The organism is Methanoregula sp. (genome assembly GCF_049518935.1).
GTDB lineage: Archaea > Halobacteriota > Methanomicrobia > Methanomicrobiales > Methanospirillaceae > Methanoregula.
Genome location: NZ_JBEKRH010000015.1, coordinates 1 through 42,430 on the forward strand (window position 1 = coordinate 1; position 42,430 = coordinate 42,430).

The 42,430-nt window shown below is 56.0% G+C and carries 42 protein-coding genes and 1 tRNA gene; 13 read left to right on the forward strand and 30 right to left on the reverse strand.

Annotation, left to right across the window (positions count from 1 at the left end):
* The 3 genes from ABSE13_RS09540 to ABSE13_RS09550 form a co-directional block, all read left to right on the forward strand.
* Positions 1–477: sulfite exporter TauE/SafE family protein (locus ABSE13_RS09540; protein ID WP_424028289.1), on the forward strand; the 477-nt coding region annotated here is incomplete at its 5' end.
* A gap of 252 nt (positions 478–729) precedes the next feature.
* Positions 730–1,920 carry a cysteine desulfurase gene (locus ABSE13_RS09545; protein WP_424028290.1) on the forward strand — a complete coding sequence of 397 codons (1,191 nt, stop codon included), beginning with the start codon at positions 730–732 and terminating at the stop codon, positions 1,918–1,920.
* A 26-nt stretch (positions 1,921–1,946) separates the two neighbouring features.
* On the forward strand, positions 1,947–3,017 hold the full coding sequence (locus tag ABSE13_RS09550; protein WP_424028291.1) for a ThiF family adenylyltransferase: 1,071 nt from the start codon (positions 1,947–1,949) through the stop codon (positions 3,015–3,017).
* 62 nt (positions 3,018–3,079) lie between these two features.
* Here the strand turns inward: ABSE13_RS09550 and ABSE13_RS09555 are convergent, their stop codons facing one another.
* From ABSE13_RS09555 to ABSE13_RS09570, 4 genes are all read right to left on the reverse strand, one after another.
* Complete coding sequence (locus ABSE13_RS09555) at positions 3,080–3,397, reverse strand: hypothetical protein (RefSeq protein WP_424028292.1); 318 nt, start codon at positions 3,395–3,397, stop codon at positions 3,080–3,082.
* Positions 3,372–4,022, reverse strand: coding sequence for a tRNA sulfurtransferase (locus tag ABSE13_RS09560; RefSeq protein WP_424028293.1), 651 nt, complete (start codon positions 4,020–4,022; stop codon positions 3,372–3,374). Before ABSE13_RS09560 ends, ABSE13_RS09555 begins: the two co-directional genes overlap by 26 nt.
* A 238-nt stretch (positions 4,023–4,260) precedes the next feature.
* Positions 4,261–4,434, reverse strand: a complete 174-nt coding sequence (locus ABSE13_RS09565; protein WP_424028294.1) for a hypothetical protein — start codon at positions 4,432–4,434, stop codon at positions 4,261–4,263.
* An 89-nt stretch (positions 4,435–4,523) separates the two neighbouring features.
* Positions 4,524–4,760, reverse strand: coding sequence for an Lrp/AsnC ligand binding domain-containing protein (locus ABSE13_RS09570; RefSeq protein ID WP_424028295.1), 237 nt, complete (start codon positions 4,758–4,760; stop codon positions 4,524–4,526).
* A 572-nt stretch (positions 4,761–5,332) separates the two neighbouring features.
* Here ABSE13_RS09570 and ABSE13_RS09575 point away from each other — a divergent pair.
* The gene (locus ABSE13_RS09575) at positions 5,333–5,689 is read left to right on the forward strand and encodes a hypothetical protein (protein ID WP_424028296.1); all 357 of its coding nucleotides are present in this window, start codon (positions 5,333–5,335) and stop codon (positions 5,687–5,689) included.
* Positions 5,686–5,925, forward strand: coding sequence for a hypothetical protein (locus ABSE13_RS09580; RefSeq protein ID WP_424028297.1), 240 nt, complete (start codon positions 5,686–5,688; stop codon positions 5,923–5,925). Before ABSE13_RS09575 ends, ABSE13_RS09580 begins: the two co-directional genes overlap by 4 nt.
* A 244-nt stretch (positions 5,926–6,169) precedes the next feature.
* Here ABSE13_RS09580 and ABSE13_RS09585 read toward each other — a convergent pair whose 3' ends face one another.
* Positions 6,170–7,330, reverse strand: coding sequence for a cystathionine gamma-synthase (locus tag ABSE13_RS09585; protein ID WP_424028298.1), 1,161 nt, complete (start codon positions 7,328–7,330; stop codon positions 6,170–6,172).
* Between the two features lies 1 nt (position 7,331).
* Entirely contained in the window at positions 7,332–8,312 is a 981-nt protein-coding gene (locus ABSE13_RS09590) for a PLP-dependent cysteine synthase family protein (protein ID WP_424028299.1), read from the reverse strand.
* A gap of 728 nt (positions 8,313–9,040) precedes the next feature.
* Here ABSE13_RS09590 and ABSE13_RS09595 point away from each other — a divergent pair.
* Together ABSE13_RS09595 and cysS are read left to right on the forward strand one after the other, a co-directional pair.
* Positions 9,041–9,114 (forward strand) — tRNA-Cys (locus ABSE13_RS09595).
* A 20-nt stretch (positions 9,115–9,134) separates the two neighbouring features.
* Positions 9,135–10,394, forward strand: coding sequence for a cysteine--tRNA ligase (gene cysS / locus ABSE13_RS09600; protein WP_424028300.1), 1,260 nt, complete (start codon positions 9,135–9,137; stop codon positions 10,392–10,394).
* Between the two features lie 646 nt (positions 10,395–11,040).
* Here the strand turns inward: cysS and ABSE13_RS09605 are convergent.
* The 3 genes from ABSE13_RS09605 to ABSE13_RS09615 all read right to left on the reverse strand — a co-directional run bounded on the left by ABSE13_RS09605 (position 11,041) and on the right by ABSE13_RS09615 (position 13,155).
* Positions 11,041–12,063: a DsbA family protein gene (locus ABSE13_RS09605; RefSeq protein ID WP_424028301.1), complete on the reverse strand. Its 1,023-nt coding sequence runs from the start codon at positions 12,061–12,063 to the stop codon at positions 11,041–11,043.
* 79 nt (positions 12,064–12,142) lie between these two features.
* Entirely contained in the window at positions 12,143–12,556 is a 414-nt protein-coding gene (locus ABSE13_RS09610; RefSeq protein ID WP_424028302.1) for a PCYCGC motif-containing (lipo)protein, read from the reverse strand.
* Between the two features lie 14 nt (positions 12,557–12,570).
* Positions 12,571–13,155, reverse strand: coding sequence for a hypothetical protein (locus ABSE13_RS09615; protein WP_424028303.1), 585 nt, complete (start codon positions 13,153–13,155; stop codon positions 12,571–12,573).
* Positions 13,156–13,364: 209 nt separating this feature from the next.
* Here ABSE13_RS09615 and ABSE13_RS09620 point away from each other — a divergent pair, with 209 nt between their 5' ends.
* From ABSE13_RS09620 to ABSE13_RS09640, 5 genes are all read left to right on the forward strand, one after another.
* Positions 13,365–13,562, forward strand: coding sequence for a heavy-metal-associated domain-containing protein (locus ABSE13_RS09620; protein ID WP_424028304.1), 198 nt, complete (start codon positions 13,365–13,367; stop codon positions 13,560–13,562).
* Positions 13,563–13,593: 31 nt separating this feature from the next.
* Positions 13,594–14,691, forward strand: a complete 1,098-nt coding sequence (locus tag ABSE13_RS09625; RefSeq protein WP_424028305.1) for a hypothetical protein — start codon at positions 13,594–13,596, stop codon at positions 14,689–14,691.
* A gap of 2 nt (positions 14,692–14,693) precedes the next feature.
* Complete coding sequence (locus tag ABSE13_RS09630) at positions 14,694–16,859, forward strand: heavy metal translocating P-type ATPase (protein ID WP_424028306.1); 2,166 nt, start codon at positions 14,694–14,696, stop codon at positions 16,857–16,859.
* Between the two features lie 157 nt (positions 16,860–17,016).
* Positions 17,017–17,526: a cupredoxin domain-containing protein gene (locus ABSE13_RS09635; protein ID WP_424028307.1), complete on the forward strand. Its 510-nt coding sequence runs from the start codon at positions 17,017–17,019 to the stop codon at positions 17,524–17,526.
* A gap of 183 nt (positions 17,527–17,709) precedes the next feature.
* A complete protein-coding gene (locus tag ABSE13_RS09640) occupies positions 17,710–18,636 on the forward strand; it encodes a winged helix-turn-helix transcriptional regulator (protein WP_424028308.1) in 927 nt (308 codons plus the stop codon).
* Between the two features lie 488 nt (positions 18,637–19,124).
* Here the strand turns inward: ABSE13_RS09640 and ABSE13_RS09645 are convergent, their stop codons facing one another.
* From ABSE13_RS09645 to ABSE13_RS09740, 20 genes are all read right to left on the reverse strand, one after another.
* Positions 19,125–19,271, reverse strand: a complete 147-nt coding sequence (locus tag ABSE13_RS09645; protein WP_424028309.1) for a hypothetical protein — start codon at positions 19,269–19,271, stop codon at positions 19,125–19,127.
* A gap of 802 nt (positions 19,272–20,073) precedes the next feature.
* Complete coding sequence (locus tag ABSE13_RS09650) at positions 20,074–21,351, reverse strand: nitrogenase component 1 (protein ID WP_424028310.1); 1,278 nt, start codon at positions 21,349–21,351, stop codon at positions 20,074–20,076.
* The gene (locus ABSE13_RS09655) at positions 21,339–22,847 is read right to left on the reverse strand and encodes a nitrogenase component 1 (protein ID WP_424028311.1); all 1,509 of its coding nucleotides are present in this window, start codon (positions 22,845–22,847) and stop codon (positions 21,339–21,341) included. The genes ABSE13_RS09650 and ABSE13_RS09655 overlap by 13 nt, the downstream gene beginning before the upstream one ends.
* Positions 22,848–22,957: 110 nt before the next feature.
* Complete coding sequence (locus tag ABSE13_RS09660) at positions 22,958–24,091, reverse strand: ABC transporter substrate-binding protein (protein WP_424028312.1); 1,134 nt, start codon at positions 24,089–24,091, stop codon at positions 22,958–22,960.
* Between the two features lie 635 nt (positions 24,092–24,726).
* Entirely contained in the window at positions 24,727–25,212 is a 486-nt protein-coding gene (locus ABSE13_RS09665) for a GNAT family N-acetyltransferase (RefSeq protein WP_424028313.1), read from the reverse strand.
* A gap of 795 nt (positions 25,213–26,007) precedes the next feature.
* Positions 26,008–26,151, reverse strand: a complete 144-nt coding sequence (locus ABSE13_RS09670; protein ID WP_424028314.1) for a hypothetical protein — start codon at positions 26,149–26,151, stop codon at positions 26,008–26,010.
* Positions 26,152–26,303: 152 nt separating this feature from the next.
* Positions 26,304–26,864 (reverse strand): hypothetical protein, encoded by a 561-nt coding sequence (locus tag ABSE13_RS09675; protein ID WP_424028315.1) that lies wholly within the window; start codon positions 26,862–26,864, stop codon positions 26,304–26,306.
* A gap of 303 nt (positions 26,865–27,167) precedes the next feature.
* Positions 27,168–27,833, reverse strand: coding sequence for a DUF1847 domain-containing protein (locus ABSE13_RS09680; RefSeq protein ID WP_424028316.1), 666 nt, complete (start codon positions 27,831–27,833; stop codon positions 27,168–27,170).
* Between the two features lie 116 nt (positions 27,834–27,949).
* A complete protein-coding gene (locus tag ABSE13_RS09685) occupies positions 27,950–28,156 on the reverse strand; it encodes a hypothetical protein (protein ID WP_424028317.1) in 207 nt (68 codons plus the stop codon).
* A gap of 263 nt (positions 28,157–28,419) precedes the next feature.
* Positions 28,420–29,568, reverse strand: a complete 1,149-nt coding sequence (locus tag ABSE13_RS09690; RefSeq protein WP_424028318.1) for an ABC transporter substrate-binding protein — start codon at positions 29,566–29,568, stop codon at positions 28,420–28,422.
* A gap of 17 nt (positions 29,569–29,585) precedes the next feature.
* Positions 29,586–30,422, reverse strand: coding sequence for an ABC transporter permease (locus ABSE13_RS09695; protein WP_424028319.1), 837 nt, complete (start codon positions 30,420–30,422; stop codon positions 29,586–29,588).
* Positions 30,406–31,395 (reverse strand): ABC transporter ATP-binding protein, encoded by a 990-nt coding sequence (locus ABSE13_RS09700; RefSeq protein ID WP_424028320.1) that lies wholly within the window; start codon positions 31,393–31,395, stop codon positions 30,406–30,408. The genes ABSE13_RS09695 and ABSE13_RS09700 overlap by 17 nt, the downstream gene beginning before the upstream one ends.
* 148 nt (positions 31,396–31,543) lie before the next feature.
* Positions 31,544–32,890, reverse strand: coding sequence for a nitrogenase component 1 (locus ABSE13_RS09705; RefSeq protein ID WP_424028321.1), 1,347 nt, complete (start codon positions 32,888–32,890; stop codon positions 31,544–31,546).
* Positions 32,887–34,437, reverse strand: coding sequence for a nitrogenase component 1 (locus ABSE13_RS09710; RefSeq protein ID WP_424028322.1), 1,551 nt, complete (start codon positions 34,435–34,437; stop codon positions 32,887–32,889). The genes ABSE13_RS09705 and ABSE13_RS09710 overlap by 4 nt, the downstream gene beginning before the upstream one ends.
* 4 nt (positions 34,438–34,441) lie before the next feature.
* A complete protein-coding gene (locus tag ABSE13_RS09715; protein WP_424028323.1) occupies positions 34,442–35,416 on the reverse strand; it encodes a nucleotide-binding protein in 975 nt (324 codons plus the stop codon).
* Positions 35,417–35,778: 362 nt separating this feature from the next.
* Positions 35,779–36,912 carry a radical SAM family protein gene (locus ABSE13_RS09720; RefSeq protein ID WP_424028324.1) on the reverse strand — a complete coding sequence of 378 codons (1,134 nt, stop codon included), beginning with the start codon at positions 36,910–36,912 and terminating at the stop codon, positions 35,779–35,781.
* A 131-nt stretch (positions 36,913–37,043) separates the two neighbouring features.
* Positions 37,044–37,724: an ABC transporter ATP-binding protein gene (locus tag ABSE13_RS09725; RefSeq protein ID WP_424028325.1), complete on the reverse strand. Its 681-nt coding sequence runs from the start codon at positions 37,722–37,724 to the stop codon at positions 37,044–37,046.
* A complete protein-coding gene (locus ABSE13_RS09730; protein ID WP_424028326.1) occupies positions 37,721–38,908 on the reverse strand; it encodes an ABC transporter permease in 1,188 nt (395 codons plus the stop codon). The genes ABSE13_RS09725 and ABSE13_RS09730 overlap by 4 nt, the downstream gene beginning before the upstream one ends.
* Before the next feature lie 6 nt (positions 38,909–38,914).
* Positions 38,915–39,376, reverse strand: a complete 462-nt coding sequence (locus tag ABSE13_RS09735) for a DUF4418 family protein (RefSeq protein ID WP_424028327.1) — start codon at positions 39,374–39,376, stop codon at positions 38,915–38,917.
* Between the two features lie 688 nt (positions 39,377–40,064).
* Entirely contained in the window at positions 40,065–40,676 is a 612-nt protein-coding gene (locus ABSE13_RS09740; protein WP_424028328.1) for a hypothetical protein, read from the reverse strand.
* Positions 40,677–41,230: 554 nt separating this feature from the next.
* Between ABSE13_RS09740 and ABSE13_RS09745 the strand changes: the two genes are divergently transcribed.
* Positions 41,231–41,866: a Fe-only nitrogenase accessory AnfO family protein gene (locus tag ABSE13_RS09745; protein WP_424028329.1), complete on the forward strand. Its 636-nt coding sequence runs from the start codon at positions 41,231–41,233 to the stop codon at positions 41,864–41,866.
* A gap of 378 nt (positions 41,867–42,244) precedes the next feature.
* On the opposite strand, the gene ABSE13_RS09750 is transcribed toward ABSE13_RS09745, so the two are convergent.
* A complete protein-coding gene (locus ABSE13_RS09750; protein WP_424028330.1) occupies positions 42,245–42,427 on the reverse strand; it encodes a winged helix-turn-helix transcriptional regulator in 183 nt (60 codons plus the stop codon).
* Positions 42,428–42,430: the final 3 nt, after the last annotated feature.

The following is a 42,430-nucleotide window of genomic DNA, read 5'->3' on the forward strand; positions in this document are numbered from 1 at the left end:
ATGTCCCTGCAGATGCTCATCCCGTCCCTGCGGCTGGTACCGGTGATCACGTGGGGGCCGGCCGTCTCCGTGGAAAATCCCGATTCCGGTAATCAGGACAGAACGGTCCGGATTCCCTGTCTCCACCTGCTGGTCTGGGGCGCAATGGGCGGTCTCGTGAGCGGGATCACCGGGACCAGCGGCGGGGCGTTCTTCGTACCGGCGCTTATTGGTGCCGGCATCCCGGTACATTTCGCAGTTGCAACCTCTCTCCTTACGATCATCCCCACCTCCGTCACGGGTGCCACAACCCATGCTCTTCTCGGGCACCTCTCGTTGCCGTTTCTTGTCATGTATGGGGGAGGTGCAGCGGTCGGTGCCTATGCCGGGGCATCCCTTGCCCCGAGGATCCACCCAGACCATATCAAAAAAGTATTTGGTATCCTGCTCATCGGTATCGCCATCCTGATGATCCAGCAGAAAGTTCTGGGAGCCTGAATCATGGGGCTCACTTCCCGTGAACTCTTCCCGTTGTGGAGGTGCTCCTGCACAGGATCATTTACGAGGGTAAATTCACGGGGAGAAACCGATACGTCCCGGAGGAAACCAAGCCCCGGATATATGAAGGATCGCCCAACCCGGATACAAACGATTGATGTGAACGCTTATGCCGGAACATGAAAAGGACACTCATATGAACGCAGGAGATCGCTGCATGCTTCGAGGTAAGAATCCATTCCGCGGGGTTCCATGATTCCCGCTGATATCCGGAAGGATTTCCCCCTCCTCTCCGAGGTCTGCTACCTGGACAGTGCCGCGACGAGCCTCTCGCCGGAACCGGTCCTTCAGGAAATGCTCGAGTACGAGCGCAGGTACCGGGCAAATGCCGGCCGGGGAGTCCACAGGCTCGCCCAGCAGGCCTCCCAGAAGTACCGGGATGCCCACGAGAAGGTCAGAAAATTCATCCATGCGCAGGAGGGGGAACTCGTCTTTACCCGGAACTCCACCGAGGCGATCAACACGGTGGCCTCGGGACTCCCGTGGCAGAACGGAGACGAGGTGATCACGAGCCTTGTCGAGCACCACAGCAATCTCCTTCCCTGGATGCGCCTCCGCGACCGGCAGGGGATCGATCTCCGTCTGCTCACCCCCGGACCGGATGGAACCCTGGACCCGTCTGCCCTTGAAGCAGTCATCACGAAGAAGACCCGGCTCGTGGCCATCACCCATGCCTCCAACGTGCTCGGGAATGTGGTGCCCGTCGGCGAGTTTGCAAAAATCTGCCATGACCACGGAGCGCTCCTCCTTGTTGACGGGTCCCAGTCAGTCCCCCATATACCAGTTGACGTGGAACAGCTGGGCTGCGACTATCTCTGCTTCTCCGGGCACAAGATGCTCGGTCCCACAGGTACCGGGGTCCTTTTCATGAAGAATCCCGGTCTCGAGCCCCTGCTCGTCGGTGGCGGAAGTATTGAGCAGGTCACTGCTGCGGGATATACCCTCACGGGCGGTTACGAGCGGTACGAGGCAGGGACCCCGAATATATCCGGGGCCATCGGCCTTGGCCGTGCCGTCGGGTACCTGGAAGCGCTCGGCATGGAGGATATACAACGCCACGAGCAGGATCTCACCCGCCGCATCCTCGCAGGCCTTGCCGGGATAGGGAACGTGGAGGTCTTCGGGCCCGGGCCGGCAGGGGACCGGATCGGGGTCATCTCGTTCACGATACGGGGGCTCAACCCCCATGACGTTGCCGTCATGCTCGACGGGGAGGCAGACATCATGGTCCGGTCGGGCCACCACTGCTGCATGCCCCTCATGCAGCACCTGGGCCTTGCGGACGGGACGGTGAGGGCAAGCCTGCACTGTTACAATACGATCGAAGATGCAGACCTGCTCGTTGATGCCGTAAGGAAGATCGCAGGAGACTGGGAACGCTGAACTTCCGGGAGGCAGGTGATGACCAGATGAAACCCACGGAAGGAGATGGTGCCGGGACGCCGCCGGATCCCGGCAACCGGTCTCAGGACCGGTACTGTCGCCAGAGCCTCCTCCCCGAGATAGGTACGGAAGGGCAGCACAGGCTCAACGATAGCCGGGTGGTCATCGTCGGCCTTGGGGCCATGGGAAGTTCTGCTGCGAATTTCCTGGTTCGGGCCGGGATCGGGCAGGTCGTGCTGATCGACCGCGATCTTGTGGAACTGCACAACCTGCAGCGGCAGATCCTGTACACCGAAGAGGATATCAACCGCCCGAAGGCCGTTTCTGCTGCTGAAATCCTGGGGAAGATCAACAGTTCTGTTGCGGTTGAGGCCCATACAAAAGACCTGAACGTATCGAATGCCGAAAAATTCCTTGTCGGTGCGGATGTGATCCTTGACGGCACCGACAACCTCCAGACCCGGTTTCTCATCAACGATGTCTGTGTAAAGCACCATATTCCCTGGATCTATGCCGGTGCTGTCGGGACCAGCGGCATGGTGATGCCGATCCTGCCAGGCAGCACTCCCTGTTTCCGGTGCCTCATACCGTCGCTTCCCGCACCCGGCATGCTGCCTACCTGCGACATTGCAGGGGTCCTGAACACGATCCCGGGTCTCATCGCATCCCTTGAATGCACCCTCGCTTACGAGATCCTCACGGGCAGGTTCGAGGCCAGAAATGAGACTGCGTACCTGGTCCATATCGACGCATGGCGGCAGACGTTCGACCGGATGGCAGTGCGGCGGCGGGCGGACTGCCCGTGCTGCGGGGAGGGGCAGCTGGACTTCCTGGATGCCGTGTCCCGGGAGATGATCACCTCGCTCTGCGGGCGTGACGCGATCCAGATCACGCCTGCAGCTCCGATGGAGATCCCGCTCGAGGAACTGGAGGTAAGGCTCAAACCACTCGGTGAGGTAAAATTCACTCCATACATGCTCACCTTCCGGTCAGGAACAGATGAGCTCTCCATCTTCCGGGATGGACGGGTGATCATCAAAGGGACGAAGGATGAGGCTGCGGCACGTTCGCTCTATGCCCGGTATATCGGGTTGTAACTCCCCGCAAGACTCCCGGCCGGCGGGTATCCGGAACCCGGTTTTGGGCCGCGCTCTTTTCCTCAGTTGCGGGGGCGCTGTTCCGGTCCCCGGGAATTGCAGTGCTTCCGCATCGCATCCGTTCCATCCAGCCAGCCGGCAATGCGTCCGGCCTGCTCCATCGCAAGATCCTGTACATCTGTCTTCAGGATGAGGCGCCCGTCCCGGTGGATCGAGACCTCGCACCGGTCGTTCACGATCAGGAGGACACCGGCATGGGCTACGATCGTGCAGACAGGTCTTAAGATCTCCTCGCACCGGTCAAGGTCGAGGCTGAACCGTTCCCGGGGGATCGCCTCGAACGCGGCCGAGGTCTTACAGGGCTTCAGGAGCGAGTACATACATCCCCTCCAGAGACTTCTCTACAAGCGCGTTGATATCGATCTTCCCCTCTTCGGCAAGCACATCCGGGAGTTTTGCGGCTGTCGAGGGTTGTTTGGGCACGATGGTGCAGCAGAGGCCCGGGAGCGTGGAGATCTCATATGTCCCGATCCTCCGGGCGATTTCGATGATCTCGACTTTGTCAAGGCCGATGAGCGGACGGATGATCGGCAGCTTCGCGACCTGGTTCACTACGTTGATGTTCTGGACGGTCTGCGAGGCCACCTGCCCCATCGACTCACCGGTCAGGATCCCGACCGCTCCCTCCCGTTCCGCTATCCGTTCCGCTACCCGGTACATCATGCGCCGGCAGAAGAGGCAGTGCAGGTGGCGGTTGCAGTTCCGGGCAAAGACGATATGGTTTGGTCCATGGGGAACTACGTATGTCCTGATCGGGCTCCCGGTCAGGTCCCGGAGGTGACGGACCAGGTGCAGGGCCTTGTCGAGGTTTTTGTCATCCGTGAACGGGCGGTTGTCCATGTGGACGGCCACGATCTCGACGCCGCGGCGGATCATGAGATAGGCCGCAACCGGTGAATCAATACCACCTGAGACAAGAGCTACCAGTTTTGCCAGGTTTTTCACCCCCTCGGATGTATTTGCCCGGATGGGCGGACTGACTGGGAACGGGGGAATCCGCTCCTGTTGTTTCCCTCATGAGGGCCGGTTGACCCGTCATCCGAACTCCGGGAAAATTCACAATCGTGAATTATGGTAGTACTTCACTGTTGTCAATACATATAGTTTCTGCGTCGTCGAAGGAAATGCCTGAAGAAAGACTCATCCACAGGAACCGGACTATCATCCATTAAATGATCCCTCATCAGGGCACGTTTATCCTAAGACCGCAAACGAGGAATGCGCCCAGCCCTCCAATCACGCCGGATGCTGTTGATGCGAGGGCAATGAGAACCGTAACGGTTGCGGTATTACAGGGATGAATGATGATCCCGAATGGCATACCGAGAATGAACGCTGCCGGGGGCGGGCTTCCCATCCATGAGAATGGATGGACTCCCGGAATCTGCCCGATGTTACTATCGAAGATAAGGGGGTTTTTGATGTTTCAGGAAATTGTTCAGACTATCAAGCCCATTCAAACACAAAGTCTGTTATCGTCTTTTTTATCCCCTTGACCTTCCTTACTTCACTCAAAGTTTTTGTCACGATTTCTTCATAATTTTTACCTTCAATTGATGCCAGAAGATCCTGCGTTCCTGTTACAAAGTCTGCACTTTTTACTCCGCTGATCTTTTTCAATGCAGCTTTTACTTCATTCTCTTTTCCAGTATCTATATCAATTTTCAAATATGCTTTTGCCATGAAAAGTCAACTCCGTTTGTTGTACTCCAGATATGCCGTGTCAAAGATTGTTTCACGACAGACGATTTTGATTTACCCCAAAGAACCTTCCCATTTATTACCCTCTTGGATAGGACGATCGTATCCTCGGAGATTTTGGGGTTTTTTCAAAATCCTCAACGACTTTATCGAACTGTATGGTATTTACCGATGTAGAAATCCGCAAAAATGGCCTGAAGTATTTGGAAAATGAAATTGGTAATATCGCCGTAGTGACATGGTTGGCAGAGATTGGTAATTTCTCAGATTTTCCCATTTAGTGGATCAAACAGGGATTGGCGAAAACACCAAAGACGATGTGGCAGAGCCCGCGGGGACCACGTAGATCTTGATCGGGCTCACGGTCAGGTCCCAGGGGTGCCGGACAATGTGCAGGGAAACCGGATAACCCGTTGAAATGGCTGTTTACGCCGTTGAAGTTCTTACCTGCGCCCGTGTTCCCCCGAAAAATTATTTCTGTCGCTCATAAATTTGTGCAATTTTTGCCCCTAAAATATTCCTTATATGCATACAAGGCGACCTGTATACTAACCATGCAGACAACTATAGACCGCGAGAAGCGCCGGGAATACCGGCATAAAATTCTCAACAACCTATCCGCCATCGTCACCGCGGTTGACGAGCTTGACAGGGCGGTAGCTGTTGCGAGGAACCACCTGCACCTGCACGACCGGTTCTTCTTTCAGCACCTGGCAAACCTCCAGGACGATGAGTCATATGGAACAACCGAGGATCTGGTTGAACTGTACCTTGATACCGTTCAGGTTCTCGGCCGTTTCGAACGGGCACGTACCCACATGAACACTGTCTGCACCCTCATGCACTACTATGATTATTCGTCCAATGCCGTCTTCGGGCAGTTTGCTGCACAGGAGGCGGAACAGCTGTGAGCTACGGAACCCTCGGGTACGGGTTTTTCCGGGACAGCGACCAGTTCAGGAGAAAGGTCCTGTACTGGCATATCATTCCTTCCTGTACAGAACTGGGATTCAGGAGCCCGTCCATGCCCGCCCCGGATTCCCTGGCTTCCTTTGCAGAAGGCAGCCGGGTCCAGGACCAGCTGGTATTTGCCGCATCCGCTGCAGAGATGGCGAAAAGCAGATCACTCTCCACGATGATCACCTGAATCTCCCCGGATCTATCCCGGATCTTTTTTAATCCGTTTAAAAAACGTCAGGAACGCACGATACCCGGCTATATAGTCCGGAACCCGGGACATCCGGGCCGGCAGGTACCGGGACGGGCCTCTCGAGTCCCCCTCACGGTCGGGAGATTCCCCTGAACTGTGCTGGACAACTTCCTCCTGTATATCCCGGGGCCGGATGGAAAAAATAGTTGAACCGGTGCCGGTTTTGCCCGGCAGAACATGATCAGATGGTTCCCAGTGCCTGGTCGAGATCCGCGAGAAGGTCGTCAGCGTTCTCGATCCCCACGGAGATCCGCACCAGGGTATCACTGATACCCACTTTTTTGCGTTCCGACGGAGGGATCGAAGCATGCGTCATCGTTGCCGGGTGTTCGATCAGGGACTCGACGCCCCCGAGACTCTCTGCGAGCGCGAAGAGGTGCAGGTGCCGGAGGAACTTCCTGGTCTCGGCCTCCCCACCTTTCAGCTCAACGGAGAGCATACCCGAGAACCCTTTCATCTGCTTACGGGCCAACGCATGCTGGGGGTGCGAGGCGAGGCCGGGATAGTAGACGGCGGCAACCTTCGCATGCCCTGACAGGAACTCAGCCACAGCAAGCGCATTCTTCTCGTGCCGCTTCATCCGCAGCGCCAGTGTCTTGATCCCCCGTGAGACCAGGAAACTGTCGAACGGCGAGAGGATCCCGCCCGCGGTATTCTGGTGGAAGCGGAGTTTCCGGAAGAGTTCTTCATCGGACGTGACAAGTGCCCCGCCGATCGAATCGCTATGGCCGTTGATGTACTTGGTCGTGCTGTGGACTACAACATCAGCCCCAAGCCCGATCGGCTGCTGGAAGTACGGGCTTGCAAATGTGTTGTCTACCACGACCCGTGCCCCTGCATCGTGGGCGATCCCCGCGATCGCACGGATATCACAGAGCCGGAGCAACGGATTTGTCGGCGACTCCAGCCAGATAATCTTTGTGTCCTTGCGGATCGCTGCTTTGATATTCTCCGGGTCCCGGGCATCGGCGTACGAGAAGCCGATGCCATAATTTTCCTGGAAGACCCGGGTGAAGAGGCGCCGGGTCCCCCCGTAAAGGTCGTCGAAGGCGACCACGTGGTCTCCTGCTTTCAGGAGGCTTAAGCAGAGCGTGGTCTCCGCGGCAAGCCCCGAGGAGAACGCAAGACCGTACCGGGCCCCCTCAATCGCTGCCAGTTTCTTCTCGAGTGCAAACCGTGTGGGGTTCCCGCTCCGGGAATACTCAAAGCCCCCAGTTGGCTCGTCTACATCTCTTCGGGCAAAGGTGGATGAGAGGTGGATCGGGACCACCACGTCACCGCTGGGATGCCCGTCAAAATCCGGCTCCTCGCCGGCATGGATTGCCTGGGTATCGAAGCCCATATCAGATCACATCCGCGAATCCATTGGCCTTCATCCACTCGTCGTTGAAGATCGAACTCAGGTAATTACGCCCGGTGTCCGGGAGCAGCACCACGAGTACGTCTTTTTCGGTAAGGTCCTTTGCGACCTGTGCCGCGGCAAAGACAGAGGCGCCCGATGTCCCGCCGACGAGGAGCCCTTCCTCGCGGGCAAGGCGCCGCGTCATCCGGAAGGCATCCCTGTCTTCAACGGCGATCATGTCGTCCAGGACTGCCATGTCCACGGTCTTCGGTATGAAATCCTCTCCCGTCCCCTCCGTTTTGTAGGGGTGAAGGTGAGGTTCCGTACCGTGAAAGACGTGGTGGTAGAGGGAGCCCTCGGGGTCCACGCCGATGATTTTGATATCAGGGTTCTTCTCCTTGAGATAGCGTGCGGCACCGGAGATCGTCCCTCCGGTCCCGAGACCGGCAACGAAGTGGGTGACATGACCACCGGTGTCCCGCCAGATCTCCGGGCCGGTCGTGGCATAATGCGCAGCCGGGTTGTTCGGGTTCTCGAACTGGTTGGGGACAAAACCACCCGGGGTCTCACGGGCCACTCTCGCTGCCACCTTGTAGTAACTGCGCTCATCGTCGGGCGGCACGTTGGTCGGGGTCCGGATCACTTCCGCCCCGTATGCCCGCAGCAGATATTCCTTCTCCATGCTCATCTTCTCGGGCAGGGTGAAGATCACTTTGTACCCGCGCAGCACCGCTGCAATCGCGAGGCCTGCCCCGGTATTTCCCGCGGTGGGCTCGACAATCGTTCCCCCGGGCCGGATCAGCCCTGCCCGTTCCGCCTGGTCCACCATGTTCGCTGCCGTCCTGTCCTTGACACTCCCTCCGGGATTGAAGCTCTCGACTTTTGCAAGCACGAGCGGCCGCGTCCCTTCCGGCATCACCTTATTGAGCCGGACCAGCGGGGTGTTCCCGATCAGTTCTCCAATGCTGTCATAATATCTCATCGTCGTCCTCCATCTGGTTCATTTTTGCATCTCCTTTCTCTCGCGAATTTCCTGTACATCAGGAAAACAGGTGCACGGGAATTCACCAGCATCCGGCAAAAAGCATGATTGCCGGTGGCCCGGGGTGGCAGTTACTGCCGACAAGCTGAAAAAGGAGCGGAGATACGGGTGCCGGAAACACCGGGATGGTTGCGTACACTCTCTGCAGGGGCCACGCAACCTCGCACTCCAGGGATTGTATTGCCGGGAACGACCTTCCCTGTTCCCGGTCCGGTGGTAATCTGGGTCATGTTCACGATCGTGATTTTGGCTACTACCTGTTGACCCCGGGGTTATAAAAATGTAGAGATATGGGCGATTTCCGGATCCTGCCTGATTTTCTGGAGATAGAGGCATGTCTTCGTCAGGGCAGTTCTGTCCAGATCCCCCCTCCATCATTGGCCATGAACGGCAGACCGGGGCCGGCAGCCGGGAAACAGGGCAGTAGTAACAGTCCTGTCAAATTTGGCCTGAATGCGAGGTTTTTAATCGCCTGAATGATTTATACTGTGCAGGAAATGGAGTGATTGAGGCAAGATCATTTCCCCCGAATATCCCCGCTCGCCTCAGGCACACTGCTGATAATTTCTATCGTTGCAGGATTCCGGAAGATGCGTCCCGGATGAACCGGGTTTATATCGTAAGGATTCAGTGATTCCCGGGGGATACACAACACGATCAGTACCAGGGCCGGTGTGGCAGAACGGTTTAATGCCTTCGCCTGCAAAGCGGATGTCTGGGGGTTCGACTCCCTCCGCCGGCGCTTAGTATCGGAAGATTGTCATGGAACTGTACAGCACGTTATCGAAAACCGTAGAGCCGCTCGTGACCCTTCACCCGGACAGGGTGTACCTGTTTGTCTGCGGTCCCACGGTCTACGATTATTCGCACCTGGGCCATGCCCGGACCTATGTGGTCTTCGACGTGCTGGTAAAGTACCTCCGGTCGACTGGTAAGGAAGTCTTCTATCTCCAGAATATCACGGACGTGGACGACAAGATCATCAACCGTGCCAAGGAGGAGGGCATATCCCAGAACGAGCTCTCCCGGAAGTTCGAGACCGAATACCTCCGGGACATGCACAGCCTCGGTATCGATGCAGTCAGTTACTATGCCCGGGCCACTACCCATATCCCGGAGATCATCGACCAGGTGGAGCGCCTGATCGCCCGGGGTGTGGCCTATGTCACGGAGAACGGGGTCTATTTCAACCTGGACACGTTCGATGGCAATGGGGAACTCTCTGGTCAGGAACGGGCAAAACGCGTCAGCCGCGTGACGGATGCCACAAAACACAATCCGCACGATTTTGCACTCTGGAAGACCGGGGAGTACGGCGAGTATACCTGGGATTCCCCGTGGGGCCGGGGCAGGCCCGGCTGGCATATCGAGGACACAGCGATCTCCGAGAAATACTTCGGGCAGCAGTACGACATGCATGGCGGCGGACTGGACCTGATCTTCCCCCATCACGAGGCGGAGATTGCGCAGATGGAGTCGCTGGAAGGAAAACACCCGATGGTCAGGTACTGGCTGCACACGGGGTTCCTGACCGTGAAGGGAGAGAAGATGTCCAAGTCCCTCGGGAACTTCGTCACCATACGGGATGCTCTGAAGTCCTGGAACAAGGATGTGCTCCGGTACTTCATCCTCCTCTCGCATTACCGCTCCCCGCTCCAGGCAACCGAAGAGGGAATGGCCAATGCGGCAAAGGCACTCGAACACATACGTGCAGTGGCAAAGAAGGACTACGGTGTGAACGAGGCCGGCAGGAAGGCATTCAGGGAAGCGATGGAGGCGGACCTCAATACCCCGATGGCACTTGCGGCGGTCCAGGGACTTGCTGCAAGCGGGGATATCAGTGCCCTACGGGAGTACGGCGCGATCCTCGGTATCAATTTCCTGCGCGAGACGAGCGCACCTTTGAGTGTGCTGCACGATATCCGGGCTGAGCTCCGGGCCCGGAAACAGTTCGATGTAGCAGACCTGATCCGCGAGCGTATGGTCAATGCCGGGATCAACATCACCGATGCGCCGCTCTGAACGAGTGCCCCGCCGGTGATACTCTTAAATAAGGATTTTCACTTCATCTGATGCAATCGGTTTTTTTATCTATACTGACAACCGCGAATACCTGAATGTGCTGGAGCACCTGTACAATCGGTAGCTCAACCATTTGGACGTGCGAAAGTTCCCTCCGGTACTCTTCTTCTCCTTTGTCGCGGTATCGGGAGGATTGGGGAGGTTTTCTGAGATGCAGTCAACATGAGCCATTTCAGCCTCCGATTACCCCTTACGGGAGTCCGGCAGGCAACATTTCAGCGAAAAGACGCACCCTGATTCCGGGAAACGGCCATTTCAGCCATGTATTGGCAATCTGAATGCCTTTATGGGCAAAGAAATGACCCCATTTAGCAACGATACAGTGGCAGATATCCAGAAATACGGGCTGGAGATCGAGTCGCGGGTGACCGATCATCCGATCCAGGGGAGATACCGGGATCCGGTCCTGTCAAAAAAACGGACCTTACCGCCCCAGCGGGGAGGGAGAAAGGAGTTCCTTCAGTTTTCTATCCTTCATACTTCTCCTCCGGCATCTGCATCCGAAATTGCCACTCCTTCCCGATGGTGTGTTATTTTTACCAGAATAGAGTCGGCCACCGTTGAAAATGGTGGCCGGAAAAAATGATTATGCGCATCCACCGCCACTGTTGGTTGTTGTCGCGTTGGAGAGCGTGGTGGTGCATTCAGAAGGCGCCGTATCAAAACTATTGCAGATCGCCTCCTTGTATGCCTCCGGTGTACGGGCACCGGAATACTCCACACCGTTGACGAGCAGCGTGGGGGAGCCCGAGATCCCGTTCGCGCCTGCATCCATCTCATCGGCTTTGAGGAGCGCCAGCCCGTCGGACCCGGTGGCGCAAGAGGTGATCTTCGCTGCGTCCATATTCAATGCGGAGGTCACATTCTGCTGGCAGGCCTCGAACGCTGTCTCATTCCCCCGCTGGGGATAACACTGTTCGTCGAACAGCTTCACGTAATTCCAGAGCTGGCCCGGATAATCCTGGTTGATGCAGACCTGCCGGAGGTCTTCCTGTGCCTCCGCCTTGCCGTGCAGGGACTGGACGGAGTCTGTCGTGTTGCCACTGATCGTGGTAATGTACCGGATCCGGATGTCGGCCTTCGATCCCAGGAGGTCCTCAACCGGCCCCATCGCTGTTTCTGCCTGGGTGCCGTAGGGGCAGAACGCCATCACGTACAGGTCTGCCTCCGGGCGGGAGGATTTTTTCGGTGGCTGCTGCTGGACCGGAGGTGCGGCAGGTGCACTCATGTTAATCGGGTTGACGAAGAGATTGGTGCAGTCGCCGGTTGTGAACACCGTCGTGTTCTGTGACTGGTACCGGAGGGTGAATGCATAGATGCCCCCGGTATTACTCACAGAGACAAGGGATGCAGAGGTTCCGGGCTGGACAAGGTTCGCGTTGACAAACTGGAGAACTTTATCCCCGCATGCGGACGGCGTGACGGCATTCCCCGGGGCAGGGGGAAAAAAACCGGAGGAGAACGCGAGAAATGCGATGAGAATGATGAAAATCCCCCCCAGGGGGGCGATAAGTCTCCATTTCCCCGGCAGGAGCGCGGTAGCGTTCTTCGAAGACGGGACGGATACTCCGCGTGGGGACTCTTCTTCTGGCTTGGTTTCCTGTGTCAATGATATCCCTCTGAAATGTAATTGACCTGAACGATGCTATCGGTTTACCAATTTTATTCTTTCTGCAGGGAACATCCCCTCACTGTCCCGTGGCATGTTTCGCATCGATGACTGCCTGGATCCGGGTCTTTGTCATGCCCTGTGCGTACAGTGACTTTACCTGGAGGGTGTCATCGACACACATCTGGCAGTACGCGCCGTGTGAATCATATGACCCGTCCTCCTGGATGAAACAGTCGAGCAGCCCCCGCTTGTGAATCCTTCCGTTGTGGGCCATCTGCATGCAGCCGCAATAGCAGCGGATGCCGTCCAGTTTCTCCGGGTTGTCCCGGGCAAAGATATATGCCTCTTTTATCCTGTCGCTCGTGAGCGCATACGCCGGAAGGGTGGAGTTCCCCTGGGAAGCCTGCGCACCGTGAGGCAGGAAGACGAAGATCGTCACTCCCGCGAGCGCAAGGATGACTGCGATACTTATGAGATACTTTTTGTCCATGATACTGACCTTTTTTATCCTGTTTTCCATACGAGTACCGTGGCGATGACAAGTGCTGCGGCCATCAGGATCATCCCCTGGTAGCCGAACAACCGCATTCCCCGCTTTGCCGTGATGTAATCGCTGGTGGTGAAGACCCCCGTGACCAGGATGGTGCCGACGACCAAGCCGGAGAATAACCGGTCGAACCCGAACGTTTCCATCCCGAGGAGGCTGTGGTAATCCGGCATCGATCGCACAATCCCGGTATCCGTGATGATTCCCGCGTAATACAGGGGGATGGCGAATGCCAGGAAGGAGATGACTACGAGTATTGGTCCCTGGAGGGGATACCGGATCCCTTTTTTGATGAGGATCCGGTCGATCCATAACGCAGAGGCCGCCACAAATGCCCCGAGCCAGAGCCCGACGATCGCGTCATCGACCCCCAGTGCCCGGGCGATGCCGACTCCCACCGCCGCGCCGGCAGTGCATAACGGGCAGTGGGCGGAGACCGGCGGGATGAGTACTGCGGCAAGGAGAAGCACTATTGCAATGCCGATAAGCACGGTCCGAAGACTGCGGTGCGGGGTTTCCGGTATGGGTGTGTGTGGCATCATGCAGATTACTCATTTTCCCGGCAGATCCGTGGCGTTTCATTCTTCATGGCCGGTTTGAAACAGTGTCAGACCAGAGTTATTATACCTCTTATCACAAGTTCGTCTCCCGGTTCAGGGAATACGGAGATGATCCTGTGAGAACACATTTTATATGATCCTCCCAACGGATACTTGCTCAAAAGAGATTCTTGTTAAAACGAGGTAGAACGATGGAAACGACACTGAAGGTTTCGGGAATGCACTGTACCGCCTGCAAGATGCTCGTTGAAGATGCGATAAGCGAGATCAAGGGTGCGAAGGCCGTGTCAGTCGACCACGCCACCGGTGCAGTTACCGTAGCGTACGATTCGAATGAGACTCTTGAGAAGATCAAAACCGCGATCCGAGGAGAGGGTTTCTCCGTCTGAACCATAGTGCGGTACTTTCAGGCAGGACCCCATGGACGATACAAAAGATACACTAGAGAAACGAAAGCCCCGCCGTACCCCGGCCGCACCAGCGAAGAAGGTGAACGCAGACAAGATCCCCTCAGGCGCAGGTACCCCGGATGCATCCGGTGCCCGGGAAGTGAACGGTAAACTCACCGAGGCAGAACTCACCCTCCACGGTATGCACTGCGATTCCTGCGGGAAGATCATCGAGCGTACCGTCATGAAATTCGAGGGTGCCTGTATCAGGGAGTTCGATATGGTGAACAACCGGATCGTGCTCGCCTGCAGTTCAGGCAAACAGCTCAATGAGATCCGGAACACGCTCCTCGAAAAGGGGTACCAGACCCTCCTCCCTGGCGAGGAGGCACAGGATGGGTTCGAGGCGGGGTCCATTCATCGTGGGATCGATTTCATCAGATCCGTGTACACCGGGGAGAATGGCTTTGAGACCGAGAACCTGCTGGTCAAATACTCATTTGACGCCCTCTTCTTTGTCCTTGCTGCCCAGGTACTGCTGTATATGTTCGTATTCAGCCGCATCCCCGGGTTCCTCTCCGCTTACTGGAGTGTCATGCTCCTCACCGCGATCTCCGTGGTGGCGCTACTCTTCGCCTATTACCACGCGTATGCGTTCCGGAAGAGCTTCTCGTGCATGTGCGGGATGATGACCGGCATGACCTTCGGCATGGCGGGAGGCTTCCTGATCGGTGCGTTTGCCGGTGCGACCGATGGGATGTTTGTAGGGAGCCTCGTCGGCATGGCGGTTGGCATGGCCTTCGGGTATTACACGGGACGGTACTGCGGGGTCATGGGCGTGATGGAAGGGATCATGGGCGGCCTGATGGCAGGTACGATGGGAGCGATGCTCTCCGTCATGATGATCTTCGACCGCCTCGTCCCGTTCCTCTTTATCCTCACCGCAGTCGAGGGGGCGCTTCTCCTCGCGTTCAGCTATATGCTGTACAAGGAGTACGGGAACATGACTCCTGAGATGGTGAAGATCGACGGGAACGGGTTCATCGTCATGGCGCTGGCCATAGACCTGGCCCTGACGGTCATTTTCGTGTACGGGCCGAAAGCGGGTACCGTCCTCGGGAGTTTCTGATTATGGTGAAGAAAGTTGAGATCAATGTCGAGGGGATGCACTGTGCATCCTGCTCGACCCTCATCTCGCGGGCGCTTAAGAAAGCACCCGGGGTAGTGAATGTCAACGTGAACTATGCGTCGCGGAAGGCCCGGGTGGAGTACGACGAATCGCAGACCGATGAGCAGAAACTCGTGGCCCTCATCACGTCGAAAGGGTACCCGTCAAAGATCGGCACCGATCCTGACAGCGAGCGCCTTGTACGTGAGAAGGAGATCGCCAGCCTGAAGTTCTTCCTCGTCTTCAGCGCGATCTTTGCCATCCCGGCGCTCCTGACCGGCATGGTCTTCATGGACCTGCCGTACCGGATGCTCGTCCTCTTCCTGCTCGCCACCCCGGTCCAGTTCATCGCGGGAAAGAGTTTCTACCTCGGGGCATGGAGTGCCCTGAAGAACCGGACCGCGAGCATGGATACGCTGATCGCGGTCGGCACGAGCGCAGCCTACGGGTACAGCGTAGCGGCGATGCTCGGGCTGGTAAAAGAGCAGTATTTCGAGACCGCCGCGGTCCTGATCACGCTCGTCATCCTCGGGAAGTACCTCGAGGCCCTCGCAAAAGGCAGGACGAGTGAGGCGATCCGGCAGCTGATGAGCCTCACCCCGAAGGTGGCGACGGTCATCCGGGACGGGACCGAGAACGAGATCCCGATCGGTGACGTGACTGTCGGCGACCTCGTGCTCGTGAAGCCGGGCGGGAAGATCCCGGTCGACGGCACGGTTGTCGAGGGAGGATCGGCAGTCGACGAGAGCATGATCACCGGGGAGAGCATACCGGTCGAGAAGACGAAGGGCTCCGGTGTCATCGGCGGCACTATCAACAAGCACGGGGTGATCCGGTTCGAGGCGACCAAAGTCGGGGGCGACACGGTCCTCTCCCAGATCGTGCGGCTCGTTGAGGATGCGCAGGGGAGCAAGGCAGATATCCAGCGGTTCGCCGACAAGGTGAGCGGTATCTTCGTACCGGTCGTCATCCTCCTCGCCATCACGACCTTCCTTGTCTGGTTCGTCGTGCTCGGGCAGCCGTTCTCGTTCTCCCTCATGGTGGCAGTCGCGGTGCTCGTGGTGGCCTGCCCGTGCTCGCTCGGCCTGGCAACGCCGACGGCGATCATGGTAGGGACGGGGATCGGCGCACAGCGGGGGATCCTGATCAAGAGCGCCGAGAGCCTCGAGATGATGCATAAGATCAACGCGGTGGTCTTCGACAAAACCGGGACGATCACGGTAGGGAAACCGAAAGTAACGGATTTCATCACAGCAGGACCGGAAGCAGAACGCGGGCTCCTTATCGGGTACGCATATGCAGTAGAACGGAACTCCGAACACCCGCTTGCCGAGGCGATCGTCGACTACGCGAAGGCGGAGGGCGCCATTCACGGGGATGTCACGGACTTCTCCGCGATCCCGGGCTCCGGAGTCTCGGCAACGGTAGGCGGGCGATCCGTGTACCTCGGGAAACCGGAGGAGGGTATACCTGATGCCGGCACCGGGGAAACGATCGTCCGTCTCCAGGAAGAGGGCAAGACCGCGATGGTGATGAAGGTGGACGGCGTACCGCGTGCGATCATCGCCGTGGCTGATACGATAAAACCGACCAGCGCAAAAGCCGTGGAGGACCTCAGGATCCTCGGGATCGAGACCTGGATGATCACGGGCGACAACGAGCGGACTGCCAGGGCGATTGCAAAGACCGCCGGCATCACGAATGTCTTTGCCGGGGTTCTTCCGCAGGACAAGGCTGTGTACGTGAAGAAGCTCCAGGAGTCGGGGTTGAAAGTCGTGATGGTCGGCGATGGGATCAACGATGCGCCGGCCCTTGCCCAGGCCGACATCGGGATCGCGATGGGCTCGGGCACGGACGTGGCGATGGAGGCCGGTACGGTCGTCCTGATGCGTTCGGACCCGCAGGACGTGCCGCGGGCGATCCGGCTCGGGAGGAAGACGGTCAGCAAGATAAAGCAGAACATGGTCTGGGCGCTGGTCTACAATGTTATCGGGATCCCGATTGCAGCGGGCGTGCTCTACCCATCATTCGGGATCCTCCTCTCGCCGATCATCGCGGGAGGAGCGATGGCGATGTCGAGTGTATCGGTGGTAACCAACGCGCTCACGCTACGGTGGGCGAGGCTCTAGGTGGATCAGATGAAGATCAGCGAATGGATTCGGGAGAACAAAGGGGCGATCGCGTTTACCGTTACGGTGATGGCGATCGGTACAGCGGCGTACTTCGCGCTTGGCGTGAGCATGCCGTAGTGAATGCAGGCTGGATTTGATAAAGGAGGTTGAAACTATGGACAAAACGATGACCGCGGCACTTGTGGTGATTATAGTGTCGATCATTGCGATTCTCGTTCTCAGCCCGGCGAGCGCCGGGGCCGGGAACACGCTGAAAGCACAGGCAGCGGGATCAGCATCCCCGACGCAGCCGGTTTCCGTACCCGCTCCGGGAAACGGGACAACCCAGACGTTCACGTTGGGCTTCAACGGGTACCAGTACACCCCGGCTGAGATACGGGTCAAACAGGGGACGAAGGTGCGGATCGAAGGTGACACGAACACCCTCGTCGGATGCATGAGCACCGTCAATATCGACGGGTACGGGATCAGCAAATACATCCAGTCCAGCGACAACGTGATCGAGTTCACCGCAGACACGGCCGGCACGTTCCCCATCCACTGTAACATGGGTATGGGTAACGGGAAGCTCATTGTCGAGGACAGTACCGGGACCGTGCCTGTACCGTCCCAGGCACCGGTCGTAGCTACGGGAACGAATGGCTGTTGCAGTAAACCACAGTAGACCCGGAACGGTATCCGGCTGATCATGTCTGTCCCGGCCGGAAAGATGAGGAATTACTATGGAAAGACGAACAATGCTGGCAATTGCCGTGGTCGTGGGCGTGGTCTTCCTGATGATGCATGCCGGCCACATCAGTGCAGTTGTTTCCGGGAAGTAAGCATCCGAAATGCGAACCTTCCGGAGATGATGAGGCGTGCAATGCGGGAGGGGACAATTGACTCCTCCCTCTTCATCCGGAAACCGGAATCTGCCATCTCCTGCCACAAAACCAAGGATTATGTAGTAACAATTGTGAACAGGTACCTGATTATGATCCGCACGAGTGCATGGGCTATGATCTTCCTGATGCTTGCCGTCGCAGCATCACCCGTTGCTGCATCCGGCGTACTGGCAGGTTCGACCATGATGCCGATGCACGGAGGGTCCGGGCAAAATGAAGGGCCGTCTGCCGGCTGTAACTGCCAGGAGTCCCGGCAGGCATCGGCAGCCACGACACGGGGAGAACCCCTCCCGCGTTCGGGTGGACAGGAGTCCTCGCCGTGCAGCGGCTCAGCCTACCCGGTCTTTCCCGGCACGTCGGGTGCAACCGGCCGGGTCTCTGGTATCCGTAGGATCTATCCGAAGAATGTCCTCGATCATCCGGAACGGGCTGCAGTCTACACGGCAATCGTCGCCCGGCCTGGCATCGATCTGGCAGGGATCGTATCGGAACTGGGCATGAACCGCGAGACCCTCCGGTATCACCTCGATCAGCTGGAATCCACCACGCGGATCGTTGTTGGGCGGGACCACGGGATCGTCCGCTATTACGAGAACCACGGACGGTACACACCTCTCGAGCGCACGGTCCTCCAGCATCTCTGGAACCCGACCGCAGGGCGGATCTTATCATTAATTTCCAGCCGTCCCGGGATCACGCAGACTGAGCTTGCCGGGCATCTCGCTATCACTGCGCCAACCGTAAGGTGGTATATCCGGCGCTTCCGGGCAGACAGTATCATCGCCGAACAGCACGAAGGGAGATGCACGAGATACAGCCTTGTACCCGGGGCTTGTCCGTTCGTCCGGCGCACCGAAGCCATTGTGAGCGGCGTCATCGCTGCGGTCTGAAGGTCTCCTTGTCGCCCGTGCTGGAATGTTGTTTTTCCTCTGATCCCCGGATCAGCATGTGCCAAGGGGTCATGGGGTAATCCATTTCTTTTATCCGATCCCAGCGACCCCCCTGACCCCTGCGTCACCCGGTTTCCGGTCTGAACCTGATGACCGGCAGATCCGGAACCGAGGGAGGGTCAGGGGGGTCGTACCCCTCTTTTACCTGATTTCCCTCTTCCCGCACCCCCATCACCCGTGTGCCCCTCCTGACCCCCTTTAGCGGGCACACCGTCCGGCCATGACCCGGCATCCTGCGATATTCTGAACAGATCCCGGTCACGGATTCATTGGCTGAAATGCATGCATTCTCTCTCGCCAGCCGGGGCATACCGAAATTGATACCTTTAGGAAAGTACCGCAGCATCGCGCAGCGGAAGGATGTCCGGGTGAACAGCACAGCTGAAAAGTTCAGATGTGATGTGCAGCTCAGTGGTGCACCAACCCGGTTACTTGTCCTGCCATTCGTTCCGTTCAAGCTCTGCCCTGGTGATCAGGGTCCCGATTGTAAAGCAGGGTTTTCGAGCCCCGGATGGGACGACGGCAGAGGATGGTAGGTGATCGTGGATGGTCTTGGGGGTTGATAGTGTAATCATAAGGGTCTCCTCCCGGGCACAGGAGGTGCCCGAACTGGTGAGCAGTCATTATCGGTCGCTTCGGTGTCGGCTGGGTACGCATATGACTACACATCGGGGAACCTCCCTGGTCTTCCTGGATGGAAACTGTCCTCTGGCGGTCCTTCACGGTTTTTTCCGGATCATAAATGTCCCCCGGAAAACCGGGTCCACACGGCGAAAATACCGGATGGTGGTGATGAACCGTGGTGTCGTGGATCATGTATCTCAACTCTTGGGTGTTCCCCGGAGATAAGGGCTTCAAAACAGGCAAGACTTGCTCAAAAAATAACAGAAATGATACACAAAATCTGAAAATCCGGCAATTGCGATCATCAGGAGTTTGCCGGCCGGGCCGATCACTCAGGTTCAGTAGGGCCCGTCAGGATCCGTGCATTTTCCCAATGGGGGAACCCGGTTATGCAGTTACCATGGCCGCTGATGAATGTCTACGTCATGATAATGGGAACACTTTTCCGGTGCTTTGCAAAAACACTCGCGGCAATATACGGTCGCTTCGTCCCGGCTGAACCGGTAGAGCCGGTATTTACGCTCACAGTGGCGCGTTATGGATCGCAGGGACATACATAATGCTTGGGGTGCACGCTATAATAATTCGGGGAATTGAGCAAAAATTCCCGCTAATTACGGTATGTCCAAAGCTGCTACGGGTATACGGGAGGTAAAAAACCCGGCGCTCCTCCAGCGCCGTCAGCCGGGTGTGGCGACTGGACGTACCGACGCAGGTCAGGAAAAAAGGATCCGGGATCAGCCCGATGCACAGTCAGAAAGGAGCGACAATTGCGCTGAGAATATCCTCAATCAGGGTTGTTGTGCCACGGTAACCTGCATATCCCCGGTCCAGCACGACCCGGTCGGTAACCGGGAACGATATGCTCAGTCTCCATGCCCCGATCCGCTCTGCCGCTTCCTTGTCGAGAGAACTACCCAGGATGAATGCGGGCTTCTCCTTCTCCACGGCCTCCCGGATCTTCCACGAATCGGATTCATAGATGATCTTCGGGGTAATCCCTTTGCCGAGGTCCAGGGTCTTGCGGATCGCTGCGCGATGCTTCTCGGGAACCTGGTCCGTGACAACTGCAACGGAAGGGATCCAGCCGAGGTCCTGTACCAGGAACCGGTTCAGGGCCACGGCATACCCGGCATCGCTGATCGTTGCAAAATGCAGCTGGACATCGAAATCCACGAGGAAGTCCGAGATCCTGTCGATGTACTGGTACAGACGTCTCTCTTCCTCCCTGATGACATCCGCAGTCTTGATCTTGAGAGTGGCGCCGACTTTTTTGACGAACGCAGTGGTATCCGTTGCACCTATTGGCAGGGGGTACACGAGATAGGGGGTACCGAAACGCTTTTTCAGGTTTTCTGCAACAGAGACCCCCACCCAGGGGGAGAGAACGATGTTAAGGGCCGCGGCACCGGCCTCATCCAGCGGAATCCCATTGAAGAACGTGTTCACCTCAAGACCGAGCGAGGTCAGGATCCGTTCGATCTCCGAAAGGTTTCCCTGCCAGAAGACATCCTGGGATGGGACAATGCTCAGGAGGTTCACGCGGTTTTTGATCCTCGGCTTTTTCGTAGCGAGCTGGTCGATGAGTGCGTTGAGTACAATCTCGTATCCCTCATTACTCCCGCCCTTGAACCCGGGCGTCTCAGCATAGACCACCCGGGTCTTTTCGTCTTTGAACTCCTGTACGACCGCCCGGACATCGTCACCGATCAGGCCGACCGTGCAGCCGGTGAGGACAACGTACGTGTCCCCTTTCACGAGCTCCAGCGTAGTCCTGATCTGCTCCCGTAACCGGCCTTCCCCGCCGAAGACCACTTCCTGTTCGTAGGTATTGGTACTCGGGATGCTCACTCCCCCGAGCGGGCCCGAACCCCGGTACCCGCTGGTGAAGTTCTGCCCGTAGAAGACCTGCCCCCCGCACCCGGGGCCTGCATGGAGTATAGGCACAAACCCGGTTATCGCGTTGACCGTACTGAGTGCCCCGCCCAGTGCGCAGGAATGGCGCGGGCCATCGAGAATCACCGGTGGCATGCTGCCTCCCTGATGTACTTGAACGGATTTGCCGTGTACCAGTCGTCGTGGTAGACCGCTTTTGAATGTGCGGAAAGGTTCTTGTTGAACGCCGGGTTGGTGAACGCATCCACCAGCCGGTTCCCGAACGTGACCACGCCTTCGTACCCTACGAAAAGGTGGAACAGGTTCAGGCCCATGACCGTAGGGAATCCCTGTTTTGCCGCCCATACGGTCTCCCCGGAGTGGCCGATGAAGATATCGGGCTTCTGCTGGTGGAGGAGGTTCGTCTGCTCGAACGGCTGCAGGTTTGCAACGCTGGTGGGAAAATTACCGCACCGTTTTGTCAGGTTTGCAAAACTGTCATAGGTCACTTCATCATAATGGAATGCGGTGACCCCGACAATCTCGAGACCGAGATCGGCTACCATGTTCGGAATTCCGACAGCCCGTGACTGTCCGGCGCTCACGAACACTTTTTTCCCGGCCAGTTTCTTTATGAGCGCGTCGATCTGTGGCTTCACTCTCCTGCGCTCATCCTTTATGAGTTTCTCCACTTCCTTCTCTTTCCCCAGGGGCCGTGCAACTTCCCGCAGCCACAGGTCGGTATTGTCGAGGCCGATCGGCATCACCTTCTGGGTGGCGGCGATCCTGTACCGCTCCCCGAGGATCTTCGCGAGATATTCGCCATACGTGGGGCAGAGCCCTGTAGTGAGTGCTGCGGATGCGGACTCCTTTATCGCATCGATACTGGCAAAGCAGGGAATGAAATTGGCCCGGAGGTTCAGTTTTCCCAGGAGCCGCTCGATCTCGACCTCGTCGGGACGGCCGATCGTGAGCGGGTTGATCACGTTGACAAGGTCTGCCTGCTTTTCGACCGGGCCCTTGATCAGGTAGTTCAGTACGCCATGGAACGAGCCGTCATACCCGGATGCCCAGAGTTTCGACCGGAACCCGTCGCAATGGATCGGGATCACCGTAGCTTTTATCTTCGGCTGGATGCTCTCTATAACCGCATCGATGTCCTCTCCCACGATTCCCGAGACGCAGGATGTGAAGACGAATATCGCACCGGGATGGTACCGATCGTCTGCACTCCGGATGGCAGTCCTGAGTTTCTCTTCGCCGCCGTAGATGGTATCGGCTTCGAGCAGGTTTGTCGAGATCCAGCGCCCGCTGACGGGCTTGCCGTTCCTGTGGATCTGGCCAAGCCGGTTGAATACGTTGATGTAGGACATGGAACTGATACATCCCACGGGTCCGTGGACGATCACGACCGTATCCTTTATCGTGGCAAGAGTAAACATCGCCAGCCACTGCTGGCAGAATGTGGTCTGGGAGAACGACCGGTCCTGGTTCTTCAGGCACTTCCTGCGGGTCTGGTCTACAAGGTTTTTTGCAGTCCCTCCCGCCACAATGATCGAGCCCAGGCGGTCTTCCCGCGGGGGAAGGACGGTTTTATCCCGTACCTTCCCGGGTTCCGGTTTCGTTACTTTCTGTATTTTCGGCGTTGACATGATTGTTTCACCTTAATGGGGAGGTTTTGGGATCATACTTGGGATCCCTTATGTTTCTCTCGTCCTGATGTTCTGATTTGCACGTGTGCTGAGAATACCGTCACAATCCTTCACCCTGTCGGGTGAGGGTCGATCGGTGAAGGCGCGGTCTCATTGACCCACAGGTCGGAGAACTCGGTGGTATACAAATCCGTGGCATTAACCTCCCCGGGCTTGAGATCCCCGTCTGCAACCATTTCGTCAATCCATGGCTGGATATCCGAATCATTGATGGCACCCGTGTAACTGTAGTAGTGCGATGCCGCTCCCGAGAGACCGATATCGTTCTTGAGAAGGTTACCGGACTCTGCCGGGTGATCGTTGGACCACCGCTCCGAATCCTTGAATGCCTTGATGAATGCCCGCACCGCATCAGGGTTTTTCTGGATAAACTCTTTCGTGAATACCAGGACCGAATATCCTCCCTCGGAGCCGAACGCGTCATAACTTGTGGCGAGGACACGGACGCCCCCGTGCTGCTGGGCTGCCGTATAGAACGGCGGGTGAAGTACCGCGATATCGATCTGTCCTTGGCGGAGGGCCGCTTCCTGGTCCGGGTCCGGCATGACGATGAACTCGACGTCATCCTTCGTGAGGTTGTACTGCCGGAACCATGCCTGTGTCTCCAGGTCGGCGCAGATACCCAGCGCCCCGACAGCTACCTTGGGCTTGTGACCGCTTGCCACCAGCGACTTGATCGTTTCGGGAGTGTATGCGCTCGTATTCAGGACGAGCCAGTGCATATGGTTCGAATGGATCGTATCGGTGGGAGCCGGCTCTGCATTGCTCCGCACGACACCGACAACATCGGCCCCGCCCTGCCTCAGGTTGATGAGCGTGTTTATCTCCGCATCGTAGACATCCGTCTTCCCGGCGACAAGAGAGGCCGGCATCAGTGACCAGTCGAGGGAGCCGGAATCCACGAAATTGATATTGTTCGCCTTGAAAAAGCCTAACTGCTCACCGACAAGCCATGGTGTGGCAGTGCAGTCCTTGTCCACGTTTGCCCTGATCGTATACTGGGCCGCAGGAGCGGCAGTTGAGCCGGAAGGCGATCCGGAAACCGTAGTGCCGGTTGCACCGGATGCCGCAGTTCCTGTCGTGCCGTTTGTGCTCTGGGTGCACCCTGCTATGATAATGAGAAGGGCCACAATCAGGACGATGCAGGCAACGAGTACTAAGTGTTTCGTTCTATTTTCTGTCATGTTTCATTCACCAGTTCTGTAAGAGTTTGATTTCTGAATCCAGGTGACCCGATTTTTCGTCGGATGGATTGGTTAGCATATCAGAATCCAGAAGGAAGGATACCGGTACGATCCACAATACGCGGCTTCACATAAGCCGGCGCGTGATTTCCGTCCCATTCAGGCTCCTGCCTTCGGGGATACAGGTAGTGTCTGACTCTGAACCACGCGTCCTAGATGCACAACGATCGGATAACCTGCTTCCTGAAGATAATCTGGCAGGATTTTTTATTACTGTTGATAAACACGCAATATTTGGCAGTATACTGCGGAATCCGACACGATACAGGCAAATTTTTCCACAACAGTACGTTTTCCAGCAGGGGTTTTTCTTTGATAGGGCCGGACCGGGAATGACCGGAGGATCACTTCCGCGAAGATGCTCCGGATGTTCCCGGGAACAACGACGTTCACGGATTCCGGCGGGGAGCTGGGAATAACGGGATGCACTTCCCTGATAATTATGGCCGCTTAACCGGATCGCGACCGTTGCTGTGCAGGATGGCGCGGGTGCCCGGTTGCTGTTACATCATCTTTATCCCAGTTTTTTATCAGGAGCCGTACCAGGGAACCCCGGCATCACCGGTGCCCGGCGTTCATTCCGGTACCCGGCCTTCCGGCACCGGGGGCAGCAGTTTCTCTCTCTGCCTTCCGAGGCGCTTCTTGAATCCCCGGTACGTATCCGGGGAGTACCCGAGCGACTGGTAGAATGGCAGTGCCTCCGTCCGTTCTGATTCCGTGACAAAGATAATGTAATTGCAGTTGCGGGAGATGGCGCAGGTCTCGATCTTCCGCATAAGTGCAGACCCGATGCCCTTATGCCGGGACGCTTTGTCCACAATAACGTCTTCGATCACCAGGAACGGCCTGCATTCCCCGTAGAGTTCCTCGCAGATGATTCCCATGAGGGAGCCGGCGATATGCCCCTTGTGTTCCGCCACGAGAAAGATATAGTCCGGGTTTCCCCTGAGCCGCCGGAATGTTTCCTTCATTTTTTCAAGGGATGATCTTTCGCCCCAGAACTGCACGTAGAGTTCTGCAAGTGATTCAAGGTCCGTCTCTCTCAGTTCTCTGATTCCCATGGTCTCTATTCCCTCACAGACATCAGATTCAGGAAATACGTGTGTGTCTGATTATATACCACATGCCCCGGCTCCACGATGACCGGATAATTTATTTCACGTAGTCTCATCCGGTCTTATGTTTAATTAGTCTTGGTAAAAACGCAATATTTAGCGTGATATTTCAGAATTTGACATAATAATGGCAAATTTTCCCGCAACATCACGATTTCCCGTACACATGTTTCCAACAATAAAAACCGTGTTCCTGCCAGTGTGATACAGAAAACGGTACTCATCAAAGGATTTGTTCCGTCAGCTGTCGAACGTTACAAAACAGGATCGGGATAAATCATCTTTGGTCGCAGAAAATAGTACAGCATGATTGTTGTTGCCTGCGATACTTCCTGATGAACACACTCCGGGGAAGACAGGGACGCGGGGGATGAAGGGTAATTTTTCCCCGGCCCCGTTGGGAATGATCCTTGTCCTGATGTTCCATCCAGTATGCTTCGCAGTTGCATTGATGTCTTTTCTCTCACCCGGTGCATCACGCCGGGATTATCGGGATATAAAGCCGGCTCAGGTCCCGTCTCATGAAATGACACGTTAAAACAAGTCTCGTTCATGCGATACAGGTTTACCCCTCAACGAAAAATTGAGCCGGGGAGCATTACAGCCCTCCGGCGTCGGACATGTGGACAGGCAAATTCCTGCCTCTTCCCGGGAGTCTCCGTGAAGATCTTGCCCGGCAGGAAAAATGCCTGCAGATTCGTAATGGCATGATCAGCCGACGATATTGGCGGATATGAAGGGTTATTGGTACATCTTACTTCCAAGATAACCGAGGTACACGCCACCCCCTATAAAGGTCAACGAGGTAAACCCAGACAGGAGGATCGCAAACCATACCATCCCCCCGCCGATGATCTGTACCTCGTTCTTTGTCTGCTCATCCATGTTAGTGGGACCACCTTTATGCCTTTTACCGGTTTCTCTGACTCTCAATATAACTCATTGGAATCAGGACAAACGGACCGCAATTATACCTTTATTGGAAAATAATTCCGGAAGCGTACGCACCCGGGGTCAATCCGGTTATCCGAAATCCTCTATTGAAGACGTAATGTAGACTGGATCAGGTGCGCCCTTGCGCTGTCAAGGTACTGCATTCCGGAGTCAATGAGGGTTGTACTGTCATTAGAATCCCCGGAATTGAAATCGTCTGCACCCCGGGCTACGTTGTCCGACGCACTGCGAAGGTCATCGAGGTACAATACATACTCTTGTGCAGCTGCCTTCTCGGTGGTGGCATATCCGGCCAACCGGACCATTGCCGGGAGATTCTGGTCTATATAGTTCCTCAATATGACTGCGTTAAGACCTGCCTCAGTGTAATTGCCACTGCTTAAAGAGTCTGCAATACCCGTTGTCACAGGGGACATCTGGTTATTCATATCTGTCATTTTATCAAGTACTGCCTGGTCGATATCTGAAGAGGACGTCTCGTCTGGTGCCGGAACTGGTGTCAGGGATCCCGTCACGTAGTTACTCTGTGATGCCGGATCTGGTTTGCCTGCTGCTCCGGCACCCAGGTTTATACATCCGCTCACCACTATCGCTCCAGTGAGCAGAGCGATAAAAATACTCATTTTTAACACGTTTTTCATCATTATTCACCATCGGAATACATGTCCCGTGAATGAACACCACCATTTGTCCTTCCGGTTTTTTCGCGGAGCCGGCGCAGATGTTGTCAACCGGCTTGCAAACAGTTCTTTCCGGTTCGGGGTCATCCTCTTTCCCGGCATTTATGAACATAACAAGGGAATTTTACAGTCTTTCTGTGTCCGCGGTAGCGGAGTGTTCCACGATTTTTATGAACGGCATATCCGGAATTCCTATGTGCAAGGCATCAGCAGGTTCATGGTTTCATCAAGGGTATCGTTTTGATAAGAGGGTCCTCCTCTTTGTATTCATGGCGAAAGCAACTTCTTGTAATAAAAACTCGTTCCGTGAAGGACTGCATTCGGGTTATGGCAGGTAATGCGGTCCTTGGCGACAAGGGTCGTAACCGGCACACCGGAATATTTTGTGAAGAGTGCATCGTGGCCAACACAGAGACCGAGCAGGATGTTCAGTTCCGTGCCGGCCTTTTCCAGGATCTTTGCCTGTGCTACAGGATTGCACATGGGTTCAAAGGTCCCGGGCTTCGCCTTCTCGTTGTCAAGCAGTCCGATCTCTTCTTTGGGGATGGATCCGCACTTACAGCAGATCGAGACTACCTCAAACCCTTTTGCTATGAGGATCTTCTGGAGGATCCGATCTTCAGCCATGAGACCGATGCAGGTTGCAATGCCCAGTTTTTTATATCCCATGTTCCGGGCAAAATCAATCGTATCCTCAACCCGGGTCCACTTCATGTAACTCCGGCCTTCGGTCCGGCCTGCAGCTATCGCCATATTCCGGGTTTCGGGATCTTCCTGGTAAAGGTGAATGGCAGCACGTACGGAATCCTCACAGGTTTTGGTGGGGCAGAATATCGGTCCATCCTGCGGTGAAGCACTCCAGCAGGCCTGATTCCCGCATTTACTGCAGTCAATAGGTATCTCAGACATATACTCAAGGTACTGTCTCCGCATGAAATTCTAAAATATACTTAAACCGGCAAGGTTTGCCTATTTACTCTTGCAACCTGTCATCACGATTTTTTGGAGGAGAACAACGGACCCTGGTTCACGCGGTGTCGTGGTTACGATTATCTGCCGGTCACATTTGCCACGGGATCGGAGATCCCATCCTGGACCTGGCCACTATTATCAGGCACAAACGCGCACACCTGGCCCGAATCCTGTGCGATCTGCGGGTTCGAAACTGATTCATATGCCCAGACACTGACCAGTATGATTGCAAGGATCGCGAGACACATACCTGCCAGAACGATCAGTTCGAGTACGCTTCTCATTGAATTCTACCTCATGATTACCGACACCCGGGCGTTATAAGCGAATGATCAAAAACCTTCACAAGGAGGGTTGGAACAGTTTCTCTGCCATAGGAAAATTCTCCATGCCGTTTTATTTTTTTTGGGATCGTTCCTTACAACCCGGTTTTTCCCTGCCGTTCATCACCACGGACAAGTGATGTGGAGTCCCGTCCACCTGTTGCGTCATGAGAAAAAATGTGTATCAGGTCAGGATTGCATATCCTGATGATAAGATCCTGTTCTCACGGCCCCTTTTCCAGGCTTGGGAACGGGTCGACCGGATCCGGCCCGTTAACCGCGGTCTCATTAACCCATGTGTCGCTGAACTCGGTAGTATACAGATCCGAGGGCTTGAACTGTCCCGGCACGATGTCACCGTCTTTAACCATCGCGTCTATCCATGGCTGGATATCGTCGTCCGTAATCGCACCGGACTGGCTGTAGTAGTGGGGAGTTGCGTTGGCAAGGCCGATGGTATTGGCAGTGAGGATACCGGATTCCGTCAGGTGGTTGTCAGACCATCTCTCAGAATTCTTGTATGCATTGATGAATGCCCTCACTGAATCCGGGTGATTTTTGATGAAGTCATCCGTGAAGGCGAGAAGCGAGGTCCCGGCCTGCGGTCCGAATGCATCGTAGCTTGTCGTAATGATCCTGACGCCGCCATGCTTTTCAGCCGCAGTATAGAACGGCGGGTGGAGGACGGCGACATCGATCTGCCCGGACCGGAGAGCGGCTTCCTGCTGCGGGTCGGGCATTATCACGTACTCGAAACTGGAGTTTGTCAGGTTATTCTCACGGAACCAGTTGTTGTTCTCCAGGTCCGCGCAGATCCCCAGGGCCCCGACGGCAATCTTTGGCTTGTGGCCGCTTGCCACGAGGTCCTTGATCGTCTGGTACGGGCTGCTGTTGAGGACCAGCCAGTGCATGTGGTATTCACTGATCTCGCCGGATGGGGGTTCCTGCCCGCTGAGTGCGACACCATGGACATGGGCCCCTGCAAGCAGAAGGTCGATGAGCGTGTTGGGGTGTTCATCCACCACGTCGGTCTGGCCGGCAATGAGCGCTGCCGGCTGGAGAGACCAGTCAAGGGCACCCGAGTCCACGAAATTAATGCCGCCGTGAACGAAGTAGCCTTTCTGCACGCCGACGTACCAGGGAGTACCCGAACAGTCTTTGTTCACGTTTGCCCGGATCGTGTAGAGTGCGGAACCCGCTGCGGAAGAAACCGCGGACGAAATCGTGGAAATCGCCCCGGGGGATCCCGAGGGATCTGTGTTTGCGTTACCGCTGCTGCTACTCTGCGTGCATCCCGCAATAACGAGAAGGAGCACGATGATGAGTGCGACTGCAGCTGCTAGTACAATCTGGTTTTTTCTTTTCTGAGCCATTGATAATCACCTGTGAGTTAAATTACGAGTTCTTCTTTCCAGCCGGAGAATTTTTTCTCGACCTGGAGGAGTATCCAGTTGAACAGGATGCCGAGGAAGGCAACCGTTACGATCCCTACCCACATCTTGGGCATCTGGAAGGTGGCCTGTGCCTGGAGGATCATGTAGCCGAGCCCGGAGCTCGCGCCGATCATCTCTGCCCCGATCAGCATGAAGAACGCGAAGACCGCACTCATCCGGATCCCGGTAAAGACAGAAGGCATTGCTGCCGGCAGGAGCACCTTTTTGAACATCTGCCATTTCCCGATGCCTACAGACCGGGCCATCTTCACGATCGCCGGGTCTACGTTCATGATCCCGGTCACGGTGTTGAAGAGCACCGGCCACTGGCAGACCCAGAAGATGATGCTGATCTTGGAGAGCTCACCGATGCCAAGGAGCGTGATGAAGACCGGGAAGAGCGTGAACGGGTTCGCCTGGCTCACTACCTGGAGCAGGGGGTTTACGGCAGTCTCGAATGACTTGAACCAGCCCCCGAGCAGGAACCCGAGCGGGAGTGCGACCGCGAGGGCAATAAAGAACCCGACGAGCACCCGGCCCAGGCTGACCGCGATATTCGTTTCGAGCTCTCCCGAAAGGATCAGCTGGATCATCTTCTGGAGGATCGTTGTCGGCACCGGGATGATGATCGGATTGATCAACCCGATATACGGCGCCAGCTGCCAAAGGAGGAGGAAGACGAATATGGCCCCGGTGGCGTGAACGAATTTCCTGCCGAATTTTCCCAGGGTGGAACACCCGTTGCCGATCCATTCCCGCCGGGTAGGCACACATGCGTCAGCTACCGTGCTCATCTGCTCCTCCTGCTACTGCCCGGTGGCCGTAGGTACACGTCTCTACCGAGCACTTGCCGCAGATGTCCTGGGACCGGATCACCTCTTCCTTGAGAAGCGTCCAGAGATAGTGCCGGGTCTTCACATAGGCATCCGAAACTTTTACGTCCTCGTCAAGCCGCTCGGCACGGGTCAGGGGGACTTCCACGGTCTGTTTGATTCTCCCCGGGCGCGCTGTCATCACTGAGACCCTGTCTGCGAGGAAGACTGCCTCGTCGATACTGTGGGTGATGAACAGGACGGTCTTTTCGGTTGCCAGGGCAATTCTCAGGAGGTCCTGCTGGAGGATCTCCCGGGTCTGGGCGTCCACTGCTGCAAACGGCTCGTCCATGAGCAGGATGTCGGGATGGAGGGCAAGGGCGCGTGCAATGGCGACCCGCTGCTTCATGCCACCGCTCAGTTCATGGGGATAATGGTCCTGGAAACCGTTCAGGCCGACAAGGGAGAGAAAGTTCGTGGCTGTCCGTACACGCTCGTTCCTGTCGGGCTGGATCTCCTCGAGGCCGAACTCTACGTTGCCAAGCGCCGTCCTCCATGGGAGCAGGGCATACTGCTGGAAGACAACCGCACGATCAGTGCCCGGTCCGGTGACCGGTTTGCCGTCAATGCGAATCTCCCCGGAGGTGGGCTTTGACAGCCCGGCAACGAGATCGAGAAACGTCGATTTGCCGCACCCGCTGGGCCCCAGAATCACGTGGAATTCGCCTGTGCGGATAATGAGGTTTACACCGCCCAGTGCCTGTGTTTCCGCAGGGTTCCCGTTGGAACCGTTCTTTCCGGTCCCCCGGGACGTGAACGATTTTGTAACGTTCACTGCTTCAATCTTCGTCATAATTTCCTCAGATTCATGGTTGTTCCTTTGGTTCTGTTCCTTGGTTTCGTTCCGTTCTTTTGTCAGAGGGTGTACGATTGCATAGATCTCCTCAAACATCATGGGGCAGGAGAGGATATGGTGGTTAATAAACCGGCAATATCCGGCGGGATTTCCCGAAAACCCTCATGGTATCGGCAATTTTTCATCATTCGTCTACGGATTTGGGATGTCCCTGCATCCATGTGATAAAAAAGACGGATGGGTTTTTTCAGAGAGGGCCGACATACTTGGCGAGGAGATCCTCCAGGAGGGCAATCCCGCCCCGGTACCCGGCATAGTTCCGGTCCACGATCACCCGGTCGTACATCGGGAACGCCACGCTCAGGAAGGACACGCCAAACTCCTTTGCGGCAGGCCACTTCTCGAGTGAGGAGCCGAGCATGACCTGGAAACTCCGGTTCCGCAGGTTCTCCCGGATCCGGAACGTGTCCTTCTCGAAGATGATATCCGGTTTGATCGCGGACTCGATGTTCTCGGTCAGCTCCTGCCGGATCCATTCCCGGGCTTCCTCCGGGGGTTCATCCGTAATCTGTATGACTTCGGGAAGGTACCCGACCTCGTTGGCAAGGTATTTCGTGATCCCGATCACGGTGTTGGTATCCCCGACAACGGCTGTGTATGGATGGGGAAGCCCGATGATGATCGCATCGGTCAGGTACTCGGTGAAGCGATATACGTGCTGTTCTTCTTCCTCGATGACCCGTTCCACATCCTTTTTTGGGATCTTCAGTTTCTTTGCCACGGACCTGAGGAATTCGGACGTCTGCTTCGGCCCGATCGGGGTGCTTGGGAACGTCAGGTATTCCTGGCCGAATTTCTCCTTGAGTTTCCCGGCAGCCTTGTGCCCGTTCCAGGTGGAAAGGACGATGTTGAGCTCGGCTTCCGGTATCTCCTTCAGTTTTTTGACGCCGTCAAACTGCGTGAAGAGGATATTTGCCTCCACCCCGATCTTTGCAAGCAGGCTCTTGACGACATTGAGGTCGCCTTTCCAGAAGACATGCTGGAAGGGAACGACCCCAAGAATGTTGACGACTTTCTTCTTCTTTTTCCTCGGTTCCAGGTACTGGTCGATGACCGCACCCAGGAATTCCTCGTAACCGTCAAACGTGTTGCCCTTGAACCCGGCCGTATTGACGAAGATGACATCTGCTTTCCCTTTGAACTCCCTGACCACGGAATCAACGTCGTCCCCGATCAATGCCGGGACGCACCCGGAGATCACGACGTAGAGATCTCCCTCCATCAGCTGGATCGTGGAATCGATCAGCTTCCGGAGCTTGTCCTCCCCGCCGAATATCACATGCTTCTCAATGAGGCAGGAGCAGGGGGTGCTGGTCCCACCCTGTCCTCCGGCCGCGTTCTCCCCCGCTGCATAGTACACGCCGAGCAATTGTGCGATACCGCAGCCTGCCCCGGCATGAAGGATGGGAACCACCCCATAGACTCCGGTGCTCGTGATGTACGCTCCTCCGAGCGAACAGGTCCACCGCGGTGCTTCCACAACTTCCGGGTACCGGGTCTCGATATCCTGAGGTACAGGTTCTGCTTCCGTCACGAGACCACCGGTTCGTCGTTGTCCCTGAAGTACAGCGGGTTGTCCTGTTCAAAGTACCAGGCCTTGTAGTTGTCCGCGGTCTTCTCTTTCATGGTCTGCTGGAGTGATTTGCTCTTGAATGCCTGGAGCAGGAAATTCCCGTACGCTACCGCACCGGCATAGGCACTCTGCTGGGCCCAGAGATTCGGGTCACCCCGGAGTGCATGCACACGGGTGACGCCTTTCAGGCGCTTGTAGGCGCTTCCCTGGAAGGGGCACGTAAGAGTCATATCCGGGTCGAGTTTCCGGGTGATGTGGGTCTGCTCTGCTGCCTGGAAGGTGTTGACGAGGATCTCGAAGTCGCCTACCTGCTGGATCACCTTCTCCAGTTCGTCGATGATCAGGTTGTCATAGTCCTGGCACATCGCAGCCGACGATTTGACACCGAGTTCGTCGAAGTACGGTACCTGTGCGAGCAGCCGCCCCTGGCCGAGTGCGCCAAGTATTTCAACTTTCTCCCCGTTCGGCTTGATAGTGAGAAATTCCTCCTGGATCGCCTTTAATTTCGGATCCCATTTCCGGTGTTCTTCCGCTATGACCGCTTCGGCTTCTTTCTCCTTGCCCGTGTATTTTGCGATCTCCCGGAGCCAGCCGTCAGTACCGGCAAATCCCATTGGAGAGGGATACATGAAGTACGGTACTCCGTATTCCTGTTCGAGCCCCCGCGAGAGGTAATCGGTATAGGTCGGGCACAACGGTGCCGTAACCGCGGCTTCCGAGAGCTGCTCGAACTGCTCCACGGATGCAAACTCCGGCACATAGTTCACCCGCAGCCCCATCTTCCCGAGAAGTCTCTTGATCTCCAGCCGGTCCTGCCAGGTATACGAGAGCATGCTCGCCACGTTCACGAGATCCTTCTGTTTCTTCTGCGGTTTTTTGACCAGGTACTTCAGGACGGCATGCCAGAACGCATCGTACCCGGTCTGGACGAGTCGCGAGCGTATCCCCTCGCAGTGGATCGGCACGATCCGTGCCTTGACCTTTGGCTGGACCTCGTTGACCGCCCCTTCGATATCCTCCCCGATGATTCCCGATGCGCAAGACGTCAGGATGAAGATCGCCTTGGGATCATAGCGGCGCTGTGCCTCCAGAACCGCGGCCTTGAGCTTGTCCGTAGAACCATAGACCATGTCCTTCTCGTTCATGCTGGTGGTCAGCCAGTGGAGATCGTAATTCTCCGGCATACCCATGCTGGTCGGGATGTGCTGGAAGAGCTCCCGGTACCCGAGAGACGGGCACGAGCAGCCGACCGGCGCGTGGTAGATTATCGCAGCTTCCCGGATGGTATTGACCCGTACGGTAAGATAGAAGTTCAGCGTACAGCCAGAGGTCTGCTGGAACTTGCGGTCGCACTGCTTGAGGTTTCCGGCCCTTGCGTCCCGCAGGAGTTCGGATGCCTTTCCATAATAGACATTGATACCGTGAGCCCGCTCTTCGCGGTTCGGGCATGTGGCATCAGCAAGGTTGATCTCTGCATTAACAAGATGGGGTGGCTGGTCTTTTGTCATATTATCATCCTTTTGCCTTGGCGGTTCTCCGTGGGGTGGCCGCTTTTACTGCAGGGGTTTTCTGGGATCGTGGTTTTGCAACGATCGGCTCTGCCCCGGGGATAATGCATTCGAGTTCGCACTTCACGTGGGCCGGGGAATCTCTCCCCTCCAGCAGTTTGTCGGACCAGCTCTCTGCCCAGTCTTTCAGCTGGTCAGTATCAAGGGGAGTCGGCACATACCGATCCTTGTTGCTGAGGATCTTCTTTGCCAGGACCCGGTACACATCGGCCTGCTCTGAATCCGGAGCCCCTTCTATCACGGTCTTTCCCTGCAGCTCGCACTTGGTTACGGTAAGCGAACGGGGAACGTACTCCGCGATGGTCGTCTTTGTGGAGGCAGCGAAATCTTCGATAATCTCCCGCTGTATGGGCAGATTCGATGAGTTCGCGATGATACCGGAGAACAGGGCTCCTCCGCTGTTGGCATACTTCTTGATGCCTTTGAAGAGGTTGTTTGCGGCGTACAGCGCCATGAAGTCGGACGAACTGACTGTATAGACCTGTTCGGCGACACCTTCGCGGATGGGTATACCGAATCCTCCGCAGACAACATCCCCGAGGACGTCGTAAATCACGACATCCGGTGTGAACTCCTCGAAGACCTTCCGCTGGCGGAGGAGCTCGATCGCGGTGATGATCCCGCGGCCGGCACAGCCGACCCCGGGCTCGGGGCCGCCGGCTTCGACACAGAGGACTCCGTTGAATCCATCGTGGATGATGTCACGTGTCTCAACCCGCTTCCCGCTTCTCAGGGAATCCAGCACTGTGGGGATGAACCGGCCTCCCCTGAGCGTGTTGGTTGAATCGCTCTTGGGGTCGCATCCGATCTGCATCACTTTCAGGCCCAGTTCCGAGAGCGCGGCACTGATATTGGAAGAAGTGGTGGACTTTCCGATACCACCTTTTCCGTATATCGCAATGTTTCTCTGTTTTGCCATAATGTGCTCTTCATGTAATCTCCTGTCTCGGGGAATATATATGCAGAAAACAGCAAAATTTGGCAGAATCAATCCTTTGTTGCATACAATGCGGCAATTATCGCACCATTATCGCGGTTTTTGGTACCTGATCGGATAGTCTGGCCGGGAAATTTCCCATAATCGGGTAAGGTGCGATCCCTGCCTTCCGGCAGATTCAGGCAATGAACAGGCGCTGTTCAGGAAAGAGTAGAAAACGAAGCGGACGCAAAAGAACGGGCACGGGGCGATCCGGGATGCCGGTAAGCTATCTCCACGCCCCGTGCAGGAACCGGATTTTTCCCGGGAAACGGTTCTGGCACGTAAAACCCGGATGCGTCCGGTTATACCACGCCTTTTTCGCGAAGTGCATCATGCAACAACGAGTTCCCGTCGCAGAGGTAACAGTGGTTGCGGGTTCCCGCGGGCACCTTATGGTCGTGGACGATCTCCGCGGCCCGGCGGTTTGTCTCAGCATACCATTCCGCAAAGGGAGCACGGTGGCCGCTGAGCTTCGAACCGGGATTCGGGGACCAGACAAACGGGATGATGTTTGCTCCCAGCTCCGATATTGCTGTTACCCCCTCAAGGAACGTCTCTTTTGGTTCCAGGCCCATGACAAAGATCGTGTACACGTTGCCCTCCCCAAAAACACCGACCGCCTTTTTTATGGATTCCACAAATTCGTCGTGCGATGTGGTCTCCGATTTTCCCGGGCAGATCGCCTCGTAGTATTTCCTGTCCCAGACCTCCATGGCAAACGAGAGCGAGCCGATACCGGTCTCGTAATAACGGTCGATCGTATCGCCCTTTGCCGGCGAAGGGAGGAGGGTTCCTGGTACAGTATCGAACCCGGTATGGTCGCGAATAGACTCAAACATCTCCGTAACGATATCGATCTCCCGTTTCGGGTTGATGCACCCGCCGGTGATGTTTACGTGGTTCACATCCCCTTCCGCCCACGCGGCCTTCACGACCTCCCCGATCTCATCGGGATCTTTTTTTCGTTCAACAGAGTCATACACGGTAGACGTCGATACGAGGTTGCAGAACCCGCATTGTTTGTTTTTGGCAAAGTGAGAGCAATAGTTCTGGTAACAGAAGAACAGGTCGTCCTTACCCCCGATCTGCCCAATCCTGATCATGTCGTTGCCTTTCGAGGTCTTCTCATTATAGTACTGTGGCCTTCTGAACCAGTGTACCTCGCAGAGTGCCTGATCGGTATGGTACAGGAGTCTTTTGTCTTCCGTGGATACCACATGGTACGGAGATTTTGAGTTAAGGCGGTACTGGACCACGGTCCCGTCCGGGAGACAGAAATCATCAGGAAGTTTTTGTTCTGTGTGATTTTCAAAATCCCAGCCAAAGAGCCCATGGTTCTGCTCCTTGTAGCGCGTCCCGACCTCCCGGACACTTTCTGGATCACTCCGTATTCCTTCAGTCAGGAGCGCCGCCTTCAATAACAGGTAATCTTCCATTTGCATAATCCCCGATGATGAAAACATCTCCGATTGCCGGGCATAATATCGTGGGTTCCCGGCAACTCTTGCCCCGAGTTCGCGGTTTTCCCGAAAAAAAGGTGGTTCCGTAAGGTAACCGCCTGCATGTTTTATTGTACCGGTTCAACCGGGACAAGTTTTCCTTTCTCCATCCGCACCACCCGGGATGCATAGGATGCGAGGTCGATGTTGTGGGTCACCATAATGACGGTCGTGCCCTCCCGGTTGATCTCGCGGAACAGTTCCATCACTTCCCGTTCGGTGTCTACATCAAGGTCTGCGGTGGGTTCATCGGCAAGGATGAGGGAGGGGCTGTTCATGAGCGCCCGGGCAATGGCAGTCCGCTTGAGTTCTCCTCCTGAGAGATGTGCGGGGGGGCTGTCCGCCTTCTCTTTGAGGCCTACCCGCTCAAGGAGATTTCCGGCCCGTTCGGCAGAGGCACGTTTGCCGGCGGTACCCCCTATCTCTGCCGACAATGCCACATTCTCCTGTGCAGAAAGCGTAGAGAGCAGTCCCGGGAACTGGAATACAAATCCGATGGTGCGGGACCTCAGCGCGGCAGCTTCCGCATCGGACAGATTGAGGATCTCCTTTCCACCGATCCTGACACTCCCGGCTGTCGGCCGGGTAAGCCCTCCAAGGACGTTCAGGAAGGTCGTCTTGCCACTTCCCGACCTGCCGACGATGAGAATAAATTCCCCCCTGCGGCAGCTGAAATCCACACCATCAAGGGGCCGGACTTCCCGTTCACCGTCGTGGTAACTCTTTATAAGTCCCCTGGCTTCGATCATAGTTCACCGCTCCGTATTGCTTCATAGGGTTCCATCAGGGCACTCCGCACGGCAGGATAGAGTGCAGCAAGACCCCCCACGGCTACGGTGACTACGAACGTGAGGACGGAAATGGACACCAGGGAGGAAACCGCCGGGATCGAGAGAGGGATCCGGGTCATCACGGAAATATAACTCTGAAACAGCACCAGGATTATCCAGGACGATCCGATCCCGATGATACCCCCGATGGCCGCAATGATGACCGATTCGCCAAGGATAAGCCGGAATATCATGGACCGCGTGGCCCCGAGGGCTCGCAATACCCCGATCTCTCTCCGGCGTTCATTTGCCACCATCAGCGATATGAGGGCGATCAGCGGCAGGGAGACGAGGGTCGCGACAAGCGCAGAGAGATCCAGGATCCGGGTAATTCCCGCCAGCTGGTCCGAGACCGTGCTGACCAGGGCAGATGAGGTGAGAACCCTCGTGCCGGGGACCTGGTCCACAATGCGGTAGGATACATTGGTTGCCTCGGCCGCATCGTTCACCCGGACAAGGACGGCAGATGCAACCCCCTGGGGAAGAACGAGCGGCTTGACCGCGCTCACCTTTGAATCGTTCGCCATTTTGTATGCATCGTCCGTGCGGAGGAATATTGAGGTATCCAGGCCGGTTCCCGTGGGATCGAGTTTTCCCACAACCCTGAATGAGTGCCCGAAGAAGGTGAGATTGGTCCCGGCACCGGCAACGATCTTGCTTCCTACGATGATCTCATCCGGGCCAAGCGGCTTCTCCCGTTTCTGTTCAAGCCACGGCGCGATCGTAAAATCCTGGGCGGGATCAATGGCAATGAGCTGGACCGGGAGAGAGCAGCAGCTTGCGGTGAGGCTGGCGATAAAGATCTGGGGTTCGACCTGTTCAACCCCGCTTACGTTCCTGATCCGGGGAACAACCGAATCGTCAAAGAAGAAGGTAGATGGCTCTCCCCTGAGGAGCACTGCCTCGCTGTCTGCAGTATAATTCGCAGGAACGACGATAAGGTCGGCCCCGAGTTTTGCAATCTCGGATTTCACGCTGTCGGACGCCCCGGCGAGCAGGTAGTGGCCGGAGAAAAGGCTTGCGGCTATGAAGGCAAAAGCCAGGACGAGGGCCCCGTTCCTCACGGGGCGGTGGATGATACTCCGGGCGATCAGTCCAAGCATGATAGTTCAGTTCGGGCCCGCGGGAACCGTATCCTTTGAAAGGACCAGGTAAATGCCCGTGATCACCGTGACGGCACCCAGGAGGATGAGGGCAGGCAGCGTCCCGATCCGGCAGGGTGCGTTAGGTGTAGTGCAGACCCCGATAAGGACCGTAGGGACCAGGATTACGATGAGCCCCAAAATCCCCCCGACGATTCCTGCCGTCTTCCGGGAAACCCGACCGGGGAGGGCAAGCAGGGCAACTCCCGTCAGGATGATGAGGGCGCCGACACCCGTCTCCGCTTCAGCAGTATACCAGCACTTCATGTGCGTGCCGGGATTCATGTTCATATTTGCCACGCCGGTATCGGACACGCCTTTTATTTCACAGACCGGGAAAATGAACCACGGTGTCAGTACTACGAGCACTCCCAGGAGAATGAGAATTCCTGCAGGGATATGGCTCTGTTTTTTATTGTCCAGTACCATTCTTTTCACCTTCGTATTCTGGTAATTATCAGGATTGAATCCGATTTAACCCCTCAAAAAACGGCAAAAATAACCTCAACGGTGCAAAATCACGTACGGATTGGGCAAAGGATCCGTTCCGGGACCCTGGGTCATCCGCTCCATAACCCGGCGGGCATGGGGATCACCGCCACACACACTGATTGTACCTTTGCGACCCCCCCTGTCCTCACCAGCCCCGGCATCCGAAAGTTCTCCTCGTGAATTTAAGGGAAATCTGCCCGGAATCAGATGGGGTCTGGAGGGGGTCGCATGGGTACAGCTGATACTTGCCGCCCGGACATTTTGCAGATCATGGAGATCCCGTTGCATGATCTTTCCGCCGTGAATATGCCGGAAATGGGCGGTTGTATCCCGGGTTCCGGGTCGGGATCTGGCCGGTCAGTTGTACCCGTGCGACCCCCCTCCACCGGATCTGATGGCCGAAAAAGTGAGTGCCTGGTTTACATGCCAAAAACTTTCATGAACTCAAAAAAACGAGGGGATTTCTCCCGGGCGAAAATTTCCCATCATAGATCTATTAAATATTCTAAGAATCGTGGACCCCGGTAAGTGTCGTCAACCGCCCGGCCCGGGACAGAGCGGAGCGGCCTGTGCTCCGTACCCGGTCAGGACGGTGCAGTCTGAATATCCTTTCTTAATCGATGCGTTATCTTACCGGCATTTCCCGCCCGATACAGGAACTGCACTTGATGTCCGTACAGTGGGTCATGCACTGGGGGACCATCATCTGGAGATCGCAGAGTGCCTTCTTCATGCGGGATTCCGTGCAGTCAGAGACCATGTCCGGCGCTGCCCTGCATTCGGATTCCATACCCATGGCCATGCATTTCGTGAGCATCATCTGGAGATCGCTCATCGATTTCATCATGGGGGTATCCATGCACTTTTCATCCGTGTGCTTCGCATCCATGCATTTTGTGCCCATGCACATCGCGTCCATGTGCTGCGAGATCATCATCTCGAGGTTGCTCATCGACATCATCATGGATGAGTCCATGCACCCGGTATCCATGCACCGGATCATCTTCATTGTAAGGTCGTTCATCGATCTCCTCATGGGTGCGTCCATGCATGTAGTGTCCATGCATTTCATCATCATCATGAGATCATTCATAGACTTCATCGTGGGTGCATTCATCGGCATGGGACTCATCGGGTGAGAGGTCACGCACTGCGCCATGCACTGGGAGATCACTGCCTGGAAATCGCAGAGCGCCTTCTCCATCCTCATGTCCATGCACTTTGATGCAGTCATCATGGTTGTCTGTCTACAACCACCACTGTGTTTCGAACCTGCTGACATATCTGGTGCCATTTCAATTACCTTCGGGCAGGATTTTCCTGCCGCACGTGTTAATAAATCACGCCGTTATTAGAGACGCTCCCTGTGAGCAAACTTTGGTTGATTAGAATGGAATCCGGAATAAAAGCGGAAAATCCTGCCGATATCGTATCGCGGTGCCTGCCTGCGCCCGGAACATGATTTCAGATCCCGTTCATTCTCCCCGGATCTTGCCGCATCTTCTTTGGATTTCGTATATATCCGTCAAAATTTGCTGATTGCCCTGTATATTTTATCATTTCCTCCAGAACGTACGGTGGGAGATCCAGATGGGAAAACAGACAACCGTTTCATCTTGGAACGAACCTATGCGGGGTATAAGGGCGGGCTTAATCTGGCCGAAGACTTCATGAACAAGTTCGCCGGGCCTCTGGGGGGAGTGGGGGACTATTTTCCCTTGCCTCATAAGGATCTTTTTATGAGCAGCATTACGGACACAATGTGGATCCTCGTGATCCCCTGAGGATATCATGGGTATTTCAGAGATTGCAGTGATTACCGGAAAAGACGGCCTGACCGTTCCCTTAACCGGCCCGGGGACCGTCGTGATATTCCGCCGCGCCCATGGGATATGGAAGCGCGGAAGGACGTTTCCGTTTTCACTCGAACCCGAAAAAGGATTGCAGGGACTGCGCCGGAAGGTTGCGGAGCTTGGTACATTTCTCGGGGAGTGCCGGACTTTTGTTGCGCGGTCTGCGAACGGGGCCATATACTTCGAACTTGAGAGAGCCCGCTGCCACGTGTGGGAGATTGCAGGCAGACCGGAGGAATTTCTCGACTCTGTCTGTCTGGAGGTAAAAGAGAACGGGGAGCGGGATGCATGCACACTGGCGGCTACAACTGACGCTGGGATACCTGTCCCGCTAGAAACAGCGCCTGGAAAATTTACTCTGTCGATTATGGATATCCAGAGGAAACGTTCCGGAGTAAACAGCAAGCAGGTGCTCCAGCAGTTCATCCGCAGGGCCGGTTTTACCGAGCTCGAAATTATCTGCGAACATATTCCCCCATGGATCGGTTTCGAAGCGGAATTCCTCGGGATCCGGATCGAGACGGGGCAAAGTGCCCCTCATGAGGTCCGTGTGCTGCTGAAAAAGCCGGAATAATCTGTAATGTATTTTGGGAAAGAAAATCCGGGAAGGCGACGATATTCTCTGGCATTGGCTCTCTTGTTGATGATCCATTTTTTCGGCGGAAGTGCCTTGCAGCAGCGTACCCGGGGGCATACGAACACGTGAGCGTCAGCGCTAAGCCGGGCTCTGATCTGTTTTCAGCGAATATATCCCCCTGATCTGACTATGGATCCGGCGGGTCTGTCTGATGATAATTCCGGAAATTCGAGACGATCTTTCAGATCATCGTAATTATTCCCGCAGGGATTGCCTGGAACGGGAACCGGAATATTTCAACAGCTGTCTTAAAACATAACAATCCTGTCGGGATTACAGGAAACAAGAAAAATGTGGAGGGATCACAATCCCGCATCACATAGTGGCGGGGACCTGGGTGAGCCCATACAGGCTCTGGCGGGCATCGATATAGTACATTCGTTCGACAAGGACCTTCTCTTCTTTCAGCCGGTTCAGCGCGTATCTCACGGTTCTTGAGGGGAGATAGGTTTCCCGGATGATGTCTTTCTGGGTCATCTGCCGGTTTGCTTTCAGCACGTT

Excerpts from the sequence above, each read along its gene's own strand:
- ABSE13_RS09665 (WP_424028313.1), bottom strand. The coding sequence starts at position 25,212 with ATGGGAATCAGAGAACTGAGAGAGACGGACCTTGAATCACTTGCAGAA.
- ABSE13_RS09740 (WP_424028328.1), bottom strand. The coding sequence starts at position 40,676 with ATGATGACTGCATCAAAGTGCATGGACATGAGGATGGAGAAGGCGCTC.
- ABSE13_RS09575 (WP_424028296.1), top strand. The coding sequence starts at position 5,333 with ATGCAGACAACTATAGACCGCGAGAAGCGCCGGGAATACCGGCATAAA.
- ABSE13_RS09680 (WP_424028316.1), bottom strand. The coding sequence starts at position 27,833 with ATGCGGAGACAGTACCTTGAGTATATGTCTGAGATACCTATTGACTGC.
- ABSE13_RS09630 (WP_424028306.1), top strand. The coding sequence starts at position 14,694 with ATGGTGAAGAAAGTTGAGATCAATGTCGAGGGGATGCACTGTGCATCC.
- ABSE13_RS09700 (WP_424028320.1), bottom strand. The coding sequence starts at position 31,395 with ATGATGTTTGAGGAGATCTATGCAATCGTACACCCTCTGACAAAAGAA.
- ABSE13_RS09570 (WP_424028295.1), bottom strand. The coding sequence starts at position 4,760 with ATGGCAAAAGCATATTTGAAAATTGATATAGATACTGGAAAAGAGAAT.
- ABSE13_RS09590 (WP_424028299.1), bottom strand. The coding sequence starts at position 8,312 with ATGAGATATTATGACAGCATTGGAGAACTGATCGGGAACACCCCGCTG.
- ABSE13_RS09615 (WP_424028303.1), bottom strand. The coding sequence starts at position 13,155 with ATGATGCCACACACACCCATACCGGAAACCCCGCACCGCAGTCTTCGG.
- ABSE13_RS09565 (WP_424028294.1), bottom strand. The coding sequence starts at position 4,434 with ATGGGAAGCCCGCCCCCGGCAGCGTTCATTCTCGGTATGCCATTCGGG.
- ABSE13_RS09550 (WP_424028291.1), top strand. The coding sequence starts at position 1,947 with ATGAAACCCACGGAAGGAGATGGTGCCGGGACGCCGCCGGATCCCGGC.
- ABSE13_RS09585 (WP_424028298.1), bottom strand. The coding sequence starts at position 7,330 with ATGGGCTTCGATACCCAGGCAATCCATGCCGGCGAGGAGCCGGATTTT.
- ABSE13_RS09625 (WP_424028305.1), top strand. The coding sequence starts at position 13,594 with ATGGACGATACAAAAGATACACTAGAGAAACGAAAGCCCCGCCGTACC.
- ABSE13_RS09685 (WP_424028317.1), bottom strand. The coding sequence starts at position 28,156 with ATGAGAAGCGTACTCGAACTGATCGTTCTGGCAGGTATGTGTCTCGCG.
- ABSE13_RS09690 (WP_424028318.1), bottom strand. The coding sequence starts at position 29,568 with ATGGCTCAGAAAAGAAAAAACCAGATTGTACTAGCAGCTGCAGTCGCA.
- ABSE13_RS09610 (WP_424028302.1), bottom strand. The coding sequence starts at position 12,556 with ATGGACAAAAAGTATCTCATAAGTATCGCAGTCATCCTTGCGCTCGCG.
- ABSE13_RS09640 (WP_424028308.1), top strand. The coding sequence starts at position 17,710 with ATGATGAGGCGTGCAATGCGGGAGGGGACAATTGACTCCTCCCTCTTC.
- ABSE13_RS09745 (WP_424028329.1), top strand. The coding sequence starts at position 41,231 with ATGGGTATTTCAGAGATTGCAGTGATTACCGGAAAAGACGGCCTGACC.
- ABSE13_RS09555 (WP_424028292.1), bottom strand. The coding sequence starts at position 3,397 with ATGTACTCGCTCCTGAAGCCCTGTAAGACCTCGGCCGCGTTCGAGGCG.
- ABSE13_RS09635 (WP_424028307.1), top strand. The coding sequence starts at position 17,017 with ATGGACAAAACGATGACCGCGGCACTTGTGGTGATTATAGTGTCGATC.
- ABSE13_RS09710 (WP_424028322.1), bottom strand. The coding sequence starts at position 34,437 with ATGACAAAAGACCAGCCACCCCATCTTGTTAATGCAGAGATCAACCTT.
- ABSE13_RS09670 (WP_424028314.1), bottom strand. The coding sequence starts at position 26,151 with ATGGATGAGCAGACAAAGAACGAGGTACAGATCATCGGCGGGGGGATG.
- ABSE13_RS09735 (WP_424028327.1), bottom strand. The coding sequence starts at position 39,376 with ATGGTACTGGACAATAAAAAACAGAGCCATATCCCTGCAGGAATTCTC.
- ABSE13_RS09720 (WP_424028324.1), bottom strand. The coding sequence starts at position 36,912 with ATGGAAGATTACCTGTTATTGAAGGCGGCGCTCCTGACTGAAGGAATA.
- ABSE13_RS09725 (WP_424028325.1), bottom strand. The coding sequence starts at position 37,724 with ATGATCGAAGCCAGGGGACTTATAAAGAGTTACCACGACGGTGAACGG.
- ABSE13_RS09675 (WP_424028315.1), bottom strand. The coding sequence starts at position 26,864 with ATGATGAAAAACGTGTTAAAAATGAGTATTTTTATCGCTCTGCTCACT.
- ABSE13_RS09655 (WP_424028311.1), bottom strand. The coding sequence starts at position 22,847 with ATGTCAACGCCGAAAATACAGAAAGTAACGAAACCGGAACCCGGGAAG.
- ABSE13_RS09660 (WP_424028312.1), bottom strand. The coding sequence starts at position 24,091 with ATGACAGAAAATAGAACGAAACACTTAGTACTCGTTGCCTGCATCGTC.
- ABSE13_RS09715 (WP_424028323.1), bottom strand. The coding sequence starts at position 35,416 with ATGGCAAAACAGAGAAACATTGCGATATACGGAAAAGGTGGTATCGGA.
- ABSE13_RS09645 (WP_424028309.1), bottom strand. The coding sequence starts at position 19,271 with ATGATTACACTATCAACCCCCAAGACCATCCACGATCACCTACCATCC.
- ABSE13_RS09620 (WP_424028304.1), top strand. The coding sequence starts at position 13,365 with ATGGAAACGACACTGAAGGTTTCGGGAATGCACTGTACCGCCTGCAAG.
- ABSE13_RS09730 (WP_424028326.1), bottom strand. The coding sequence starts at position 38,908 with ATGCTTGGACTGATCGCCCGGAGTATCATCCACCGCCCCGTGAGGAAC.
- cysS (WP_424028300.1), top strand. The coding sequence starts at position 9,135 with ATGGAACTGTACAGCACGTTATCGAAAACCGTAGAGCCGCTCGTGACC.
- ABSE13_RS09545 (WP_424028290.1), top strand. The coding sequence starts at position 730 with ATGATTCCCGCTGATATCCGGAAGGATTTCCCCCTCCTCTCCGAGGTC.
- ABSE13_RS09695 (WP_424028319.1), bottom strand. The coding sequence starts at position 30,422 with ATGAGCACGGTAGCTGACGCATGTGTGCCTACCCGGCGGGAATGGATC.
- ABSE13_RS09650 (WP_424028310.1), bottom strand. The coding sequence starts at position 21,351 with ATGCCACCGGTGATTCTCGATGGCCCGCGCCATTCCTGCGCACTGGGC.